This window comes from Bradyrhizobium sp. 6(2017) (assembly GCF_011058295.2).
GTDB lineage: Bacteria > Pseudomonadota > Alphaproteobacteria > Rhizobiales > Xanthobacteraceae > Bradyrhizobium > Bradyrhizobium septentrionale.
The window spans coordinates 2619227-2675478 of sequence record NZ_CP049289.2; the positions used below are offsets into that span (position 1 = coordinate 2619227).

Annotated in this window: 52 protein-coding genes (1 of these 52 cut by a window edge); 37 read left to right on the forward strand and 15 right to left on the reverse strand. The window is 65.0% G+C overall.

Annotated features, from left to right (window positions below; translation table 11 throughout):
- The 5 genes from G6P99_RS12455 to G6P99_RS12475 form a co-directional block, all read left to right on the forward strand.
- Positions 1 to 697: the 3' portion of an amino acid ABC transporter permease gene (locus tag G6P99_RS12455; protein WP_029081449.1), read on the forward strand. It extends 491 nt beyond the left edge of the window; only the last 697 of its 1188 coding nucleotides appear in the window; its start codon lies off the left edge, out of view; it ends in the stop codon at positions 695 to 697.
- Position 698: 1 nt separating this feature from the next.
- On the forward strand, positions 699 to 1820 hold the full coding sequence (locus G6P99_RS12460) for an amino acid ABC transporter permease (RefSeq protein WP_165128289.1): 1122 nt from the start codon (positions 699 to 701) through the stop codon (positions 1818 to 1820).
- A 141-nt stretch (positions 1821 to 1961) separates the two neighbouring features.
- Positions 1962 to 2888, forward strand: a complete 927-nt coding sequence (locus G6P99_RS12465) for a hypothetical protein (protein WP_156928628.1) — start codon at positions 1962 to 1964, stop codon at positions 2886 to 2888.
- Positions 2889 to 3286: 398 nt separating this feature from the next.
- The gene (locus G6P99_RS12470; protein ID WP_051346305.1) at positions 3287 to 4081 is read left to right on the forward strand and encodes a FadR/GntR family transcriptional regulator; all 795 of its coding nucleotides are present in this window, start codon (positions 3287 to 3289) and stop codon (positions 4079 to 4081) included.
- The gene (locus G6P99_RS12475) at positions 4059 to 5546 is read left to right on the forward strand and encodes an amidase family protein (protein WP_051346303.1); all 1488 of its coding nucleotides are present in this window, start codon (positions 4059 to 4061) and stop codon (positions 5544 to 5546) included. Before G6P99_RS12470 ends, G6P99_RS12475 begins: the two co-directional genes overlap by 23 nt.
- 1122 nt (positions 5547 to 6668) lie before the next feature.
- On the opposite strand, the gene G6P99_RS12480 is transcribed toward G6P99_RS12475, so the two are convergent.
- The gene (locus tag G6P99_RS12480; RefSeq protein WP_156928627.1) at positions 6669 to 6884 is read right to left on the reverse strand and encodes a hypothetical protein; all 216 of its coding nucleotides are present in this window, start codon (positions 6882 to 6884) and stop codon (positions 6669 to 6671) included.
- 74 nt (positions 6885 to 6958) lie between these two features.
- On the opposite strand from G6P99_RS12480, the gene cnbZ reads away from it, so the two are divergent.
- The 8 genes from cnbZ to hemC all read left to right on the forward strand — a co-directional run bounded on the left by cnbZ (position 6959) and on the right by hemC (position 14408).
- Entirely contained in the window at positions 6959 to 7711 is a 753-nt protein-coding gene (cnbZ, locus tag G6P99_RS12485) for a 2-amino-5-chloromuconate deaminase CnbZ (RefSeq protein WP_029081446.1), read from the forward strand.
- A 124-nt stretch (positions 7712 to 7835) separates the two neighbouring features.
- Entirely contained in the window at positions 7836 to 9428 is a 1593-nt protein-coding gene (locus tag G6P99_RS12490) for an NAD(P)/FAD-dependent oxidoreductase (RefSeq protein ID WP_035976926.1), read from the forward strand.
- Between the two features lie 2 nt (positions 9429 to 9430).
- Positions 9431 to 9841, forward strand: coding sequence for a c-type cytochrome (locus tag G6P99_RS12495; RefSeq protein WP_245284696.1), 411 nt, complete (start codon positions 9431 to 9433; stop codon positions 9839 to 9841).
- Positions 9842 to 9856: 15 nt separating this feature from the next.
- Positions 9857 to 10345, forward strand: a complete 489-nt coding sequence (locus G6P99_RS12500) for a Rid family hydrolase (RefSeq protein ID WP_029081443.1) — start codon at positions 9857 to 9859, stop codon at positions 10343 to 10345.
- Positions 10346 to 10472: 127 nt separating this feature from the next.
- The gene (locus G6P99_RS12505) at positions 10473 to 11894 is read left to right on the forward strand and encodes a M20/M25/M40 family metallo-hydrolase (RefSeq protein ID WP_165128291.1); all 1422 of its coding nucleotides are present in this window, start codon (positions 10473 to 10475) and stop codon (positions 11892 to 11894) included.
- Positions 11894 to 12712, forward strand: a complete 819-nt coding sequence (locus tag G6P99_RS12510) for an aspartate dehydrogenase (RefSeq protein ID WP_165129343.1) — start codon at positions 11894 to 11896, stop codon at positions 12710 to 12712. The genes G6P99_RS12505 and G6P99_RS12510 overlap by 1 nt, the downstream gene beginning before the upstream one ends.
- Positions 12712 to 13332 (forward strand): bifunctional nicotinamidase/pyrazinamidase, encoded by a 621-nt coding sequence (pncA, locus tag G6P99_RS12515; RefSeq protein WP_029081441.1) that lies wholly within the window; start codon positions 12712 to 12714, stop codon positions 13330 to 13332. Before G6P99_RS12510 ends, pncA begins: the two co-directional genes overlap by 1 nt.
- Before the next feature lie 65 nt (positions 13333 to 13397).
- Entirely contained in the window at positions 13398 to 14408 is a 1011-nt protein-coding gene (gene hemC / locus G6P99_RS12520; protein ID WP_051346301.1) for a hydroxymethylbilane synthase, read from the forward strand.
- An 8-nt stretch (positions 14409 to 14416) separates the two neighbouring features.
- On the opposite strand, the gene G6P99_RS12525 is transcribed toward hemC, so the two are convergent.
- The 3 genes from G6P99_RS12525 to G6P99_RS12535 are packed head-to-tail and all read right to left on the reverse strand — an operon-like array spanning position 14417 to position 16961.
- Complete coding sequence (locus G6P99_RS12525; RefSeq protein ID WP_165128293.1) at positions 14417 to 15106, reverse strand: DUF1045 domain-containing protein; 690 nt, start codon at positions 15104 to 15106, stop codon at positions 14417 to 14419.
- 20 nt (positions 15107 to 15126) lie between these two features.
- Entirely contained in the window at positions 15127 to 16299 is a 1173-nt protein-coding gene (locus tag G6P99_RS12530; protein ID WP_165128295.1) for an alpha-D-ribose 1-methylphosphonate 5-triphosphate diphosphatase, read from the reverse strand.
- Positions 16296 to 16961: a chloramphenicol acetyltransferase gene (locus G6P99_RS12535; protein WP_029081437.1), complete on the reverse strand. Its 666-nt coding sequence runs from the start codon at positions 16959 to 16961 to the stop codon at positions 16296 to 16298. The genes G6P99_RS12530 and G6P99_RS12535 overlap by 4 nt, the downstream gene beginning before the upstream one ends.
- Before the next feature lie 197 nt (positions 16962 to 17158).
- Between G6P99_RS12535 and phnC the strand changes: the two genes are divergently transcribed.
- The 4 genes from phnC (at position 17159) to phnE (G6P99_RS12555) (ending at position 20796) form a co-directional block, all read left to right on the forward strand.
- On the forward strand, positions 17159 to 17974 hold the full coding sequence (gene phnC / locus G6P99_RS12540; RefSeq protein ID WP_029081436.1) for a phosphonate ABC transporter ATP-binding protein: 816 nt from the start codon (positions 17159 to 17161) through the stop codon (positions 17972 to 17974).
- 78 nt (positions 17975 to 18052) lie between these two features.
- Positions 18053 to 18988 (forward strand): phosphonate ABC transporter substrate-binding protein, encoded by a 936-nt coding sequence (phnD, locus tag G6P99_RS12545; RefSeq protein ID WP_029081435.1) that lies wholly within the window; start codon positions 18053 to 18055, stop codon positions 18986 to 18988.
- Positions 18989 to 19066: 78 nt separating this feature from the next.
- On the forward strand, positions 19067 to 19951 hold the full coding sequence (gene phnE / locus G6P99_RS12550; protein WP_165128297.1) for a phosphonate ABC transporter, permease protein PhnE: 885 nt from the start codon (positions 19067 to 19069) through the stop codon (positions 19949 to 19951).
- Positions 19948 to 20796: a phosphonate ABC transporter, permease protein PhnE gene (gene phnE / locus G6P99_RS12555; protein ID WP_029081434.1), complete on the forward strand. Its 849-nt coding sequence runs from the start codon at positions 19948 to 19950 to the stop codon at positions 20794 to 20796. Before phnE (G6P99_RS12550) ends, phnE (G6P99_RS12555) begins: the two co-directional genes overlap by 4 nt.
- Positions 20797 to 20947: 151 nt before the next feature.
- Here phnE (G6P99_RS12555) and phnF read toward each other — a convergent pair whose 3' ends face one another.
- A complete protein-coding gene (gene phnF, locus G6P99_RS12560; RefSeq protein ID WP_029081433.1) occupies positions 20948 to 21673 on the reverse strand; it encodes a phosphonate metabolism transcriptional regulator PhnF in 726 nt (241 codons plus the stop codon).
- A gap of 104 nt (positions 21674 to 21777) precedes the next feature.
- Here phnF and phnG point away from each other — a divergent pair, with 104 nt between their 5' ends.
- The 9 genes from phnG to G6P99_RS12605 all read left to right on the forward strand — a co-directional run bounded on the left by phnG (position 21778) and on the right by G6P99_RS12605 (position 28795).
- Positions 21778 to 22239: a phosphonate C-P lyase system protein PhnG gene (gene phnG, locus G6P99_RS12565; protein WP_029081432.1), complete on the forward strand. Its 462-nt coding sequence runs from the start codon at positions 21778 to 21780 to the stop codon at positions 22237 to 22239.
- A gap of 4 nt (positions 22240 to 22243) precedes the next feature.
- A complete protein-coding gene (phnH, locus tag G6P99_RS12570) occupies positions 22244 to 22852 on the forward strand; it encodes a phosphonate C-P lyase system protein PhnH (RefSeq protein WP_029081431.1) in 609 nt (202 codons plus the stop codon).
- Between the two features lie 3 nt (positions 22853 to 22855).
- The gene (locus tag G6P99_RS12575; protein ID WP_165128299.1) at positions 22856 to 23959 is read left to right on the forward strand and encodes a carbon-phosphorus lyase complex subunit PhnI; all 1104 of its coding nucleotides are present in this window, start codon (positions 22856 to 22858) and stop codon (positions 23957 to 23959) included.
- Positions 23956 to 24840: an alpha-D-ribose 1-methylphosphonate 5-phosphate C-P-lyase PhnJ gene (locus tag G6P99_RS12580; protein WP_165128301.1), complete on the forward strand. Its 885-nt coding sequence runs from the start codon at positions 23956 to 23958 to the stop codon at positions 24838 to 24840. The genes G6P99_RS12575 and G6P99_RS12580 overlap by 4 nt, the downstream gene beginning before the upstream one ends.
- Positions 24833 to 25630 carry a phosphonate C-P lyase system protein PhnK gene (gene phnK, locus G6P99_RS12585; RefSeq protein ID WP_029081428.1) on the forward strand — a complete coding sequence of 266 codons (798 nt, stop codon included), beginning with the start codon at positions 24833 to 24835 and terminating at the stop codon, positions 25628 to 25630. Before G6P99_RS12580 ends, phnK begins: the two co-directional genes overlap by 8 nt.
- An 8-nt stretch (positions 25631 to 25638) precedes the next feature.
- Entirely contained in the window at positions 25639 to 26337 is a 699-nt protein-coding gene (gene phnL, locus G6P99_RS12590; protein WP_029081427.1) for a phosphonate C-P lyase system protein PhnL, read from the forward strand.
- A 13-nt stretch (positions 26338 to 26350) separates the two neighbouring features.
- Complete coding sequence (locus G6P99_RS12595) at positions 26351 to 27505, forward strand: alpha-D-ribose 1-methylphosphonate 5-triphosphate diphosphatase (protein WP_029081426.1); 1155 nt, start codon at positions 26351 to 26353, stop codon at positions 27503 to 27505.
- Entirely contained in the window at positions 27502 to 28098 is a 597-nt protein-coding gene (gene phnN, locus G6P99_RS12600) for a phosphonate metabolism protein/1,5-bisphosphokinase (PRPP-forming) PhnN (protein ID WP_029081425.1), read from the forward strand. Before G6P99_RS12595 ends, phnN begins: the two co-directional genes overlap by 4 nt.
- Positions 28099 to 28183: 85 nt before the next feature.
- On the forward strand, positions 28184 to 28795 hold the full coding sequence (locus G6P99_RS12605; protein ID WP_029081424.1) for a pyridoxamine 5'-phosphate oxidase family protein: 612 nt from the start codon (positions 28184 to 28186) through the stop codon (positions 28793 to 28795).
- A gap of 27 nt (positions 28796 to 28822) precedes the next feature.
- On the opposite strand, the gene G6P99_RS12610 is transcribed toward G6P99_RS12605, so the two are convergent.
- Together G6P99_RS12610 and G6P99_RS12615 are read right to left on the reverse strand one after the other, a co-directional pair.
- Positions 28823 to 30547 (reverse strand): SulP family inorganic anion transporter, encoded by a 1725-nt coding sequence (locus G6P99_RS12610; RefSeq protein ID WP_029081423.1) that lies wholly within the window; start codon positions 30545 to 30547, stop codon positions 28823 to 28825.
- A 53-nt stretch (positions 30548 to 30600) separates the two neighbouring features.
- Positions 30601 to 31200: a TetR/AcrR family transcriptional regulator gene (locus G6P99_RS12615; RefSeq protein WP_029081422.1), complete on the reverse strand. Its 600-nt coding sequence runs from the start codon at positions 31198 to 31200 to the stop codon at positions 30601 to 30603.
- Positions 31201 to 31403: 203 nt separating this feature from the next.
- On the opposite strand from G6P99_RS12615, the gene G6P99_RS12620 reads away from it, so the two are divergent.
- Both G6P99_RS12620 and G6P99_RS12625 read left to right on the forward strand, forming a co-directional pair.
- Positions 31404 to 32648 carry an efflux RND transporter periplasmic adaptor subunit gene (locus G6P99_RS12620; RefSeq protein ID WP_029081421.1) on the forward strand — a complete coding sequence of 415 codons (1245 nt, stop codon included), beginning with the start codon at positions 31404 to 31406 and terminating at the stop codon, positions 32646 to 32648.
- A 23-nt stretch (positions 32649 to 32671) separates the two neighbouring features.
- A complete protein-coding gene (locus G6P99_RS12625; RefSeq protein WP_029081420.1) occupies positions 32672 to 35854 on the forward strand; it encodes an efflux RND transporter permease subunit in 3183 nt (1060 codons plus the stop codon).
- A gap of 37 nt (positions 35855 to 35891) precedes the next feature.
- On the opposite strand, the gene G6P99_RS12630 is transcribed toward G6P99_RS12625, so the two are convergent.
- The 4 genes from G6P99_RS12630 to G6P99_RS12645 form a co-directional block, all read right to left on the reverse strand.
- Positions 35892 to 36110 carry a hypothetical protein gene (locus G6P99_RS12630; protein WP_029081419.1) on the reverse strand — a complete coding sequence of 73 codons (219 nt, stop codon included), beginning with the start codon at positions 36108 to 36110 and terminating at the stop codon, positions 35892 to 35894.
- Between the two features lie 245 nt (positions 36111 to 36355).
- On the reverse strand, positions 36356 to 37156 hold the full coding sequence (locus G6P99_RS12635; RefSeq protein WP_029081418.1) for an SDR family NAD(P)-dependent oxidoreductase: 801 nt from the start codon (positions 37154 to 37156) through the stop codon (positions 36356 to 36358).
- 1 nt (position 37157) lies between these two features.
- Positions 37158 to 37712 carry a carboxymuconolactone decarboxylase family protein gene (locus G6P99_RS12640; protein ID WP_029081417.1) on the reverse strand — a complete coding sequence of 185 codons (555 nt, stop codon included), beginning with the start codon at positions 37710 to 37712 and terminating at the stop codon, positions 37158 to 37160.
- Positions 37713 to 37759: 47 nt separating this feature from the next.
- The gene (locus tag G6P99_RS12645) at positions 37760 to 38710 is read right to left on the reverse strand and encodes a hypothetical protein (protein ID WP_029081416.1); all 951 of its coding nucleotides are present in this window, start codon (positions 38708 to 38710) and stop codon (positions 37760 to 37762) included.
- Between the two features lie 203 nt (positions 38711 to 38913).
- On the opposite strand from G6P99_RS12645, the gene G6P99_RS12650 reads away from it, so the two are divergent.
- The 4 genes from G6P99_RS12650 to G6P99_RS12665 all read left to right on the forward strand — a co-directional run bounded on the left by G6P99_RS12650 (position 38914) and on the right by G6P99_RS12665 (position 45936).
- Positions 38914 to 42387 carry an indolepyruvate ferredoxin oxidoreductase family protein gene (locus tag G6P99_RS12650; protein WP_029081415.1) on the forward strand — a complete coding sequence of 1158 codons (3474 nt, stop codon included), beginning with the start codon at positions 38914 to 38916 and terminating at the stop codon, positions 42385 to 42387.
- 248 nt (positions 42388 to 42635) lie between these two features.
- Positions 42636 to 43067 (forward strand): hypothetical protein, encoded by a 432-nt coding sequence (locus G6P99_RS12655; protein ID WP_029081414.1) that lies wholly within the window; start codon positions 42636 to 42638, stop codon positions 43065 to 43067.
- Positions 43068 to 43381: 314 nt separating this feature from the next.
- Positions 43382 to 44962: an alkaline phosphatase D family protein gene (locus G6P99_RS12660; protein ID WP_165128303.1), complete on the forward strand. Its 1581-nt coding sequence runs from the start codon at positions 43382 to 43384 to the stop codon at positions 44960 to 44962.
- Between the two features lie 215 nt (positions 44963 to 45177).
- Complete coding sequence (locus tag G6P99_RS12665) at positions 45178 to 45936, forward strand: aldo/keto reductase (RefSeq protein WP_245284692.1); 759 nt, start codon at positions 45178 to 45180, stop codon at positions 45934 to 45936.
- Positions 45937 to 46008: 72 nt separating this feature from the next.
- Here the strand turns inward: G6P99_RS12665 and G6P99_RS12670 are convergent, their stop codons facing one another.
- Positions 46009 to 46245 (reverse strand): hypothetical protein, encoded by a 237-nt coding sequence (locus G6P99_RS12670; RefSeq protein WP_029081412.1) that lies wholly within the window; start codon positions 46243 to 46245, stop codon positions 46009 to 46011.
- Positions 46246 to 46474: 229 nt separating this feature from the next.
- Here G6P99_RS12670 and G6P99_RS12675 point away from each other — a divergent pair, with 229 nt between their 5' ends.
- Positions 46475 to 47755: an amidohydrolase family protein gene (locus G6P99_RS12675; protein ID WP_165128305.1), complete on the forward strand. Its 1281-nt coding sequence runs from the start codon at positions 46475 to 46477 to the stop codon at positions 47753 to 47755.
- A gap of 166 nt (positions 47756 to 47921) precedes the next feature.
- On the opposite strand, the gene G6P99_RS12680 is transcribed toward G6P99_RS12675, so the two are convergent.
- Both G6P99_RS12680 and G6P99_RS12685 read right to left on the reverse strand, forming a co-directional pair.
- Entirely contained in the window at positions 47922 to 49160 is a 1239-nt protein-coding gene (locus G6P99_RS12680) for a PLP-dependent aminotransferase family protein (RefSeq protein ID WP_029081410.1), read from the reverse strand.
- Between the two features lie 61 nt (positions 49161 to 49221).
- Positions 49222 to 49761, reverse strand: a complete 540-nt coding sequence (locus tag G6P99_RS12685) for a DUF3124 domain-containing protein (protein ID WP_371261177.1) — start codon at positions 49759 to 49761, stop codon at positions 49222 to 49224.
- Positions 49762 to 49820: 59 nt separating this feature from the next.
- On the opposite strand from G6P99_RS12685, the gene G6P99_RS12690 reads away from it, so the two are divergent.
- From G6P99_RS12690 to G6P99_RS12705, 4 genes are all read left to right on the forward strand, one after another.
- Positions 49821 to 51554, forward strand: a complete 1734-nt coding sequence (locus G6P99_RS12690) for a cation:proton antiporter (RefSeq protein WP_029081408.1) — start codon at positions 49821 to 49823, stop codon at positions 51552 to 51554.
- 139 nt (positions 51555 to 51693) lie between these two features.
- A complete protein-coding gene (gene ribB / locus G6P99_RS12695) occupies positions 51694 to 52770 on the forward strand; it encodes a 3,4-dihydroxy-2-butanone-4-phosphate synthase (RefSeq protein ID WP_029081407.1) in 1077 nt (358 codons plus the stop codon).
- A gap of 189 nt (positions 52771 to 52959) precedes the next feature.
- The gene (locus G6P99_RS12700) at positions 52960 to 54174 is read left to right on the forward strand and encodes an acyl-CoA dehydrogenase (protein ID WP_029081406.1); all 1215 of its coding nucleotides are present in this window, start codon (positions 52960 to 52962) and stop codon (positions 54172 to 54174) included.
- Positions 54175 to 54315: 141 nt separating this feature from the next.
- Positions 54316 to 55233, forward strand: coding sequence for an MBL fold metallo-hydrolase (locus G6P99_RS12705; protein ID WP_165128307.1), 918 nt, complete (start codon positions 54316 to 54318; stop codon positions 55231 to 55233).
- Positions 55234 to 55380: 147 nt separating this feature from the next.
- Here G6P99_RS12705 and G6P99_RS12710 read toward each other — a convergent pair whose 3' ends face one another.
- Positions 55381 to 56241 (reverse strand): DUF1499 domain-containing protein, encoded by an 861-nt coding sequence (locus tag G6P99_RS12710; protein ID WP_029081404.1) that lies wholly within the window; start codon positions 56239 to 56241, stop codon positions 55381 to 55383.
- Positions 56242 to 56252 lie beyond the last annotated feature (11 nt).

The window sequence follows — 56252 nt, forward strand, 5'->3', positions numbered from 1 at the left end:
CGAGGGCGTCTATCTCTCCAATCGCGGCCTGATCCTGCCGTCGGTCCCGCTGCACGAGGCCAATCTGTGGACGATCCTCGCGGTCGTCACCGGCCTCGTCGTGTTCTATCTCGTCCGGCGCCGCCTGATCGCGCAGCAGATGCAGGACGGCAAGGCGCGGCCGGCCTTGCCTTACGCGCTCGGCCTCGTCGTCGCGCTGCCGGCGCTGCTGTCGTGGCTTCTGGGCGCGAGCTGGAGCATCACGCTGCCGGAGTTGCGCGGCTTCAATTTCGTCGGCGGGCTGACTTTGGCGCCGGAATATTTTGCGCTACTGATCGCGCTCGTCACCTACACATCGGCCTTCATCGCCGAGATCGTGCGCAGCGGCATCCAGGCGGTGCCGCGCGGGCAGTCGGATGCCGCCAAAGCGCTCGGGCTGAAGCGCAGTTTTGTCTTGCAACACATCGTGCTGCCGCAGGCGCTGCGCGTCATCATCCCGCCGATGACCAGCCAGTATCTCAACCTGACGAAAAATTCCTCGCTCGCGGTCGCGGTCGGCTACCAGGACATCGTCTCGATCGCCAATACCACGCTGAACCAGACCGGGCAGGCGATCGAGTCGATCGCGCTGATCATGATGGTGTTCCTCACCATCAGCCTTGGTATCAGCCTGTTCATGAACTGGTACAATGCGCGGATCGCGCTGGTGGAGCGCTGACATGAGCTCGGTCGCCCACCTTCCGCAGGATCCGCTTCCGATCGGCCCGCGGCCCGCGCCACGGGCGCTTGGCGGTCAGTTCACCGCGTGGCTGCGCGCCAATCTGTTCCCCTCCATCCCGTCTGGTATCGTGACCCTGCTGCTGCTGTTCGTGCTCGGCAAGGCCTGCATCAGCCTCTGGCAGTGGGGCATTGCGAACGCGGTGTGGATCGTCCCCGGCAACGACAGCAGCGCCTGCCGCGCGCTGCGCGGCGTCGGCGCCTGCTGGGCGGTGATCCCCGAAAAATACCGCTTCGTCCTGTTCGGCACCTATCCGTTCGACGAGCAGTGGCGGCCGGCGCTCGTCGTCGTGATCTTCATCGCGCTGTTCGTGGTCTCGAGCCGCCGCAGTTTTTGGCGCAAGGAGCTGTTCCTGCTGTGGGCCGCGGCGCTGATCGTGATTGGATGCCTGATGTGGGGCGGCTTCCTTGGTCTCAGCTTTGTCACGCAGGACCGCTGGGGCGGGCTGCCGGTGACGCTGATCCTCGCGACCTTCGGGCTCGCCTTCGGCTTCCCGCTCGGGATTCTCGTCGCGCTCGGCCGCCGCTCGAAGCTGCCGGCGATCCGTTCGCTCTGCGTGCTCTATGTCGAATTGATCCGCGGCGTGCCGCTGATCAGCCTGTTGTTCATGGCGAGCGTGATGTTCCCGCTGTTCATGCCCGACGGCGTCAACATCGACAAATTGCTGCGCGCGCAGATCGCCTTCATCCTCTATGCCGGCGCCTATCTCGCCGAAGTGGTGCGCGGCGGCCTCCAGGCGGTGCCGCGCGGGCAGTATGAGGCGGCCGATGCGCTCGGCCTGTCCTATTGGGAGAAGAATGCGCTGATCGTGCTGCCGCAGGCGATCCGCCACGTCATCCCGCCGCTGGTTAACACCTTCATCGCCTTCTTCAAGGACACCAGCCTTGTCCTGATCATCGGCATCTTCGACTTGCTCACGACCGCCAAGACCGCGATCGTCGATCCGGCCTGGCAGGCGTTCAGCGTCGAGGTCTATGTGTTCGTAGGCGTGATCTACTTCGTGTTCTGCTTTGCGATGTCGCGCTACAGCCGCGGCCTTGAGGCGCAGCGCACCTCCGGCTGAGGCCGTGATCACGTTCGAGCGCGAAGCCTCGACCGGATAAGCTTGAGAAAGTGGAAAACATCTCCGTGAGTGCATGAACCCCGGCCGTGGCAACTTGCACTCATGTGGTGCGATCACGCAGCTCATGAGGAGATCGATGCCATGGCGCCCCCGAAACGCTCGCCTCATCCAATCGAGCGACCGCCAAAAGGCATGGCCGTCCCGCGCAATTGGGGATTGATGCAAGGCGGCATTCCCTACCGGCCGCACGGCCCTGTCCGACCGGGAGATACCCGGCCTCAGGAAGACTGGTACACCGTCGCTGAGAAGTTCAGTGTCGGAGTCAAGGAGCTGATCTATTTCAACTTCATGACCGACGACCCCGATGTCGTGAATTGGTACCTCAAACGCTATGTGGGATGCGTTAAAGTTAGCCCCAGCGGCAACAACTGGATGTTCAGCAATTCGGCCAACCCCGGTATCATCTACATCCCGCCCGCCGATCATGATCCGATCGATTTCGAGGCCGAGGATATCTGCGTCTGGACTCCAAACGATGCGAAGACGTTTCTGATGCGCCTGTTTGCGCTTGCGCAGGGCATGAAGGGCTACAAGGGGCAGCGCATCAAGAAGCTTGTGCAAGTGATCCTGAATGCTGGATATCCGGCGTGCCTGGACCTCTGGTACTACAACGATATGGTCATATCGGTGTATGTCGACATCAAGGAAGGCAACGCCAAGCGCCGCGAGATGATCAAGGCGACGCGTGGCGCGTTCCCGTTCAGTGGAGAGTCGGGTGTCTACGGGCAGCAGGGCAGCGAAGAGCGCCATCGCGGCATGTGGCAAATCCATCCGGTCAGAAGCCTGTTCACCGACTCTTGCGGCGCTTTCAATGCTCAGGCCATGAAGGACCGCCTGGAAAGTATCGACGAGGAAATGTACAGGGGCTGGCACGAGCTCGATATGGTATCCGCCAAGTCAAGCCAGGGCGGCGGCAGTGCCTTCGGAGAGATGGTCTGGGACTTCATCAACCATGTGAGACTGTTGTCGGAAGACGAGAAGCACCTTTACTGGGCGTTTTCACAATAGCGGCCCATCGCTCGCCTGCCGCAACCATGCCGGCGCCTGTCTCACCGAAGTCGTGCGCGGCGGATTGCAGGCGGTGCCGCGCGTACCAAACAAGGCGGGAGACGCGCCCGGGCTGTCCTGCCGGGAGAAGCACGCGCTGATCGACGCGCCCAGAGTATGCAGGGCGATCGCACAAGACATCAGGGCGTTGGCGTGGTGTTCCGTATCCGTCATGGTCGGGCATAGCCGTCCGAAGGATGACGTCGCTTCCGCTCGCCTGTATCCCGGCCATCCACCTGTTTTCCCGCTGCGGCCGCCAAGACGTGGATGCCCGGGCCGAGCCCGGGCATGACGGGGTGAGGGGGCGGGCGATCAAAGCCCCCTTGCCAAGCCGTCCCGGACCTATTTATGATCATAAAATGGATAAATCGGCTTTACCCTCCCTCGACCCCTCCCGGCGCGCCTCGATCAAGCGCAAGCGCTCGGACGCCGTCGCCGACCTGATCCGCAGCCACATCTTCCAGGCCGGGTTGCAGCCCAACGACCGGCTGCCGCAGGAGGGTGAGCTGATCGAGATGTTCGGCTGCAGCCGCTCGACCATCCGCGAGGCGCTCAAGTCGCTCGAGGTGCAGGGGCTGGTGCAGAACACCACCGGGCCCGGCGGCGGCGCACGGGTGGCGCCGGTGTCGATCAACCGGATCGTCGGCCTGCTCAGCAACTACTTCTATTTCCAGTCGATCAACGCCGCGCAGATCTACCAGATCCGCCGTCTGATCGAGCCGGAGCTCGCCTCCAGCGTGGTCGGCCACCTCACCGCGGAGCATTTCGCCGCGCTGGAAAAGGCGATCGCGGTTCAGGAGCATCATCCCGGCGGCATCGCGGACTGGGAGCACCACCGCCATGCCGAGATCGATTTCCACGACATCCTGATCGAGGCCTGTCCCAACCCTCTGCTCGGCCTGATGTGCCGGTTCGTCAACGAGGCGATCCGCCATCTGATCAGCAAGCTCGGTGCGCAGGAATTCGCATCGAGCTTCACCTGCGAGAACATCGAGTTTCACAAGCGCCTGATGGCCGCGTTCCGCTCCGGCAACGCCGCGCGCGCAAGGCGCGTGATGCTCGACCATGTGCTGAGCGCCGAGGCGGTGGTCGTCCCCGCGGAAGACCGGCGCATGGATCAACCAGTCTTTTATGAGCCCTTGCGGCTCGACTGAACCAACCATCAAGAAACAAGCGGAGGAACGACACGTGACGAACGCACCCATTTGGCAATGGTCCGCCGTGGAGACGGCTGCGGCGATCAGGAACGGCGAGGCGACCTCGGAGCAGGTCGTCCGCGCTCACCTCGACCGCATGCACGAGGCCAACTCGGCGCTCAACGCCGTCGTCGTCGATCTCGGTGCTGCGGCGCTGCAGGCGGCGAAGGCCGCGGATGAGGCGCTGGCTATCAGCAAGCGTCAGGGTAACGCCGTCGGACCGCTGCACGGCGTGCCGGTTACGATCAAGATCAACATCGACGTCGAGGGACAGGCCAATTCGAACGGCGTTGTCGCCTTCAAGGACAACATCGCGCCGGGCGATTCGCCGGTGACGGCCAATCTCAGGAAGGCCGGCGCCGTGATCATCGGTCTGACCAACACGCCGGAATTCTCGCTGCGCGGCTTCACCGACAATCCGCTGCACGGCCTGACGCGCAATCCCTGGAACGCGGATGTGACCTGCGGCGGATCCTCGGGCGGCGCCGGCGCCTCGATCGCCGCCGGCATCGGCACCATCGCGCATGGCAACGACATCGGCGGCTCGTTGCGCTGGCCGGCGCATTGCAACGGCATCGCCACCATCAAGCCGACCCAGGGCCGCATTCCGGCGTTCAATCCGAGCGCGACCGCGGAGCGGCCGCTGATGGCGCAGTTCATGTCGTCGCAGGGACCCCTCGCGCGCCATGTCGCCGACGTCCGTCTCGGCCTCGAGGTGATGGCACAGCGCGATCCGCGCGATCCCTGGTTCGTGCCGGCGCCGCTGACGGGGCCGAGGCCCGCGGTGCCGGTCAAGGTCGCGCTCGCAAAAATCCCTGAGGACATGGCGACCGATCGCGGCGTGATCGCGCTTCAGCGCAAGGCGGCCGATCATCTGGCTGACGCCGGCTATGCGGTCAGCGAGGTCGAGGTCCCCGACCTCAACAAGGTCTGGCAGCTCTGGTGCGACCTGATCATGACCGAGGTCCGCGTGTTGCAGCAGGACCAGATGCTGGCGACCACCAGCGCCGACTTCCAGAAGTCGTTCCGCGGCTTCATCGCGATGGCCAGCCCGCTCGACCAGGCCGGCTACATGAAGGCGATCGCCGAACGCTCGCGCCACATCAGGAACTGGATGACGTTCCTCGAACAATATCCGCTGGTGCTGATGCCGACCACGGTGCGCAAGACGCCTGAGGTCAATGCCGATCTCGGAGGCGATCAGCGTGTCAAGGACTTGTTCTGGAACGACCTCCGCTTCATTTCATCGATGAACGTGCTCGGTCTGCCGGCCGCCGTGGTGCCGGTCGGCCTGCACGAGGGATTGCCGGTCGGCGTCCAGATCGTCGGCTCGCGCTATCGCGAGGACATGTGTCTCGATGCCGCCGAGGCGATCGAGCGCAAGGCCGGGATTCTGACACGGCAATTGTGGGAGCGGCGCTGATCGCTCCTCAATCTCTCCGCATGAATGGACTCTGCGGTCGACGCTATCGCGTCGCTTCCAAGTGATGGTGAGGTGAGCACGCCTCTCGGGCTCCCTCCCCACGCAACCGGGGTCTACCCCGGTTGCGCATGATTGATTTACGCAAGTCGGGCAAGCCCGACTTGCGTTGGGGGAGGGTTGGGGAGAGGGGTGGCCCCGGGAGTGATGCAAGAGATCAGCATCGTTGCATCAACGCCGCGCGGGCGCGGGGAAGCGATGTCCCTCCATTAACAACGGAGCAAGTGGCACCCCTCTCCCTAACCCTCTCCCGCAAGGGGAGAGGGAACCCTTCCGCTGGTGTCTCCCTCACACGCCAATCACTGAGTTGCCCGACGGGCAACTCAGCAAAAACCTGTCAATACTCGTGAATAAAAATATTTCGCTTTATCAGAAATTTACTTCAGTGTATGGTTCGCCCGTCTCACCCGATACGGGGGCGCTTCGCGGTCGTCACGAACGCGGTGTGGGATGCGGTGGACGCGGAGCGTGTGACTGACGAGAGCACGCGAAGCGGACGGTGAAGTCGTGTGGTCCTGACGCCCTAGCGGCAGGTGTCTCGTCGCAACACGCGAAGGCGTGATGCGGGGGCGGTGACAAGCAAGCCCAGTCTCGCCGGGGAGAGCACGAAGTAAGCCGTAGCCCATCGCGCAGGGAAAGCCGGATTGCTCCGGTTACACCTGTGGTCCTACCCCCGTGCTTTCTACCTTTTGCACGGGACCCATGGGTGCGATCGGCACCCGGCTTTCCCTGCGCCCTCTGTTCAAGGAGAGGGCGGAACGAGAAGCAAAGCTCGGGCAATCATGTCGCGAGAATGCGGATGTTTGACTCACAGGCTGTGTCACACATTCACCGTCGTCCCGGCGAAGGCCGGGACCCATAACCACCGATGCTGCTTGTCGCGCAACGCTGGTACGACGAGTACCGTTCACAACATCCGCCGCGGCGTATGGGTCGCGGCCTGCGCCGGGACGACGCCTGGGAAGGAGCCGGGCTCCCATTCTCCCCGGTGCAGGCCTGTGAAAGCGGGCGATCCAGTACGCCGGGGCCTCTCGGCTCAAGCACAGGTGTCTCTGGAATACTGGATCACCCGCTTTCGCGGGTGATGACACCGTGTTGTTTGACATCCATAATCGAGAGTATTCTCCATTGCGCGACACACTCAGTGTCGTCCTTGCGAAAGCCAGGATCCATTACCCCAAATCTCAATTGCTGCGCGACGCCGGTGCCGCGATCCCGCTCATCATTGAAGGCGGTGGTTATGGGTCCTGGCTTTCGCCAGGATGACAGCGGTGATGACATCGCGCTGTTCCCGAGTATCCTCCATCGCTCGACGTTATCGTGACGACCGCATCCACCTCACATCCAGAGGCAACATGACCAGCACCATCGAGGCTCCCGACAGCGGCTACCGTTTCATGCCCGGCGTCAGTCAATATTCCTGCGGCATCGGCGCGCTGCCGGGTTTTGCGATCGAGCGCGTCAGGTTCTCGGAGCCGGTGCCGTTGAGCGCGGGCTTTGACAGGATCGCAGACATCCTCAAGTCCGCGGGCCGTCCGCTCACCGCATTCGGTGCCTGCGAACTGCGCTCGCCGGCGCCGTTCACCGAGGACGGGTTCAAGGCCTTCAACGAAATCTACATCAAGACCCTGATCGAATGGGGCGTGATGCGCGACGGCGTCAATCCGGTGGCGCGCAGCAATGTCTGTCCGAAGCTCGATCCGCCCGGCGAGCCGTCGTTCCACGCCTTCTGCTACACGGTGCCGGCTGCGAAGGACGCGCCGTCGAGCTTCGTCGTGGCCGGCAGCGGCGAGTCGGTCGAGGGCAAGGCCAATTATCGCGACCACACCATCGCCCTCGGCGACACCAGTCCGGCCGGCATCCTGGCGAAGGCGAAATTCGTGGCTAACGAGATGGAACGCCGGATGAGCGCGTTCGGCGGCGCCTGGCAGGACACCACCGCCGTGCAACTCTATACCGTCCACGACGCCTATCCGGTGCTCGAAAGCGAGCTCGGCCGCCGCGGCGTGCTGCGCAACGGCTTAACCTGGCATTTCGACCGGCCGCCGGTGATTGGGCTTGACTTTGAAATGGATTGCCGGCGCGTGCATCGCGAGCGCGTGGTGTGATGCATCGATCACCTGCTGCATCAAAAGCGCGTGTGGGTGCATGGCGAAGCGTGTGGCTTTCCTTGACACGGATCGCGTCAACCGTTTCCCTTCGCCATCGAAATCAGCGGCTGGGTGAACGCGGGTGCAGAACGAATCTGTGATCAGGCGGCGGGATCTGCTCGCGCTGATCGGCACCATCGCCGGCAGTTCGGCGATGTATCACGCGATGACGAGCCTCGGCTTCGCGTCCGAGTCCGCCTACAAGGGGCCGCTCAAGCTCGCGGGCGATGTGAAGGGCGCCTCGGTGCTGATCCTCGGTGCCGGGCTTGCCGGCATGACGGCGGCGCTGGAACTGCGCAAGGCCGGCTACAAGGTCCAGATACTCGAATTCAACAACCGCCCCGGCGGCCGCAACTGGTCGATCCGCGGCGGCGACAGCTTTACCGAGCTCGGCGGCTTCAAGCAGACCTGCCAGTTCGAGCAGGGGCTCTATCTCAATCCCGGCCCGTGGCGAATTCCCTATCATCATCGTGCGCTGCTCGATTACTGCCGCCGGCTCAACGTGACGCTGGAACCCTTCCTTCAGCTCAACCACAACGCCTATCTGCACGCGACGCGCGCATTCGACGGCAAGCCGCAGCGCTTCCGCAGCATCAAGGCGGATTTCCAGGGCCAGGTGTCGGAGCTGCTTGCGAAAGTCACCCAGCAGGGCAGGCTCGACGAGATCGTCACCAAGGAAGATCAGGAGATATTGCTGCAGGCGATGCGCGACTGGGGCGCGCTGGACCGTGACTACAAGTACAATGCCAACCTGGTCTCGGCCGAGTTCCGCGGCTATACGCGCGATCCCGGCGGCGGCCTGATGGAGGATCCGCTGCCGAGCGACCCGATCTCGCTGCAGGAGCTGTTGCGGTCGCGGATGTGGCGCTATCTGCAGAGCTATGCGCGCTACGATTTCCAGACCACCATGTTCCAGCCGGTCGGCGGCATGGACATGATCGGCAAGGCGTTCGCGCGCGAGGTCGGCGATCTCATCCGCTACAACGCCAAGGTCACGCAGATCCAGCAGAACGGCTCCGGCGTCACCGTGAGCTATGTCGATACAGCCAGTCCTTCCACGGTGCAGCAGGCGACCGCCGACTGGTGCATCTGCACCATCCCGCTGCCGATCCTGAGCCAGCTGCCGCTCGATGTCAGCGGGCCGATGAAGAACGCGATCGATTCGGTGCCCTATGCCGCCTCGGTGAAGATCGGGTTGCAGTTCAAGCGGCGGTTCTGGGAGGAGGATGAGGCGATCTATGGCGGCATCAGCTACACCGACCTGCCGATCCGGCAGATCGGCTATCCGAATTATGGCTTCAACCGCGGCGGACGCGGTGTCCTGCTCGGCGGCTACATGTATGGAGGCGCCAATTCCTTCGAGTTCACCGCGATGACGCCGGCCGAGCGCGTCGCGAGTGCCGTCGAGTTCGGCGCCAAGATCCACCCGCAGTACAAAAGCGAATTCGAGAACGGCGTCGCGGTGGCCTGGCATCGTGTGCCGTTCACGCTCGGCTGTGCCGGCGAATGGACCGACGCCGGGCGCGCGCAGCATTACCGCAATCTCTGCCAGATCGACGGCCGCATCGCGCTGGCGGGTGAGCACGCCTCGCAACTGCCGGCCTGGCAGGAAGGCGCGATCCTGTCCGCGCTCGACGCCATCAGCCGATTGCACGAACGCGTGGTGAAGACGTGATGATGCGTACCAGCATATCGGCGGTTGCCGCGTTGACGCTGCTGTCCGCCACCGTGGCGGTGGGGCAGGATAACGCCACGGGCAAGCGCACCTTCTCCTCGGGCTACCGTTTCGTGGAGATGACCGGCGAGGAGCTGTTCGGCAATGTCTGCCAGGGCTGCCACATGCCGGATGCCACAGGCGCAAGCGGCGCCGGCACTTATCCGGCACTCGCCAGCAACAAGAATCTCGAATCCGCCAGCTATCCGATCTTCCTTGTCGTCAATGGCCGCCGCGGCATGCCGGGGTTCGGCGACATGATGACCGATGGTCAGGTCGCCGCCGTTGTGAATTATCTGCGGACGCACTTCGGCAACACCTATCAGGACGCGGTGACGGCCAAGGATGTCCAGGACGCCCGCCCTAACAAATAATTCGGGGAGAGTTTGATGAAAGTCACAGGTATCCTGTTGGGCGCCGCGCTGTTGGCGGCGGCGAGCGCTGCCTCGGCTGACGTGATCAGGCATCCGATTCCCAATTCGACGTTCCCGATCGCGCAGGCGGTCACCGTCACCGGCAACACCACGACCGTCTATGTCAGCGGCCAGGTGCCGCCGGTCGCCAACAAGGATGCCGATCCGTCGAGCCCGCAGGCCTATGGCGATACCAAGACCCAGACCGTCGGCGTGCTCAATCGCATCAAGAGCATCCTGGAGGGCCAGGGGCTTGGCTTGGGCGACGTCGTCAAGATGCAGGTGTTCTTGGTGCACAACGCGTCAGCGCCGATGGACTTCAAGGCCTTCATGGAGGGCTACACCCAGTTCTTCGGCGGCAGCCAGCCCAACCTGCCGGCGCGCTCGGTGGTCGGCGTCGCCGCGCTCGCCAATCCCGGCTTCCTGGTCGAGATCGAGGTGATCGCGGCCAAGGATGCCAAATAAGGACTTCAAATGGCGTGCGCGAAACTCCGGAGCATGCGCGCGGAAATTGAAGGGCTCGCCGTCTTGCCAAAGCGCGTGTCGCCTGTCTGAATTCGCTCCTGAGACGATGGAATTCTGGGAGAGCACGATGTCGCACAAGGCCCGAAACATGGTTCGATCGCTGCAGCTCGCAGCAGCACTTGGTCCCGTCCTCCTGCTCGCAACCGGCGTCGCGGCGCAGGGGCTGACCGAGCAGCAGCAGTTTGCCCGCGGCATCTATCAGGAACTGGTCGAGATCAACACCACCACCGCGACCGGCGATACCCAGAAGGCGGCGGAGGCGATGGGCGCGCGGCTCCGCGCGGCGGGCTTCTCTGAGGCCGACGTGCACGTGTTCTCGCCGGCGCCGCACAAGGGCAATCTGGTGGCGCGGCTGCCAGGCTCCGGCGCGCGCAAGCCGATCCTCCTGGTTGCCCATCTCGACGTCGTCCCCGCCCTCCGTGAGGACTGGACGGTCGATCCGTTCAAGCTGACCGAGCAGGACGGCTATTTCTATGGCCGCGGCTCCAGCGACGACAAGTTCATGGCGTCGGCCTTCATCACCAACCTGATCCGCTACAAGAAGGAGGGCTACAAGCCCGACCGCGACATCATCGTCGCGCTCGAGACCGACGAGGAGATCCTCGATGCCAACGGCCTCGGCATGCAGTGGCTGATCAAGAACCACCGTAACCTGATCGACGCCGAATTCGCGCTCAACGAAGGCGGCGGCGTCGGCCTCAAGAATGGCAAGGCGATCCGCAACAGCGTACAGACCAGCGAGAAGGTTTCGGTCGGCTACCGGCTCACGGTGAAGGATCGCGGCGGCCACTCATCGCTGCCGCGCAAGGACAACGCGATCTACCACCTCGCCGAGGGCCTCGTCCGGCTCTCCAATTACAGCTTCCCGATGAATCTCAACGAGACCACGCGGGCCTATTTTGCAAAGACCGCCGAAGCAGACAAGTCGCATGCCGACGATATCAAGGCGATCCTGGCCTCGCAGCCCGACCTGGCGGCGCTGGCGCGATTGTCGGAAAATCCCGGGTATAATGCGCAGCTTCGCACCACCTGCGTCGCGACCATGCTCGAGGGCGGCCACGCCATCAACGCGCTGCCGCAGCTTGCGACCGCCAAGGTGAACTGCCGGATCCTGCCCGGCGAGCCGGTCGACGGCGTCCAGGCGACGATCGAGCGCGTGCTCGCCGACAAGCAGATCGAGGTGACCCCGACCGGCAAGGCCGTGCTGAGCCCACCGTCGCCGCTGAACGAGGAGGTGATGGGATCGATCGAGAAGCTGTCGAAGGAGTTCTGGCCGAATGCCGAAATCGTCCCTACCATGAGCACCGGCGCGACCGACGGCAGCTATCTGCGCAATGCGGGGATTCCGACCTATGGTCATTCCGGGCTCGGCGCCGATGTCGATGATAACCGGAACCATGGCAAGGACGAGCGCGTGCTGGTCAAGTCGTTCTACGAGGGCGAGGAGTATCTCTATCGTCTGGTCAAGATGCTCGCCGGCGGAAAATGATGGCTGACGGCAAGACAAGGCTGCGGGTGGCGGTCGCCGGCCTCGGCGCGATCGGCACTGACGTCGTCAAGGCGCTCGATCAGGGTATCGAGGGCCTGACCTTGGTTGCGGTGTCGGCGAACAGTCCGGACAAGCACCGCGGCTGGGTCGCGGAGCTCAACTCTGCGCCGAAGCTGGTGCCGATCGACGGGCTCGCCGATGTCGCCGACATCGTGGTCGAGTGCGCGCCGAGCAAGCTGGTGCGCTCGATCGTGACGCCGGTGGTAGCGCGCGGCAAGACCGCGGTCGTGCTCAGCGTCGGCGCGCTGTTGCAGAATGAGGACCTCGTCGATCTCGCCCGGGCCCATGGCGGCCAGATCATCGTGCCGACCGGCGCGCTGATCGGGCTCGATGCGGTGACTGCGGCGGCGATCGGGACCATTCATTCGGCCAGGCTGGTGACGCGGAAGCCGGTCGCGGGGCTCGTCGGCGCGCCGCATCTGGTCGAGAACAACATTCAGATCGAAGGCATCACCGAGCCGCTGCGCATCTTCGAGGGCAGCGCGCGTGACGCCGCAAAGGGCTTTCCGGCCAATCTCAACGTCGCCGTGGCATTGTCGCTGGCCGGCATCGGGCCCGACCGCACAAGGGTAGAAATCTGGGCTGACCCGACGGTGACGCGCAACACCCATCGCATCGACGTCGATTCCGACTCGGCGCGGTTCTCGATGATGATCGAGAATATCCCCTCGGAGAACCCGAAGACCGGCCGCATCACCGCGCTGTCGGTGATCGCCTGCCTGCGCAAGCTGCGCGCGTCATTGCGGATCGGGACGTGATGAAGATTTTGCCCGACGATCTCTTCCTGATCATCGACGTGCAGAGCGATTTCTGCCCGGGCGGCGCGCTCGCGGTCGCCGACGGCGACGCCGTCGTGCCGGTGGTCAACCGGCTCGCCAGCCGCTTTGACCATGTCGTGCTGACCCAGGACTGGCACCCGGCGGGCCACAGCTCGTTTGCGACCTCGCACCTGGGCGCGGCACCGTTTTCCTCGATCGCCATGCCCTATGGGCCGCAGACGCTGTGGCCGGATCATTGCATCCAGGGCACCGCGGGCGCCCGGTTTCACCCCGACCTCGCAACCGACCGCGCCGAGCTCGTGATCCGCAAGGGCTTCCGCGGCGCGATCGATTCCTATTCGGCGTTCTTCGAGAACGACCGGACAACGCCGACCGGGCTCGCGGGCTATCTGCGCGAGCGCGACCTCAAGCGCGTCGTGATGGCCGGGCTCGCCACGGATTTCTGCGTGCAGTATTCGGCGCTCGACGCGCGGCGGCTCGGCTTCGAGACGGCGGTCGTGCTGTCGGGCTGCCGTGCCATCGACCTCGGCGGTTCGCTTGCCGCCGCCACCGCAGCGATGCGCGAGGCCGGCGTCACGCTTGTCGAGGAGATTGCCTGAGCGCGGCCGGCTAAGGGCGAAAACCGTTGTTTTGACTGGCCTTTTGTTCTAATCCCCAGCCGTTGATGTTGACGCGCAGCGGAGATTTCGTGTCGGGACAGGTTTTGCGGATAGGGACGCGCAAGAGCGCGATGGCGCTCGCGCAAACGGACGAGGTCGCGCGGCTGCTGCGCGCCTCGGCGCCCGACCTTGCCGTCGAGATCGTCAAGTTCGAGACCCGCGGCGACCAGGACCAGACCAGCAAGCTGCTGCGTCACGGCGGCAAGGGCGGCGCCTTCGTCGCCGAGATCCGCGAAGCGATGCGATCAGGCACGCTGCAGGCCGCGATGCATTCGCTGAAGGACGTGCCAGGCAATGAGGAGACGCCGGGTCTCGTCCTTGCCGCGATGCTGGCGCGTGATGCCGCCAATGACAGCCTCGTGCTGCGTCCCGGCCTGTCGCTGGATGCGTTTCGCGCCTCGCGCGGCAAGGGCTTCATGATCGGCACCAACGCCGTGCGCCGCGCCGCCTATCTGCGCCGGCTGTTTCCGGAAGCGACCGTGATCCATTATCGCGGCGCCGCCGACACGCGGGTGGCCAAGCTCGATCGCGGCGCCAAGCAGCGGCTGCCCGATGGCGGCGAGGTGGGGCCGGCGGACGCGCTGGTGATGGCGCGCTCCGGTCTCGAGCGCATCGGCATGACCGCGCGCATCGCGCATGATTTCTCGGTCGATGAGATGCTCCCCGCGGTCGGCCAGGGTATCGTCGCGGTCGAATGCGTCGAGACCGACTGGGCGACGCGTGCGCGGCTCGGGCGGATCGACAACGCGCCGTCGCGGCTCGCTGCCGAGGCCGAGCGCGAGGTGCTCTGGGTGCTCAACGGCCATTGCAATTCGCCGATCGCCGGCCACGCCACGCTTGCGGGAGCTGAGATGACGCTGCGCGCCTCGGTGCTCGACGAGGCCGGCGCCGGCTTCATCGAGGTGACGCGGCGCGGACCCGCGGACCGCCCGCGCGAACTCGGCCGCGCCGTCGGCATGGAGCTGCTCGCGAAGGGCGCCGCCGAGATCATCGCCCGCACCCGGGTCGAGGAATAGCGCCGCCGTTACGCCCGCAGCGGCCAGCTGCCGATGATGCGGAAGCGGGATGCGGCATCGGTCTGCTTGAACAGCGCGATGCGGTCGACTGCAAGTCTCGTGACCTCGATCGCCGCGAACCGCTCGCGGAGCCGCGCCACGATCGGGCCGCGCCGCTCGTCGCTCAGCCGCCCGGTCAACGTCATGTGGAAGCGGAATTCCTCCATGACGTAGGGATAGCCCCAGCGGTCGAGATAGTCGCGCTGCCGCTCCGTGAGCCGTTCGGGCTTGCGCCGCGCGCGATCGTCCGGCGTCAGCGACGCGCGGAAGGCGTCGAATTCGGTGACGCAATCGGCGGCGAGCTGCTGGAGTTCGTCGGAGCGCTTCGCCGGGATCACGGCGATGAAGTCGCTGATGGCATCGACAACAGGCTCGATCACCGGAATGCGCCGCGCGCGGCCGGCAAAGGCGGCGCAGGCGTCGACAAGCTCGGCCTCGCTCCTGCCGTCGGCAAGCGCAGTCGGCGCCTTCAGCGTGGCGTGAAAGCCGTATTTGCGTGGGTCCTCCGTGACCTCGCGCCAATCGGGCGCGACGCCATCGGGAAACGGCAGCTCGGCGTCCGACACGGCGTCATAGCCGAGCAGCGTCGACCCGAAGCGGTGCAGGGCGCTGTCGGGGGACGGCGCATAGTAGATCGCGTAGCGCGGAGTGGGGGCCATGGCAGCAGAATAGAGCCTGACTATGCCGCCGCAACCGTCTTGCGCGGCGCGAGCGTGTGAACGAGGCAGCTCGCATCCGCCAGATGCACCAGCCGTCCGGCTGATATCACGGCGACGATGCGCGGCCGCAGCGGCACCTTGTCGTCGACGATGACGATGTCGGCGCGGCGGCCTGCGGCCAGTATGCCGCGATCGGCGAGCCCTGCGGCGCGCGCCGGCGCCGACGAGATCAGGTCCCACGCCCTGGCGAGCGGCAGGATGCCGTCGGCGGCGAGGCGGAACGCTGCGAGCAGCTGCGCCGGATAATAATAGTCCGACGCCAGCACCGAGCAGAGGCCCTTGGCGATCATGTCAGACGCCTTGGTCCAGCCGGTGTGGCTGCCGCCGCGCACCACATTCGGCGCGCCGAACACGATGAAGTCATCAGCATCAGCGGCATCGCGCGCGGTCTCCTCGTTGACGGGGAATTCGGCAATGGCCGCGCCCAGCGCGCGAAACTCCCGACGCATCGCCGGGCTGTTGTCGTCATGCGAAAGCATACGGACATCAGCCGCGCGTGCTGCGGCAGCCAGTCGCGCGATCGAGGCCGGCACCTCTGGACGGCGCGCGACGACCCGGTCGATCAGCTCGTTGAAGGCCTCGAGCGAAAGCCCGGCGCGTTCGGCCGACTGGTTGCGCTTCTTCGGCTTGACGTTGCTGTGGTCGTTGAAGGCGAACAGGTCGATGCGGCCTTCTGTGAGCCATTGAATGATCTCGGGCTCGGCGTCGAGATTGTGGGTCTCATGACGCAGATGGAAGCGCGTATCGGCGGCGAGAAGCGGCCGCAGCGCCTCGATCGCATCGAGCAGCTTGCGCGCATTCTCCGCGCTGCGCAGGCCGGGCTCCCACGACCAGGTCGTGCCATGGAACACGGTGGTGATGCCGTTGGCGATCGCCTGCCGGTCGCTGTCGACAAGCGCGACGTCGGTCGGGAAGTCGACGTCCGGGCGCGGCATCATCTGCCGCTCGAACGCATCGCCGTGCAGATCGATGATGCCAGGCAGCACCAGGAACCCGCCGGCATTGATGTGGAGGGCGGCGCGGCCTTGTTCGGCGTCAAGCGCGCCGATATCGCGGCCCGCGGTCCGCAGCGAGGTCTCGACCAATGCGCCGTCAACCAGCGTGCGTCCGCCCTCGATGAAAATGTCCGTCACGATGCGGCACTCCGTTGTTTGGCCTGTGATTGGGATACGGCCTCGGCCTCATACTTGTCGAGGAATTCCTCCACCGCGAGCTTGCGAAAGTCGGGCAGGACACGGCGAAGCCTCTCGTGATCCCAGTCCCACCACGCCAGCGCAACGAGACGATCCGCGACCGCTTCGGAGAAGCGCCGCTTGACCGGCCGCGCCGGATTACCGGCAACGATGGTATAGGCGGGTACATCCTTGGTCACGATCGCGCCGGCGGCAATCACGGCGCCGGTTCCGATGTTGCGGCCCGGCAGCAGGATCGCGCCGTGACCGATCCAGACGTCATGGCCGATATGCACGTGATGCGCACGTCGCCAGTTGAAGAAGTCGGTGTCGTCGCTCTCGCCGGGAAAATAAGCGCTGGCGCGGTAGGTGAAATGCGCCTGCGTCGCGCGATGCATCGGGTGGTTGCCGGGATTGATCCGGGTCATCGCCGCGATCGAGCAGAATTTTCCGATCGAAGTGTAGGTGATCTGGCTGTCGTTCACGACGTAGGAATAGTCGTCCACGCTGACTTCAAGCAGGATCGTGCGCGCACCGACCTCGGTATATTTGCCGAGCTTGCTCTCGCGGACCGACGCAGTCGGGTCGACGGTCGGCACAACCGAGAGTGTTTTTCCGGCCATCAGGCCTCCGTAATTCTTGTAAATCTCTGGCTTCCGGGAGATGCGCGCTCGTCATCAGGATGCTTGATGACAACATCATGACGTCACGATGACGGCAAGAGAGCGGTGTGGACGATCGCCGCACCGCAACGTCACGTCACATAACTGTTAAACACCGGGGATAGCGATGGCCCAACACGGCGCGGTTGGAGCATTACATGCTGGTGGTGGAAGGTTTGACGTGCCGGTTCGGCACAAAAGCCGCAGTCGACAACGCATCCTTCTCGATCGCGCCGGGCAGCTTTGTCGGTGTGATCGGCCGCTCCGGTGCCGGCAAGTCGACCCTGTTGCGGATGATCAATCGTCTCGCCGATCCGACCTCCGGCCGCATCCTGTTCGAAGGAACCGACGTGACTGCATTGCGCGGCAAGGCGCTGCGGCAGTGGCGGGCGCGCTCGGCGATGATCTTCCAGCAGTTCAACCTTGTCGGCCGTCTCGACGTGCTGACCAACGTGCTGATGGGCCGGCTGGCCCAGATCCCGTCCTGGCGTTCGTTGGCGCAAGCCTGGCCGGAGCAGGACAGGGCGCTCGCGATGTCCGCGCTCGATCAGTTCGACATCGCCCAGCTCGCGGCGCAGCGCGCCGACCAGCTCTCCGGCGGCCAGCAGCAGCGCGTCGCGATCGCCCGCGCGCTGGTGCAGGAGCCCGACATCATCCTCGCCGACGAGCCGATCGCCTCGCTCGATCCGCGCAACACCAAGATCGTGATGGATGCGTTGCTGCGCATCAACAAGCATTTCGGCATCACGGTGCTCTGCAATCTGCACTCGCTCGACCTGGCGCGGACCTATTGCGATCGCCTGGTCGGCATGGCGGCGGGGCGCGTGGTGTTCGACGGCGCCCCGGCGGCGCTGACCGATCATATCGCCCGCGAGCTCTACGACCTCGAGGCCAACGACGTCATGGGCGGCGCGCCAATGCCCGCGCCCGACGGCGCGTCCGTTCCGGCACTCGGCACCGCAGCCGCGGCTTGAGCGTCGCGCGTTTTCCGATCTGAATGGCCGAGCATTTTGCCCGGCCAACAGGTGCAACCATAATAAAGAGGGGTAGTCATGTTCACTCGTCGCATCATTCTGGCCGGCGTCGCCGCGCTGGCGCTCTCCGGTTCCGCATCCGCGCAGGACTGGAAGGCAAAATATCCGGAGCTCACCTTCGCGGTGGTGCCGGCGGAAAACGCCTCCGGCGTCACCGAGCGCTGGACACCGTTCGTGGCATATCTGTCGAAGGAGCTCGGCGTGAAAGTCACGCTGCGCATCGCCAATGACTACGCCGCCGTCATCGAAGGTCAGCGCGCCGGCAACATCCAGATCGCCAGCTACGGCTCGGCCTCGTTCGCGCGCGCCCGCCTGACCGGCGTCAAGACCGACGCGTTCGCCAACGACATCAACGCCGACGGTTCGACCGGCTACTACTCGGTGTTCTTCGTCAAGGCCTCGAGCCCGTACAAGAGCGTCGACGACCTGAAGGGCAAGAACCTCGGCCTGGTCGATCCGAACTCGACCTCGGGCAACAACGTGCCGCGCTTCGAGCTAGACAAGATGGGCATCGCCGACGCTGACACCTATTTCGGCAAGGTCGTGTTCACCGGCAGCCACGAGAACGCCGTTCTGGCGCTGGCGCAGGGCACCGTCGACATGGCTGCCAACCAGTGGACCAGCGACGACGATTCGACGCTCGCGCAGATGCTGACCAAGGGCATGCTGAAGAACGCCGACGACTCGGCGATGAAGAAGGACGATTTCCGCATCATCCACAAGTCGGCGCCGATCATCAACGGACCCTATGCCTACAACGCCGATCTGCCCGAGGACCTGAAGGCCGCGATCGCGAAGGCCTTCTTCGAAGCCCCGACCAAGGACAAGGCCGCGTTCGACCGTCTCTCCGACGGCCAGAAGAAGGGCTTCCATCCCGCCACCACCAAGGACTGGGATGGCACGATCGAGCTGATCAAGTTCGTCGACGCTCTGCGCAAGAAGAAGGCGAGCTGATCGTTCACCTGACGTCACGAGGCCGGGCCTGACAGCCCGGCCTTTGTTCTCAACTCCGAACCGGACTGGCACGCGTCGATGGCGACCGCCGTATCCATTCTTCCGGCGCAGCAACTGGCAACGCTGGAAGAGGCCTACCGCAGGTCGGTCTCGCGCAAGCGGCTGAAGGTCGCGCTGGCGGCGGCAATATTCTGCGCGGCCTTGGTGATCGCCGCGTTCGGCGCGGAAGTGAACCTGCGCACGCTGTTCACCTATTTCGGCAACTTCGTCAGCTATTTCGACCGCATTCTGACGCTCGAATCGGGCGCGCGGGTGTGGACCGATTTTCCCGAATGGTTCTGGGGCTGGAAGAAATGGTTGAGGATGCTCGGCGAGACCGTGCTGATCAGCTATGTAGGCACGCTGACCGGCGCGGTGTTTGCCTTCGCTCTGAATTTCTTCGCGGCCCAGAACACCTCGCCGGCGCCGTGGCTGCGCTTTGCGGTGCGCCGGCTGCTTGAATTCGCCCGCACGGTGCCCGGCATCGTGTTCGCGCTGATCTTCGTGATCGCGTTCGGCCTCGGGCCGATGGCCGGCGTGCTGGCGATCGCGATCCACTCGACCGGTGCGCTGGGAAAACTGTTCGCCGAGATCGTCGAGAACGCCGACATGAAGCCGGTCGAGGGCATCCGCTCCACCGGCGCGAGCTGGCTGTCCTGCATGCGCTTTGCCGTCCTGCCGCAGGTGTCGGCGGGCTATGCCAGCTACGCGCTGCTGCGCTTCGAGATCAACGTCCGCGAAGCCTCGGTGATGGGTTTTGTCGGGGCCGGCGGCATCGGCCAGGAGCTCGTGGTCGCGATCCGCAAGTTCTACTATTCCGACGTCAGCGCCATCCTGGTCACCATCATCATCACCGTCTTCATCATCGACATCTCGACCGGCTGGCTGCGCGGCCGGCTGTTCGGCAAGGAGACCCGGCGATGAGCCAGCTGCCGAAGCCGGACACCGGCGCGCTGCGCGCCAAATATCCCGACGCATTCGACCGGCCCGCCGCGGCGCGGCTGGCGCTGCCGGCCATGATCGTGGCGGCGCTTGCGGTCTTTGTGTACGGCCTGGTCGATCTCGACTTCTCGCCGTCCAGGCTGATCGCGGGCCTGAGCCAGCTCGGCTGGATCACCATGCTGATGATCCCGCCGAATCCCGGCGCGTCATTCCCGCTCTACATGCAGGCGCTCGGCGAAACGCTGTCGATCGCGCTGCTCGGCACCACGCTTGCGGCGTTGCTGGCGCTGCCGGTCAGCCTGCTGGCGGCGCGCAACATCATCCCCTCGAACCTGATCCGCTTTCCGGTACGCCGCTTCCTCGATTCGATCCGCGGCGTCGACACCCTGATCTGGGCGCTGGTCTGGATCAACGTCGTCGGCCTCGGGCCGTTCGCCGGCGTGCTCGCGATCATGGTGTCGGACTTCGGCGCGTTCGGAAAACTGTTCTCCGAGGCGATCGAGGCGGCCGACCGCAAGCAGGTCGAGGGCATCCGTGCCTCCGGCGGCAATACGCTGCATGAAATCCGCTTCGGCCTGCTGCCGCAGGTGTTGCCCGTGATCGCAGGCCAGGTGCTCTATTTCATCGAGTCGAACACGCGTTCGGCCACCATCATCGGCATCGTCGGCGCCGGCGGCATCGGCCTGCAACTCGCCGAGCAGATCCGCGTGCTGGAATGGCAGAAGGTGTCGTTCCTGATCCTGATGATCCTGATCGCAGTCGCGGCGATCGACTTCATCTCGAGCAAGCTGCGCTTTGCGATTATCGGTCAGCGCGCTGTGGTGTAGTTTCTTCTTCGCCTCTCCCCGCGGCGCGGGGAGAGGTCGGAATTTTCGCGCAGCGCAAATTCGGGTGAGGGGGACTCTCTGCGCACTCCAAGCTTTCGAATTTGCGGAGATAGCCCCTCACCCCGACCCTCTCCCCGAGGGAGCAGAGAGATCAGCCGTTCTCGACCAGAAACTCCACGCGCTCGGCGGCGAAGCGCGAGCGTTTGGTCACCAGCGGCTGGTCCAGCATGTCGACGTCGGTTGCGTCGACCACCAGCACCGGCCGTCCCAGCGGCAGATCGAGACGTGCAGCATCGGTGGCATCGGCGATTGCTGCGGTGATTCGGGTCGAGGCGCGATGGTAATCCCTGACGCCGTAATGCCCGAGCAGCTTGGTCATCGAGCGGACGTTGGCGAACACGTCGCCGGCATCGGGAAACCGCTCGGCCGACAGCCATGTGGTGGAAACGCAGATCGGCGTCCGGTCGGCGAGGCGCACCGACTCGATTCGGATCAGCGGCGCGCCGATCTTCAGGCCGAGCTCGCGCGCGATCTCGCGGTTGGCGATATCCTCGCCGGCCTCGATCATCTGGCCGCGCGGCTCGTGGCCGCCGGCGCCGACGATCTCCGAAAACCTTGTGCGTGACCGCAGGGGATAGGCGAGGCGTTGGGCCTCGACATAGGTGCCGCTGCCGCGCTCGGCGCGCACCAGGCCGCGCTCGGCCAACGCGGCGAGCGCCCGCCGCACGGTGTGGCGATTGACCCGGTAAGTCTCGGCGATCTCCATCTCGCCCGGCAGCTTTTCGCCCGCGGCAAAGCGGCCGTCAGCGATGCCGCGCTCGATGCCGTCGGCGACCTGCCGCCATAAGGCGACGCCGGAACTTTCCTGCATGCTCATGGCGCGGTGATACCAGAAATCGTCGGTTTGTCACGAAACAGTCATGGCGCTCGGCTATCAAGTTGTCTATTATTATAGACAACTTGACATAGGCAAGGTTGCCCATGAGTTCGACCGGACCAAACAGCAAACAGGCCCAGCGTAAGGCCGCGATGACGGTGCTGGCGCATTCCGCCGCTTCCGACATCGCAGGCCGGCTCGCCGCGATTGTGGTGCCCGCGCATGAGAACCTGCGCGAGCCGGAGAACGGCCTTGTGATGCTGCGCGGGCGGATCGGCGGCGACGGCGCACCGTTCAATCTCGGCGAGGCGACGGTGTCGCGCGCGGCGGTGCGGCTTGCGAGCGGCGAGGTCGGCTTCGGCTACACGCTCGGCCGCGATGCGCAGAAGGCGCAGATGATCGCGCTGTGCGACGCCATGGTGCAGTCGGCGGAGTTGTCCGGCGAAGTCGAGGCGAAGGTGATCGCGCCGCTGCGTGTGGTCATGAACGCCGAACGCTCCCGCAAGGCCGCCGAGACCGCGGCGACGCGGGTCGATTTCTACACGATGGTGCGCGGTGAGGGGTGATGCAATGACGACGATTGCCGAAATGCCCGCAGGTTTTGCCGACAAGGTGCTGTCGGCGCAATCAACCTTCCGTTCCGTGATGGAGGCGATGGCGCGTCCGGGCAGCGTGCAGCGCGTCGCCGCGAGCGCAGGCGCGCCCGCCGGTATGATGCGCGGCGCGGCCGCGATCGCGCTGACGCTGTTCGATCACGACACGCCGATCTGGCTCGATGCCGCGATGTCGGCGACGCCGGATGTCGCCCGCTGGCTGAAGTTTCACGCCAGCGCGCCGGTGGTCGGGGATTCCTCGATCGCGAGCTTCGCGCTGATCGGCGATCCCGCGAATCTGCCGGCGCTCGAGCGTTTCGCGTTCGGCAGCAACGAATATCCGGATCGTTCGACCACGCTGATCCTGCAGGTCGACAGCCTGACACAGGGCCCGGCCTTCGAGCTGAAGGGGCCCGGCATCGACGGCAGCGCGCTGCTGCAGGCGATGATCAAGCCGCGCGATCTGTTCGAGCGGCTGTCGATCAACGAGGTCCTGTTCCCGCGCGGCATCGATGTCGTGCTGGTCCATGAAGATGCCATTGTCGCGATCCCGCGCACCACGCGGCTGATCGCAAGCGGAGTGTGAGCGATGTATGTAGCGGTCAAGGGAGGCGAGCGCGCCATCGAGAACGCCCATCGCCTGCTCGCGCATGAGCGGCGCGGCGATCGCGACGTGCCCGAGGTGACGCTGGCGCAGATATCCGAACAGCTCGCGCTCGGTGTCGATCGGGTGATGACCGAGGGTTCGCTTTACGACCGCGAGCTCGCGGCGCTGGCGATCAAGCAGGCGCGCGGCGACATGATCGAGGCGATCTTCCTGGTCCGTGCGTTCCGCGCCACGCTGCCGCGCTTCGGTGCCACCGAGCCGGTCAACACCGGCGAGATGCAGGTGCGGCGGCGCATCTCCTCGACCTTCAAGGACGTTCCGGGCGGCCAGATCCTCGGCCCGACCTTCGACTACACCCACCGCCTGCTCGATCCGCAACTCGCGGAAGGCTTTGTGCCGGAGCAGCCGGCGACGTCGGAAGCCTCGCAGGCGGCAACGCCGCGGGTCACCGACATTCTCGGCCGCGACGGCCTGATCGAGCTCTCGCCGCAGGCCGAGGCCGACGCGCCGGTCGGCGACCTCACGCGCGAGCCGCTGAGCTTTCCGGCCGATCGCGATCTGCGGCTGCAGAATCTTGCGCGCGGCGACGAGGGCTTTCTGCTCGCGCTCGGCTACTCGACGCAGCGCGGTTACGGCCGCAACCATCCCTTCGCCGGCGAGATCCGGTTCGGCGAGGTCGAGGTCGAATTCTCAGCCGAGGACGTCGGCTTCGCGGTGCCGCTGGGTTCGATCGAGCTGACCGAGTGCCAGATGGTCAACCAGTTCAAGGGCTCGACGACCGAGGCGCCGTGCTTTACCCGCGGCTACGGCCTCGCCTTCGGCCAGAGCGAGCGCAAGACCATGTCGATGGCGCTGGTCGACCGCGCGCTGCGCGCGCGCGAGCACGGCGAGGAAGCCGCCGCACCGGCGCAGGACGAGGAGTTCGTGATGTCGCACTCCGACAATGTGCAGTCGACCGGCTTCGTCGAGCATCTCAAGCTGCCGCATTATGTCGACTTCCAGTCCGAGCTCGGCCTGTTGCGCAAGCTTCGGCAGGAGTTCGCCGAGGCCAACCGGGCAGTCGAACTGCAGGAGGCCGCGGAATGAACGCGCCGACATACAACTTCGCCTATCTCGACGAGCAGACCAAGCGGATGATCCGCCGCGCGATCCTGAAGGCGATCGCGATCCCCGGCTATCAGGTGCCGTTTGCCAGCCGCGAGATGCCGATGCCGTATGGCTGGGGCACCGGCGGCGTGCAGGTGACGGCGGCGATCCTCGGCCCCGACGACGTGCTGAAGGTGATCGATCAGGGCTCGGACGACACCACCAACGCGATCTCGATCCGCAAATTCTTCGGCAAGACCGCGGGCGTTGCGACCACGACGTCGACGACGGATGCGACCGTGATCCAGACCCGGCATCGCATTCCCGAAGCGCCGCTGCACGCCGGGCAGGTGCTGGTCTATCAGGTGCCGATCCCGGAGCCGCTGCGCTTCCTCGAGCCGCGCGAGACCGAGACGCGGCGGATGCACGCGCTCGCCGAATACGGGCTGATGCATGTCAAGCTGTACGAGGACATCGCGCGCTTCGGCCACATCGCGACCGCCTACGCCTATCCGGTGAAGGTGAATGCGCGCTATGTGATGGACCCTTCGCCGACCCCGAAATTCGACAATCCGAAGATGAACAATTGCGCGGCACTGCAGCTGTTCGGTGCCGGCCGCGAGAAGCGCATCTACGCGATCCCGCCCTACACCACGGTGGTCTCGCTGGATTTCGAGGATCACCCGTTCACGCGCTACCGCTTCAATGCGCCCTGCGCGCTGTGCGGCGCCGACTCCTCCTATCTCGACGAGATCGTCACCGACGACAAGGGCGGGCGGATGTTCGTCTGCTCCGACACCGACTTCTGCGAGCAGCGCCAGGCGGCCGGCCATCACGGCACCGAGAGCGCGGCGCCCCACAAGGAGAAGGTGCATGTCTGAGCTCTCAAGCCTCGACACCGACCAGCTGATGCTGGTTGCCGAGGGGCTCGGCAAAAATTATGGCCGGCTTCCGGCCTGCCGCGATGTCTCGTTCGCGCTCTATCCCGGCGAAGTGCTGGCGATCGTCGGCGAATCCGGCTCGGGCAAGTCGACGCTGCTGCAGCTGCTCTCGGCGCAGCTTGCGCCCAGCGCGGGGCGGGTGTCCTACCGGATGCGCGACGGCGTGCTGCGCGATCTCGCCGAACTCGGCGAGGCGGAGCGGCGCTTCCTGTTCCGCACCGACTGGGGCTTTGTGCATCAGGACCCGGCGCAGGGATTGCGCATGGGGGTCTCGGCCGGCGCCAATGTCGGCGAGCGGCTGATGGCGGTCGGCTGGAATCACTACGGCCGAATCCGCGGCACCGCCTCGACCTGGCTGGAGCGGGTCGAGATCGATGTCGGCCGCATCGACGATGCGCCAAAGACCTATTCGGGCGGCATGCGGCAGCGGCTGCAGATAGCGCGCAACCTGGTCACTGAGCCGCGGTTGGTGTTCATGGATGAGCCGACTGGCGGCCTCGACGTCTCGGTGCAGGCGCGCCTGCTCGATTTGATGCGCAATCTGGTCAGCGAGTTGGGCTTGGCCGCCATCGTCGTGACCCACGATCTCGCGGTCGCACGGTTGTTGTCGCATCGCGTGATGGTGATGAAGGGCGGTCGCGTCATCGAGACCGGCCTCACCGACCAGGTGCTCGACGATCCCCGCGAGCCGTACACGCAGCTGCTCGTTTCCTCGATTCTCCCGCCATGAGCTTGCCAATGACCGCGATGATCGAACTCACCAACGCCGAGAAGACCTTCATCATGCATCTGCAGGGCGGCGTCGAGCTGCCCGTGGTGCGCGGCGTCTCGTTCCACGTCGCATCAAGCGAATGCGTGGTGCTGTCCGGCCCGTCGGGCGCCGGCAAATCCTCGATCCTGAAGATGATCTTCGGCAATTACCGCTGCGACAGCGGCCGGATCGGCATTCGTCACCACGGCAAGGTGATCGACCTCGCCACCGCCGAGCCCCGCCAGGTGCTGAGCATCCGCCGCTCGACGATCGGCTATGTCAGCCAGTTCCTGCGTGCGGTGCCGCGGGTGGCGACGATCGACGTCGTCGCCGAGCCGCTGATCGTCAACGGCGTGGCGCGCGAGGAGGCCCGCGAGCGTGCCGGCCGCCTGCTGCGCCGGCTGAATATCCCGGAGCGCCTCTGGACCTTGCCGCCCTCGACCTTCTCCGGCGGCGAGCAGCAGCGCGTCAATATCGCGCGCGGCTTCATCTCGGAGCTGCCGATCCTGCTGCTCGACGAACCGACCGCTTCGCTCGATGCGGCGAATCGCGCAGTGGTGGTCGAGCTGATCGCGGAGAAAAAGACCAGGGGCGTCGCGATGGTCGCGATTGTCCATGACGACGAAATCCGTCATCTGATTGCCGATCGCATCGTCGACGTGACCTCGTTCGCCGCTGCTGCCTGAAGGACCGTTTGAAATGACCGCCAAGCAAGACACCATCATCGGCAACGCCCGGCTGGTCCTCGCCGACCGCGTGATCGAGCAGGGCTGGGTCGCGATAGCGGACGGCAGGATCGCCGAATACGGCGAGGGCAGGGCGCCCGAGGTAGCCGAGGACGCCGGCGGCGATCTCCTGATGCCCGGGCTGATCGAGCTGCACACTGACCATCTCGAGATGCACTACGTGCCGCGGCCAAAAGTGTTCTGGAACCCGATCGCGGCCGTGATCTCCTATGACGGGCAGCTCGCGACCTCGGGCATCACCACGGTGCTGGATTCGCTACGGGTGTGGCGCGAGGACGGCGCCGAGGATGTCGACGGCCGCGCCGGCGTATTGGCGGCGGCGATCTCGGCCGCACGCGAGGAGAATCTGCTGCGCGCCGATCACTTCCTGCATCTGCGCTGCGAAGTGCCGATGCCGGATGTCGTTGCCGAGGCCAAGGAGCTGATCGACCGGCCTGACGTGCGACTGATGTCGCTGATGGACCACACCCCGGGCCAGCGCCAGTTCCGCGACGAGGTGAAGCTGCGTGACTATTACCGCGGCAAGGGCGGCGGCATGACCGACGCCCAGCTCGACGTGCTGTTCGCGCGGCGCTTCGCCTATCAGAAGGAATATGCCGTCACCAACACCCGCGCGATCGTCGCGCTGGCGCACGAATACAAGATCCCCCTGGCGAGCCATGACGACACCACCGACGAGAACGTGGTCGACGCCGTCAACGACAAGGTCGCGGTCGCGGAATTCCCGACCACGATGGAAGCCGCGCGGGGGCTGCACGCGGCCGGCATCGACATCCTGATGGGTGCGCCGAACGTGGTGCGCGGCGGCTCGCACTCCGGCAATATCGCCGCCGTCGATCTCGCCAATGAGGGCATGCTCGATATCCTGTCGTCGGACTACATCCCGTCCAGCCTGCTGATGGCGGCGCTGCAGCTGCCGCTTCATGTGCCGGCGATCGATCTCGCCTCCGCCGTCCGCACCGTGACCAAGACGCCGGCCGAGGCGGTTGGGCTCGCCGATCGCGGCGAGATCGCGGTCGGCAGGCGGGCCGATCTGATCCGCGTGCATGTCGCGCGCGACCTGCCGGTGGTGCGCAGCGTCTGGCGCGAAGGAGCCAGGGTCGCATGAGCGAACTCCCTGCCGTCGCCGCGCAGCACGCCACCACGATTGGTCCCGGCCGGTTGATCCTGGTGGTCGGCCCGAGCGGCGCCGGCAAGGACACGCTGCTGGGGTTGGCGAAGGCGGCCTGTGCGGATGATCGCGACATTGTCTTCGCGCGCCGGCTGATCACCCGCCAGGCGTCAGTGTCGGAAGACAATGAGGAGGTCAGCGCGGACACCTTCCAGCGCGCGGCCGCGGCCGGCGACTATGCTATGCACTGGGAGGCGCACGGCCATCGCTACGCGCTGTCGCGGACGATCGACGATGCTATCAGGGCCGGGCGCACCGTGATCGCGAACGTCTCGCGCACGGTGGTCGCAGCCGCCCGCCGCAACTATGCCAATGCCATCGTGGTGTCGGTCACGGCGCCGCCGGACGTGCTGGCTGCGCGACTGGCGGCGCGCGGGCGTGCCAGCGACGGCGGGCTCGCGCAGCGGCTGGGGCGCACCGTCGACGAGAGCGCAGCGCCGCCTGATCTCACCATCATCAACTCCGGCACCGCCGAATATCACGCGCGACAGCTTGTCCGCATCATCAAGGGTGAACGCTGGGATGGCTAGAGCGTTTTCGAGCGAAGTGGACGCCGGTTCGCGTGAAGAAAACGCGTCGAACAAGAAGCTCTAACGAAAGAGGAGGACAGCACGAATGTCGGTGATCTCTACGATCGAGCAGCTTGAGGCGATCTACGGTTTCCCAAATGACGCGTCGACCGTGAAGGTCGCCGATCACGTGACGCCGCTCTATCGTGTGCTCATCGAGAAATCGCCGTTCGTGTCGCTCGCGACCTCTGGCCCCGAGGGGCTCGACTGCTCGCCGCGCGGCGACCTGCCGGGCTTCGTGCGCATCCATGATGCGAAGACGCTGATGATGCCGGATCGCCGCGGCAACAATCGCTGCGATTCGCTGCGCAACATCGTTCGCGATCCCCGCGTCGGGCTGTTGTTCCTGATCCCGGGCTCGGGCAGCACGCTGCGTGTCAACGGCCGCGGCCATGTCTCGGCCGAGCCGGAGCTGCTCGCCTCGTTCAAGATGGAGGGCAAGGCGCCGCGCACGGTGATCGTGATGAATGTGGACGAGATCTATTTCCAGTGCGCCCGCGCGATCGTGCGCTCCGACCTCTGGAATCCGGACAAGCAGGTCGATCCGAAGGCGTTGCCGACGCCAGGCCAGATCCTCGCCGAAATGAGCGAGCACACGGTCGGTGGTGAAAAATACGATCGCGAGTGGCCGGAGCGCGCGCGGCAGACGATGTGGTGACGTGCGCCCGGACGGTCGGGGTTGAACCTAGGATATAGCCCGGTCTTCCCAGTCCTCCCAAGTCACGTCGGCATTGATCTCGAGGTAGTGCGAAACGGCGACGCCGATGGTCGGGAAGAAGTTGTTCTCGCCAAGCTGCGCCAACAAGCCGAATTTCTTCAGCTTGTCCTTGACGGGATCCTTGAGCTCGGCAAAGCACAGCTCTATCCCTTGTGCGTGCAATGCATCGTCCAGCTCGGCGAGAATGTCGCCGGCGGTCACGTCCACGCTGGTGACCGGCTCGGCCGCAACGACCAGCCAGCGCACCGGCGTCGGAGATTTCGCCACGGCATCCAGCACACGTTCCCTGAAGAACTCGGCATTCGCAAAGAACAACGGCGCATCCCACCGGAACAACACCAGCCCGGGGATTTGGCGCGCGTCCGGATATCGCGTGATGTCGTGATAGCCCTTCACGCCGGAGGCGCGGCCCAGCACGGCGGAATGCGGCCGCCATCCGTCCCACAGGAACTCGATGATGGCGATCACGATGGCGAGGCCTATTCCCGGAATCACTCCCAGCACGGCCACGCCAACAAAGCAGACCACCGATAGCCAGAACTCCCACCGCTGGATGGCGTAGATTCGCCTGAGATCGCTGAACTCAAATAGGCCGAGCGCGGCGGCGATGACGACGGCGGCCAATGCGGCGTTGGGCAAGTGCTGAAGCAGGTTCGGCGCCATCAGCAGCAGAAGAGCGATGGCAAGCGCGCCGATGACGCTGGTAAGTTGGGTGCGCGCTCCGGCGGCTTCCGCAACGGGCGTGCGCGATCCGCTGCTGCTGATCGGAAAGCCCTGAAAGAAGCCGGCCGCCAGATTGGCCGCGCCGAGCCCCACCATCTCCTGGTTGGGATCAACGCGATCGCCCAATCGTCCCGCATAGGCCCGCGAAAGCACGCTGGTGTCGGCGAATGACACCAGCGCGACGGCGCAACCGCCGATCAGCACCTGCACGATATCGCCATAGCCGATCCAGGGAATCGCGAATCCCGGCAGGCCCTGGGGAAGCGAACCCAAAACTGTCACGTTAAAGCGCGCTCCAAGATCGAGCACGCCGGTGACGACCGTCGCCGCAACGACGGCAATCAGAATGCTGGGAAGCCGCTTGTTCCGCTGGAGCAGCAGGATCACCGCCAATGTGGCAAGGCCGATCCCGAGCGCGATCCAATTCGTCTTTCCGTCAAGAACCGCTCCGACGACCGCCCAGAGGCTGCGCAGAGGTCCATCGCTTTCGATGGAGAAGCCGAACAGCTTTGGCAGCTGGCTGATCAGCACGGTCAGGGCAATTCCATTCATGTAGCCGTAGCGGATCGGCTTGGAGAGAAGCTCTGTCAGGAATCCCAACCGCGCGATGCCCGCCACGATGCATATCGTTCCGGAGACGATAGCCATCATCGCGGCGAGGGCCACCGCGCGCATGGGATCGCCGCCCGACAGCGGAACGACAACGCCGAGGATGATGGCTGCAAGCGCCGAGTCCGGTCCCAGGACGAGGATGCGGCTCGGCCCGAACAACGCGTAGACGAGCAGCGGGATGATCGTCGCGTAAAGTCCGTAGATACCCGGCAAGCCGGACGCTTCCGCATAGGCGATGCCGACCGGGACCAGCATGGTCGCGAGCACAAGCCCCGCGACGATGTCGTGTGGAAACCACGCCGCTTGGTATCGACGGAGCGTGTTGAGACCTGGCAGCCAGCTGGTCCAGTGATGCATTGCCGGTCACTCCCAACTGCGTTGGGGCTCGCGTGCGCATGACTTGAACCGCTCTAGCCCTTCGCCTGTTCATCGAACGCCTTCAGCGACACCGCCGCAATCTCGCGCAGCGCGTTGCGGTCGGCGCCGGAGGAGGCCATCACGCACATGCCTGATGTGACCGCGGAGAGATAGCGGGCAAGCATGGCCGGATCGGCGCTTTCGTTCAGGTCGCGTTCGGCCTTGGCGCGGACAAAGCGTTCGCGCAACTGGTCTTCGGTGTGGGTGCGGCGCGCCGCCAGTTCGAATGGAACATTTTCCGAGCCGGTGCCGCAGGCAAGGCCGCCCTGGACCAGCAGACAGCCGGGCGGGTTGGCGGGATCGGTCTGGGCGTCCGCGTGCTCCATCAGAAATCGTTCGGCCACCTCGCGGGCGGTGGCGGCGCCCAAAACCGTTTCCATCCAGGCGTCACGGCGCTCGGTGTAGCGGTCGAGGGCGGCCTTCAGCAGGCCTTCCTTGCTGCCGAAGGCGGCATAGAGGCTCGGCGGATTGATGTTCATCGCCTCGGTGAGCTGCGCAATCGTCGCACCCTCGTAACCATGGCGCCAGAACACGTCCATCGCCTGGTCCAAAGCGGCATCCGCGTCGAAAGCGCGGGGGCGTCCCATACCCATTTTCGTTACTCCGTAAGCCGGGTGCCGTTTCTGTGACGGATTGTCCCTGGCTTATCCTCTTGTTGCACGTGATGTTTTTCCGCGGCTTCTCATTTCCCCACGAATGCGCTAAGAAAATCATAGTGCTCGATACATAAGTATCTTGCGAACCGGCGTCCAGCTCCACATCTGTAGTGAACACTACAGATATCTGGAGCGCGTGAATGCCCTCGTCAACCCAAAATCCTCGTTCCGGCCGCCTCCGACGCGTCGTCGGCGGTATTGTGATCCTCGGCGCCCTCGGCGTCGCCGGTTCGATCGCGACCGGCCACTATTTTCATGCCGCCCAGGCGACCGCCACAGCAGCCGCCCCCGAACCGGCGGTGCCGGTGACCGTGGCCGTGATCCAGCCACGCCCGACCACCCTGTTCGATGACTTCTCGGGCCGGCTCGAGGCGGTCGACCGCGTCCAACTCCGGCCGCGGGTCGCGGGCGCGATCCTGGCGACCAACTTCACCGAAGGCGCGCTGGTGAAGTCCGGCGACATCCTGTTCAAGATCGACCCCGCGCCCTACGCCGCCGAGGTCGACCGCGCCCAGGCGCAGCTCGAGGCCGCCAGGGCCCGCGCCGTCTTCACCGCGAGCGAGGTCGAGCGCGGCGCACAGCTGGTCGGCAACAACATCGTCACCAAGCGCGACTTCGACCAGCGCGACAACACCAATCGCGAGGCGATCGCCAACGTCAAGGCGGCTGAAGCCGCGCTGCAGACCGCAAAACTCAATCTCGATTACACCGAGGTCCGCGCACCGGTCGACGGCCGGGTCGGCAGGATCGAGATCACAGTCGGCAATCTCGTCGCCGCGGGCACCTCGTCGCCGGTGCTGACCTCGCTGGTCTCGGTCAACCCGATCTATGCGAGCTTCGATGCGGATGAGGAGGTCGTGCTGCGCGCGCTGAACTCGATCGCAGACGCCTCCGGCAAGCGCGGCAATCTCGATCAGATCCCGGTCGACATGGTGACGTCAGGCGGCCTCAGCGCCAAGGGCCACATCCAGCTGATCGACAACCAGGTCAACGGGCAGAGCGGCACCATCCGCGTCCGCGCCGTGTTCAGGAACGATGACGGCCGGCTGATCCCCGGACAGTTCGCCCGCGTGCGCATGGGCCAGCCGAAAGAGCAGACGATGGTGCTGATCGACGAGCGCGCCGTCGGCACCGACCAGGACAAGAAGTTCGTCATGCTGGTCGGCGACGACAGCCGCGCGGTCTATCGCCCGGTCACGCTCGGCGGTGCGGTCGACGGCCTGCGGATCGTGACCGCCGGCCTGAAATCCGGCGACCGCATCGTCGTCAACGGCCTGCAGCGCGTGCGTCCCGGCGCACTTCTGAAGATGGAAGTCGCCGAGATGGGCGCGCGCGGTATGCAGCAGGCATCCACTGAAACCAACCAGCACGTCGTGCGGCGCTAGGCGCTGCGCGCGGGGGCGGAGCCATGAATCTCTCAAAATTCTTCATCGACCGGCCGATCTTTGCCGGCGTGCTATCGATCCTGATCTTCCTGGCCGGTCTGATCTCGCTGCTGGCGATGCCGATCTCGGAATATCCCGACGTGGTGCCGCCGTCGGTCGTGGTGCGCGCGACGTATCCGGGTGCCAATCCGAAGGTGATCGCCGAGACGGTGGCAACGCCGATCGAGGAACAGATCAACGGCGTCGAGGGCATGCTCTATATGTCGAGCCAGGCGACCACCGACGGCGCGATGACGCTGACGGTGACGTTCCGGCTCGGCACCGACCCCGACAAGGCGACCCAGCTGGTGCAGAACCGCGTGCAGCAGGCCGAACCGCGCCTGCCGGCCGTGGTGCGCCAGCTCGGCATCATCACCAAGAAGAGCTCGCCCGACCTTACCATGGTCGTGCATTTGCTGTCGCCGAACAACCGCTACGACATGACGTATCTGCGCAACTACGCAGTGCTCAACGTCAAGGACCGATTGGCGCGGATCGACGGCGTCGGCGACGTCCAGCTCTATGGCGCCGGCGACTATTCGATGCGGGTCTGGGTCGATCCGCAGAAGGCCGCCGAGCACGCGCTGACCGCAAGCGACGTCGTCCGCGCGATCCAGGCGCAGAACGTCGAGGCCGCCGCCGGCGTGGTCGGCTCCTCGCCGAGCGTCAAGGGCCTCGATCTCCAGCTGTCCGTCAACGCCGAGGGACGGCTGTCGACCGAGGAGCAGTTCGGCGACATCGTGGTGAAGACCGGCGCGAATGGTGAGGTGGTGCGGCTGCGCGACGTTGCCCGGATCGAGCTCGGCGCCTCCGAATACGGCCTGCGCTCGCTGCTCGACAACAAGCAGGCGGTCGCGATCCCGATCTTCCAGGCGCCAGGTTCGAACGCGCTGGAGATCTCCGACCATGTCCGCGCCACCATGGCCGAGATCAAGAAGAACATGCCGGAAGGCGTGTCGTACCAGATCGTCTACGATCCCACCCAGTTCGTGCGCTCGTCGATCGAGGCCGTCATCCACACACTGCTCGAGGCGATCGCGCTCGTCGTGCTGGTCGTGATCCTGTTTCTGCAGACCTGGCGCGCCTCGATCATTCCGCTGATCGCGGTTCCGGTGTCGATCGTCGGCACCTTCGCGGTGATGCATGTGTTCGGCTTCTCGATCAACGCGCTGAGCCTGTTCGGCCTGGTGCTCGCGATCGGTATCGTGGTCGACGACGCCATCGTCGTGGTCGAGAATGTCGAGCGCAACATCGGATCCGGCCTGTCGCCGCGCGACGCCACCAACCAGGCGATGCGCGAAGTGTCGGGCCCGATCATCGCGATCGCGCTGGTGCTGATCGCGGTGTTCGTGCCGCTCGCTTTCATCTCCGGGCTGACCGGGCAGTTCTACAAGCAGTTCGCGCTGACGATCGCGATCTCGACCGTGATCTCCGCGATCAATTCGCTGACGCTGTCGCCGGCGCTGTCGGCACTGCTGCTGAAGGGGCATCACGAGCCGAAGGACTGGCTGACCCGGGTCATGGAGAAGTCGCTGGGCTGGTTCTTCCGCGGCTTCAACAAGGTCTTCACCAAGTCTTCCGAGAATTACGGCCGCACCGTCACCAAGGTGATCTACGGCAAGGCCGTGGTGATCGGCCTCTATGTGCTCCTGATCGGTGTCACCGGCGTGCTGTTCAAGCAGGTCCCGAGTGGCTTCGTGCCGGGTCAGGACAAGCAATATCTGGTTGGCTTTGCCCGGCTGCCCGATGGCGCGACGCTCGACCGCACCGAGGAAGTGATCCGCAAGATGAGCGACATCGCGCTGACCCAGCCGGGCGTCGAAAGCTCAGTGGCGTTCCCGGGCCTGTCGATCTCCGGCTTCACCAACTCCTCCAACGCCGGCATCGTGTTCTCGACCTTGAAGCCGTTCGACGAGCGCAAGGATCCCTCGCTCAGCGGTCCGGCGATCGCGGCGGCGCTAAACAAGAAGTATGCCGGCATCCAGGATGCCTTCATCGCGATGTTCCCGCCGCCGCCGGTCAACGGCCTCGGCACCATCGGCGGCTTCAAGCTGCAGATCGAGGACCGCGCGGGCCTCGGCTATGAGGCGCTGAACGACGCGACCAAGGCGTTCATGACGGCGATGCAAAAGGCGCCGGAAATCGCTGGCGTGTTCTCGAGCTTCCAGGTCAACGTGCCGCAGCTGTTCGCCGACATCGACCGTACCAAGGCGTTGCAGCTCGGCGTGCCGGTGACGGAAGTCTTCAACACGCTGCAGATCTATCTCGGCTCCTACTACGTCAACGACTTCAACAAATTCGGCCGCACCTATTCGGTCTATGTGCAGGCGGATGCGCCGTTCCGCGCGCGTGCCGACGACATCAGGCAGCTGAAGGTCCGCTCGTCGTCCGGCGACATGGTGCCGCTGTCGGCGCTGTTGAAGGTCCGCCAGAGCGCGGGGCCGGAGCGTGCGATCCGCTACAACGGCTTCCTGTCATCGGACATCAACGCCGCCGCGGCGCCCGGCTATTCCTCCGGCCAGGCGCAGGAGGCGGCAACGCGGATCGCCGCCGAAACGCTGCCGCCGGGCTTTGCCTTCGAATGGACTGACCTGACTTATCAGGAGTTCATCGCCGGCAATTCCGGGCTCTGGGTGTTCCCGCTGGCGATCCTGCTGGTGTTCCTGGTGCTCGCCGCGCTCTATGAGAGCCTGGCGCTGCCGCTCTCGATCATCATGATCGTGCCGATGGGCCTGTTGGCCGCGATGTTCGGGGTCTGGCTGTCGAAGGGCGACAACAACGTCTTCACCCAGATCGGCCTGATCGTGCTGGTCGGATTGTCGGCCAAGAACGCCATCCTGATCGTCGAATTCGCGCGCGAGCTCGAATTCGCCGGACGTTCGCCGATCCGTGCTGCGATCGAGGCGAGCCGGCTGCGGCTGCGGCCGATCCTGATGACGTCGATGGCGTTCATCATGGGCGTGCTGCCGCTGGTGCTGTCGACCGGCGCGGGCTCGGAGATGCGGCGCGCGATGGGTGTCGCGGTGTTCTCCGGCATGATCGGCGTCACGATCTTCGGCCTGTTCCTGACGCCGGTGTTCTATGTGCTGCTACGGAGCCTTACCGGCATGAAGCCGCTGACGCAGCACGGCGAGGCGACCATTCCCGGAAAAGCACACGCGGCATGATGCCGCGTGTGTAAGCTTCTTGTCAGTTTCGAGGGGATCAGGCCGCGATATCGAGCAGCAATTGTGACGAACCGCGGACCAGCACCTTGCGGCCCGCGGGGGTCAAGGCAAACGCGTCTCCGCGCACCGCGACATAACCGAGCGCGATCAGGCTTTCGACGGCAAACCGGTTCAGCCTTGAAGGGTTTGCTGCGGGAGCCCGCAACGCTTTCAACGCATCCCACTGATCGGGTCTGAGTTCGAATTCTTCGCTCATGGTCTTGGCACTCCAGAAATCTTGGGGTGCGAGATACAGAGCGCAGATGAATTTCGTGCGACCACAGCGAGTCAGGATTTCGATTTATGTGGACGCGCCGTCACATCGCCGTGTCATTGGAATACTTCAAGTTTTTCGAATCATTGCGGCACATTGACGCGTGATTTCGTCACAGTGATTAACCGCACGTCGTCACACAGGTTAATCAACCGGATTAACCGGGTTAATCATCTCGATTATCCGGATTAGCCGCGCCGCACACTTGCGCCGCCATCGACCGGCAACGTCACACCGGTGATGAAATTGGCTTCATCCGATGCGAGAAACAGCGCGGCATTGGCGACATCCCAGCCGGTTCCCATCTTGTGACGCAGCGGCACCTTGCTGTCGCGTTCCGCCTCGACCTCGGCGCGGCTCTTCTTGAATTCGCGTGCGCGCGTGTCCACCGCCATCGGCGTGTTCATCAGTCCGGGCAGGATCACGTTGGCGCGAATGCCATATTGCGCGTTCTGGTAGGCGAGCTGCTCGGTGAAGGCGATCATCGCCGATTTCGTCGCCTTGTAGGCCACGTAAGGATAGGTCGTGATTGCGGCCATCGACGAGATGTTGATGATCGAGCCGCGCTGCTGCTTGCGCATGATCGGGATCACATGCTTGGCGGCGAGGATGCAGCTCTTCAGGTTGATCGCCACGCAGCGGTCGAACGCCTCCTCGGTGATGTCGAGCAATTCGGCATCGCCGCCGGAAAGGCTGACGCCGACATTGTTGTGCAGGATATCGATGCTGCCCCAGCGGTCATGCGCATCCGCCACCATCGCCTTGATGTCGGCATTCTTGGTGACGTCGGCCTTGAAGGCGACAGCGGTACCGCCTTTGGCCGTGATCATGTCGACGGTCTCCTGGGCCGACGCCAGATTGTGATCGACGCACAGCACCTTGGCGCCCTCACGCGCGAAGGTCAGCGCGGTGGCGCGGCCGTTGCCGATGCCCTCGCCGGGGCTCTGGCCGGCGCCGACGACGATGGCGACGCGATCTTGCAGGCGCATCTCACTTCACTCCCGGGATCGGGTACTGTTGCAGTACCTCTTTGTACGTGGGTTCGTTGTCGATCTGCATGGTGGCGAGCACGCGCACCACGGCGCAATAGAACGCAATCGTCAGCACCAGGTCGGTCATGTGCTCGTCGGACAGCTCTCGCTTGATCTCGGCGAAGGTCGCATCCGACATCGCGAGCTCGCGCACCATCTCGCGGGCGCCCCTGAGGATCGCTTTCGCCAGCGGCTCGAGTGTCGACGGCTTGCCACAGGTCTCCGCGATCAGGCCCTTTATGTCCTCATCGGTGACGCCGAACTCCTTGCCGATCTTCACATGGTGGGTGAACTCGTATTCCGACTTCTCGAGCCAGCCGACCTGCAGGATCGCGAGCTCGCGCAACCGCGGATCGAGCTTGCTGTTGAAGCGGATATAGCCGCCGACGCCGTTGAAGGCGCGCGCCATATCCGGCGAGTTGACCAGGAGCTTGTGCAGATTGGTATTGCGCTTGAGCATGTCGCGATATTCGGGTGCGACCTGATCGGCTTCGAGATAGGGCAGGCGGGCCATTGTTGTTGTCCTTGGTTTGGCGGCTTGCGGAAGGGGCGGCTGTTGCTTCAGCCGTAGAGTGCTTTGTGCTCGCTTTCGTAGTTGGCGTAGGAATCCTTCATGCTGGCGCCGTTGAGCAGCATGGTCGCAACCTCTGCATTGTCGGCATCGAGCACGGTCGAGCGCACCCACATGCTCTCGGTGCGCTTGCTGCCCGAGAGCGCGACGACCTCACGCTCGACCCAATAAGTCTCGCCCGGGAATAGCGGCCCGCGCACCAGCCGAATCTCCTGGTCGGCGAACAGCCCGACCGCCGGACCACGGACCGGCAGGCGATCTTCGCGCGCGCGGTACTGGAACAGCACGCTCAGCATCTCCATCGGGATGATGGCGCGGCCCCAGGGATTATGCTCCAGCGAATAATAGTCTGAAGGTTCGGTGATCACCTTGAGCTTGTCGGCCAGCGAAAACGGATAGAGATCGCCCATGTTCTGGTCGAAATCCATCTTGATCGCCTGGCGCGGCGTCTTCATGCCGACCTTGATGTCGGCAAGGATCACGGGATCGGTCAGCGGCTTCAATTCGCCGAGCCTGTGGGAGAGCGCTGTCTCCGTGCCGTCGCCGTCGATCGAGGCGGTGCCGCGCAAAATCTCGGTGCCGTCGCGCTTGACCATCCCGACCGTGCAAACGGTCTGGCCCGGCTTCGGCTTCTCGATCTGGGCCTGCACCTCTTCTCCTTCGAACACCGGATTGCGGTAATGCGCCGACAGGCATCCGGTCATGAACCAGGCCCGGCCCCAGATCCGCTCGCACAGCGGTGTGAACTGGCTGAAATGGGTCGGTCCCTCGATCGTGCCACCGCGGAAGCCGAGCTTCTGCGCGGTTGCATCGTCGTGGATCGAGGCGTGCGAGTCGTAGGTCTGGGTCTGCAGCATCTGCTTCGGGCTGCGCCACGGACCCACCAGCAGATTGCCGTTCTCCACGATTTCCGTCGTGAACGCGGATTCGACTGTAATCATCCTTGGTCTCCCTTTGCGCGCACCGTTTCAAAGAAGCCGGGGTTCGGCAAGACCTCGCATCTGCAACATCGAGTTATGTGCTGCGGCCATGGAACGGGGCTGTTCATGCATAACAAAACCGGTGCATGCTGATGCATGATCATTCGGAAGATAATGAGACCGGTTCGGACCGGCGCGACTAACCGGCGGGGAGCCTGAGACTGATGGCGTTGATGGACGTTGGACTGGACGACAAGTACCGGTTGGACACGAAACGAATCTTCCTTTCCGGTACCCAGGCTTTGGTCCGATTGCCCATGTTGCAGCGCGAACGCGACCGCGCGCACGGGCTGAACACCGCGGGTTTCATTTCCGGATATCGCGGCTCGCCGCTCGGCATGTACGACCACGCGCTGTGGCGCGCCAAATCGTTCCTCAGAGAGCACGACATCGCCTTCGTTCCCGGCCTCAACGAGGATCTGGCAGCGACCGCGGTGTGGGGCAGCCAGCAGGTGGGCATGTTCCCGGGCGCCAAGGTCGATGGCGTGTTCGGCATCTGGTACGGCAAGGGCCCCGGCGTCGACCGCTCGCTCGATGCGCTCAAGCACGCCAATTCGGCCGGCACGTCGCCGAATGGCGGCGTGATTGCGCTGGCTGGTGACGACCATGGCTGCCAGTCCTCCACCCTGGCGCACCAGAGCGAGCAGGTGTTCGCCTCGGCGCTGATGCCGGTGGTCAATCCGGCGACGCTGCAGGACTATCTCGACCTCGGCATCCTCGGCTTTGCGCTGTCGCGCTATTCCGGCTGCTGGGTCGGCTTCAAGGCGATCTCGGAAACCGTCGAAAGCTCGGCCTCGATCGTCAGCGATCTCGATCGCATCAAGATCATCACACCTGATGATTTCGAGATGCCGCCGGATGGGCTCTCGATCCGCTGGCCGGATCCGCCGCTGGAGGCCGAGCGCAGGCTGCATGGGCCCAAGATGGAGGCGGTCGCGGCTTTTGCCCGCGTCAATCGGTTCGACCGCATCGTGCTGGATTCGAAGCCGGCGCGGCTCGGCATCATGGCGACCGGCAAGGCCTATCTCGATCTGCGCCAGGCGCTCGCCGATCTCGGCATCACCGATGCCGACGCGCAGGCACTGGGACTGCGCATCTACAAGGTGGCGCTGACCTGGCCGCTGGAAGCGCGCGGCGCGCGCGCCTTCGCCGAAGGCTTGCAGGACGTGCTTGTCGTCGAGGAGAAGCGCGGCTTCATCGAGGACCAGCTGGTCCGCATCCTCTACAACATGGACGCATCCAAGCGTCCCTCAGTGGTCGGCAAGCGCGACGAGAGCGGCGCGCCGTTGCTGCCGAGCGAGGGCGAGCTGACGCCGACCATGGTGGCGGCCGCCGTCGTCGCGCGTCTGCGCAAGCTCGGCCATCGCAGTCCGCTATTGGAGCAACGCCTGGCAAAGCTCGAGGCGTTCGATCGTCCGGCCGAAGGCACGGGCACCGCGAAATTGCAGCGCACGCCATATTTCTGCTCGGGCTGCCCGCACAACTCGTCGACCAAGATCCCCGAGGGCAGCCGCGCCATGGCCGGCATCGGCTGTCACGGCATGGCGCTGTCGGTGCCGAACCGCAACACCCAGACCATCTCGCATATGGGCGCCGAGGGCGTGAGCTGGATCGGGCAGGCGCCGTTCACCAGCGAACAGCACGTATTCCAGAATCTCGGCGACGGCACCTACACCCATTCCGGCCTCCTGGCGCTGCGCGCCGCTGCTGCGGCCGGCGTCAACATCACCTACAAGATCCTCTACAACGACGCGGTCGCGATGACCGGAGGCCAGCCGGCCGAGGGCGGCTTCACGGTGTCGCAGATCGCCCACCAGGTCGCGGCCGAGGGCACCAAGCGGCTCGTGATCGTCTCCGACGATCCGGACAAATATCCCGCCAATTATTTCCCGTCGGGCGCCACCATCCACCATCGCCGCGAGCTCGACGCCGTGCAGCGCACCTTGCGCGAGATCGAGGGCCTCACCGTCCTGATCTACGACCAGACCTGCGCCGCCGAGAAGCGCCGCCGCCGCAAGCGCGGGCTGTTTCCCGATCCGGCCAAGCGCGTCTTCATTAATGAGCGCGTCTGCGAAGGCTGCGGCGACTGCTCGGTGGCGTCGAACTGCGTCTCGGTGCAGCCGCTGGAGACCGAACTCGGCCGCAAGCGCCGCATCGACCAGTCGAACTGCAACAAGGATTTCTCCTGCATTGAGGGTTTTTGCCCGAGCTTCGTGATGGTGCAGGATCCCAAGCTGCGCAAGGCCGACCGCACCGCCGCCGATCCCAAGGCGCTGTTCGCCGACCTGCCGACGCCGCCTGCGGCCGCGCTTGCCGCGCCCTACAACATCCTGATCACCGGTATCGGCGGCACCGGCGTCATCACCATCGGCGCGCTGCTCGGCATGGCCGCGCATGTCGAGGGTCTGGCCTGCTCGACGCTCGACTTCACCGGCCTGTCGCAGAAGAACGGCGCGGTCATGAGCCATGTCCGGCTGGCGCCGGCGTCCGACATGCTGACCACCGTCCGCATCGCGCCCGGCAATGCCAACCTGATCCTCGGCTGCGACCTCGTCGTGGCCACCAGCGTGCCGGCGTTGAGCCGCGCCGAACGCGGCGTCACCCGCGCCGTCGTCAACGCCGATCTGCTGCCGACCGCGAGCTTCGTGATCGATCCCGATATCGATTTCGAGGCTGGTGCGATGCGCGACGCGCTGAACGGCGCGGTGCGACCTGATGATCTCGACATTCTCGATGCCACCGGGCTTGCCACCGCGCTGATGGGCGACAGCATCGCGACCAACGCCTTCATGCTCGGCTTTGCCTTCCAGCGCGGCGCGATCCCGCTGTCGCTCGATGCGATCCTGAAGGCGATCGAGCTCAACGGCGCCGCGATCGAGATGAACAAGACCGCGTTCTCGTGGGGCCGGCTTGCCGCGCACGATCTGCAACGCGTGGTCAGCGCCGCGCGCTTCAAGAGCGCAGGCGCAGCGCCTGCAAAGAAGACGCTCGACGAGACGATCGCGTTCCGCGCCAAATTCCTCACCGACTATCAGGATGAGGCCTACGCCAAGCGCTATCTCGATGATGTCGCGCGCGTCCGCACCGCTGAGGCCGCGGCCGCGCCGGGCTCGCAGGACCTGACCGAGGCCTTTGCAAAAGGCCTGTTCAAGCTGATGGCCTACAAGGACGAGTACGAGGTCGCGCGGCTCTATTCCGACGGCGAGTTCAGCAAGGCCTTGAAGGAGCAGTTCGAGGGCAATTCCGGCTTGAAGGTCCTGTTGGCGCCGCCGCTGCTGGCGCAGCGCGATCCCGTCACCGAGCGTTTGCAGAAGCGCGAATTCGGCCCGTGGATCTTCAAGGCGTTCGGCCTGCTGGCGGGGCTGAAGGGCCTGCGCGGCACCGCGTTCGACATCTTCGGCTACACCTCAGAGCGCAAGATGGAGCGCGCGTTGCCGGTCGAGTATTCCGCGATGATCCTGCGTCGTCTCGACGGCACGAAGCCGCTCGACCTGCCGCGGCTGGTGGCGCTGGCCAAGGCTGCGGACCTCGTGCGCGGCTATGGCCACATCAAGGAAGGCAACGTCGCCCGCTACCGCACCGAATGCGCGCGGCTGGAACGCGCGATCGGCCAGCCGCTGGCGCAGGCGGCCGAATAGGCTAGAGCGTTTTCGAGCGAAGTGGCTACCGGTTCGCGTGAAGAAAACGCGTCAAAAAACGCGTCAAAACAAGAATCTAGAGCCCCGTTCCGATACCATCGGCACGGGGCTCTAGGCGGCGGGCAGCGGGAACTTTCCACGGCCGCCTTGGTTGACTGGTAACCCTGCCCGCAACAGCGGGGTGGATTCGCGCGGCCGGGCCCCTACATGATGGCTGTTCTGTTCGAGTGATTTCAGGAGGCCCTTTGATGGTCCTGAAAAGCGCTTTTGTTGCAATTGTTTGTACCGCGTGCCTGGCTGTGGGCGGCGTGGCGCTGGCTGACGAGTATCGCCCCAGCGAGTTCTTCAGCCTCGATCTTTCCCAGGCGGTGCTGTCGCCGAAGCGGCTTGGGCCGCCTGCGCAATTCGAGCCGGTTCCGGTCGAGGCGAAGACCGACCACGGTCCGGATCAGCGTGCCAATGTCGAGCCGACGGTCGAGCAGCCGAAGGTCGCATCACAGAAGGCCGCCCGGACGGCCAGGGTAACGGCGCAGCCTGAGCCGAAGCGCGCGGCGGCGCCTGCGCCAGCCCGCGCCAGGCTCGCGCGGCGGCACGCGAACCCGCTCGATGCCGAAGCCCGCGACACCAGGATCCAGACCTGGCCGTGCCGCACCGGCGGCATCTGCAGCTGGCAGCGGTGAGAGGCTTCACTTCCTTGCGTCGATCCTCGCGTCAACATTAAACCCGTCATCCTGAGGAGCGCGCTCTTGCGCGCGTCTCGAAGGATGCACGGCCCAGATCGCGCAGCAGGGCCGTCGATCCTTCGAGACGGCGCTACGCGCCTCCTCAGGATGACGGGTTTGGCGCTTGAGCGCTCGGTGCCGAACGACGCCGTTCCGAGAGCCCCCGAGTCATCCCGCCGTCGCAAAACCGTCGGCGGAGAGTCAAGAAACCGTAAGGGCGGAGTCAAACGGCGCAGGCAAAACCTTCGTTGCGATTCGACGAAGGTTGTTCGATGCCGACAGCGATCTCCGCGAGGGGACGAGGCCTTACAAGGCGTCAGCTTCTGGTGCGCTCGGCATCGACGGCTGCGCTGGCCGGATTGGGCTCGCTCGCAAAGCCCTATCTGAGCCGTGCGGCGGATCGTCCCGCGATCGCGGGTATCCAGTCCGGCGACGTCGCGAGCGATTCCGCTGTCATCTGGGCCCGCGCCGATCGCGCAGCGCGGATGCAGATCGAATGCGCGAGCGTCGAGAGCTTCGCCACCATCCTGCGCACCGCATCCGCCGATGCGCTGCCCGAGCGCGATTTCACGGCAAAGCTGCTGCTCGACGGCCTGCCGCCGGGCCAGGACCTGTTCTATCGCATCAGCTTCGCGGATCGCGACGGCGTTGCAGGCGAAAGCCGCGTCGGGCATTTCCGCACCGCGCCGGTCGACCGCCGCTCGATCTCGTTCGTCTGGTCCGGCGACGTCGTCGGGCAGGGCTGGGGCATCGATCCCGCGCGCGGCGGCTTGCGCAGCTACCGCACCATGCTCAACGAGCGCCCGGATTTCTTCATCCATTCCGGCGACCACATCTATGCGGATTGCACGGTGCCGCCGGAGCAGACGCTGCCGAACGGCGAGATCTGGCGCAACATCGTCACGGAGGAGAAATCCGTCGTCGCGTACAGTCTCGACCAGTTTCGCGGCAACTACAGATACAACTGGCTTGACGAGAATTTTCGCGCCTTCCACGCCGAGGTGCCGATGTTCGCTCAGTGGGACGATCACGAGGTGGCCGACGACTGGTCGCCGATCGGCACCGCCGACGCTACCGGCTACGACGCGGACGGTACCTCGCGCCTGGTGGCGCGGGCGCGCCGCGCTTTCCATGAATTCATGCCGATGCGGTTGATGCCGGAGCGCGACGGCCGCGTCTATCGCAAGATCGCCTATGGGCCGCTGCTCGACGTCTTCATCATCGACATGCGCTCCTATCGCGATTCCAGCTGGAACAAGCAGGGCGATCCCGACAAGGCGTTCATCCTCGGCGAGAGCCAGCTCGCCTGGCTGAAGCGCGAACTGGTGGCGTCGGATGCTGTCTGGAAGGTGATCGCGGCGGATTTGCCGATCGGCCTGATCAGCCTGGATGCGGTCGCGCTCGGCGACGGCCCGCCCGCGCGGCGCGAGCACGAGATCGCCGATCTGCTGTCCTTCATGAAACGCGCCGGTGTCCGCAACACGGTGTGGCTCACCGCCGACATGCACTACACTGCCGCGCATCACTATGATCCGAACCGCGCGGTGTTTCAGGAATTCGAGCCGTTCTGGGAGTTCGTCTCCGGTCCGCTGCATGCCGGCACCTGGTCGCCGGGCGAGCTCGACAACACCTTTGGCCCGAAGGCGATGTACCAGAAGGGCTGCTCGGTCGAGCAGGGCGACAATCTCGCGCCGTGCTTCGGCCTGCAATTCTTCGGCCGCGTCGACATCGACGGCACGACCTCTGTGATGACGGTGACGCTGAAGGACGTCGACAACCACGACCTCTGGTCGGTCGACATCGAACCGCGGCCGGACGCGCGGCCCGGCCAGATCATGGCGGAACATATTTAGTCCCGTCGCGACATCTTGATTGCGGATGCCTTGCCCGAGGGCCCGATTTGCGGGCAGACTGCGACTTGGCAGTCCTGCCAATTTCATTCCTTCCAGACAATTTGCTGGCGTGACGTCGTCGATGGCATCGGCGCCCCACGCGTCAGGAGCTATCCATGGAAAATCTGCAGACACAGGGCATCCGCCTGCCGTAGCTCGGGCTCGGCACCTTCCGCATGCAGGGCGACGCCTGCCGCGCGGCGGTCGAGAGCGCGCTCGGGCTTGGTTACCGGCATATCGACACCGCCGAAATGTACGCTAATGAAGAGGCGATTGGCGCGGCGATCGCGACCGCGAATGTCGCGCGCAAGGACCTGCACGTGACCACCAAGGTCTGGCACGAGAATTTGGCGCCGGACGCGATCCGCAAGGCGTTCGACACCAGCTTGAAGAAGCTGCGGCTCGATCATGTCGATCTCTATCTGGTGCACTGGCCGTCGCGGAGCATGAAGCTGCCGGCGGTGTTTGAAACGCTGATGCAGCTGAAGGAGGAGGGCCGCACCCGCGCGATCGGCGTCGCCAATTTCACCACAGCGCTGCTCAAGACCGTGGTCGAGGACATCAAGGCGCCGATCGCCTGCAACCAGATCGAATACCACGCGATGCTGGACCAGACGCCGGTGCGCAAATATCTCGCGGCGAAATCGATCCCGCTGGTGGCCTATTGTCCGCTGGCCCAGGGCCGCTTCGCCACCGACGAGACCCTTGCAAAGATCGGCAAGAAGCATGATGCGACCGCAGCGCAGGTGGCGCTGAAATGGCTGCTCGATCAGGACGGCGTTGCGGCGATCCCGAAAGCCTCGCGCGCCGAAAGCCAAAAGGCCAATTTCGATGCGCTGAAGGTCAAGCTCGACGACGACGACCGCAAGGCGATCGGGGCATTGCGCAAGGACATGCGCTGCGTCAATCCCGGATTTGCGCCGGCGTGGGATTGAGCCCGGCGGGCATTTGATGAGAACGTAGAAAAAGAAAATGGCTCCGCGAGGAGCCATTTTCCGTCTGTCGATTTAGTAGCGATCCCGCCTGATAACCACCGTGCGGTCATGGTCGTGGTGCCAGCCGCGATGCCAACCGCGGTCGTGGCGCATTCCACGGTCATGGCGCATCTCGGCGCGCGCGCCCCAGCCACGATCCCAGTGATGGTGGCCGCCGCGCTTGATCACGACGGTCTCGGCGCTCGCGATCGACGGAACGGCCACTGCAAGCGCACCGACAGCCGCAAGAACAAAGCCAAATTTTTTCATCTCATCCTCCTCAATGATGCGTGGAGGAAACCGTACAGGCATCGAAACGTTCCTGAGGAAACGGAGGAGTTTTCTGAACGGTTGTTCAGGCAATTGCGGCCGCTGCTGTGCGTCGCGCATTGTCGCGCACAATCGATAGATGAGCGCTGCAGGTCGCTTCGATGGCCTTGCCTAAGGGCTGCGTCCGACGCATCATCGCGTCATAAAAATCATATTGGGGGGCGTCGCCGTGAGCGGATTTTCGCGCCGGGATTTTTTGAAAGTTTCTGGATCGGCCGCTGCCGCCGCCATCGCGGCGCCGGCCGCTGCGGCGATGGGGCCGGACGACAAGTTCGACCTCGTGATCAAGAGCGGCGACGTGATCGATCCCAGCCAGTCGCTGCGCGGCAAGCGCGACATCGGCATCCGCTGGGGCATCATCGAGGCAATCGAAGACGAGATCCCGGCCGCTCGCGCCGCCAAAACCATCGACGCCTCGGGCAAGCTCGTGACGCCGGGCCTCGTCGACCTGCACTGTCACGTCTATCCGTACGGGTCGGCGATCGGCATTCCCGCCGACGAGTTGGTGCAATTCCAGGGCACCACGACGGTGGTCTCGGCCGGCGATGCCGGCGTCAACAATCTGGCGGCGTTGCGGCGCTTCATCGTGGCGCAGTCGCGGGCGCGGATCTACGCCTTCCTCCATATTGCGAACAACGGCCTGTCGGCCTTCCCGGTGGCCGAGCTCTACAATATCGACAACGCCCAGGTCGAAGCCTGCGCGATGGCGCTTGCCGAGAACCCGGACTTCCTGATCGGGGTCAAGGTGCGGATGTCGGAGAACGTCATCTTCAAGCACGGCATCGAGCCGCTGAAGCGCGCCATCCAGGCCTGCGAGATGTGCGGCTGGCCGGCGCGGATGATGGTGCATATCGGCGGCGTCGAGACCAGGGAACTGATGTCCGACATCCTCGATCTGCTGCGGCCAGGTGATATCCTCACCCACGCCTATTCCGGCGCGCCGAACATGTCCGGCGCCTTCACCAACATCGTGCAGGACGGCAAGTTGCTGCCGGCAGCGCTCGAAGCCAAGCAGCGCGGTGTGCTGTTCGATGTCGGCCATGGCGGCGGCAGCTTTGATTTCACGGTGGCGGAGATCGCTATTCCGGCGGGCTGCACGCCCGACACGATCTCCTCCGACATCCATGTCTTCTCGGGCAACTCGCCCGGCATCCCGTTCCTGCCGAACGTGATGAGCAAGTTCCTGGCGATGGGCTCGTCGCTGGATCAGGTGGTGGAGATGGCGACTTCGGTGCCGGCGCGGGCCATCAACCGCGCTCCCAAGATCGGCACGCTGCAGCGCGGCGCGCCCGGCGACGTCGCGATCATGGACCTCGTCGAAGGTCCGGTCACCTTCGTCGACACCCGCAACAACAAGCGCGACGGCAATCTGCAACTGAAGCCGGTGCAAACGGTGGTCAACGGCGTGCCGTTCGGCCGGCCCTATCAGGCGCCGTTTTCGGTGAGGTGATTAGGTCTCTCGATCACCTCTCCCCGTTGGGGAGAGGTCGGCGCGAAGCGCCGGGTGAGGGGACGCAGGTCCACGAGAGGGCGCAACCCCTCACCCGGATCGCATCTGACCTCTCCCGCAAGGGGAGAGGTGAACCGACAACGCTGCTGCAGCCTGACGTGTTCAATTAGCCGCTCTTCTCCACATTGCTGCTTCGTGCCGGTACGCCGAACTCCTTGCGGCACACCTCGGCCAGCACCGCGACGCCCTCGCGGATCTGCTCATGCGAGGGGCTGGCGAAGCAGAGGCGGAGCCGGCTGCCGGAATGCGCCTTGCTGGTCGACCATTCCGGTCCCGGATTGATCGAGACGCCGGCGGCAAGCGCCGTCTGATAGAGCTTCAACGTGTCGACATTGTCGGGCAGCTTGACCCAGAGAAAGATGCCGCCCTTGGGGGCCTCGAATTCGGCCGCGGTGCCGAATTGCTCGTTCAGCGCCTCCATCAGCGTGTCGAGCTTGGCGCGCAGGCCCTTGGTCAGCCGCGGCACGTGGGTCGAGAAATGCGGCGCGCAATATTCTGATAGCACCATCTGCTCCAGCGCGCCGGAGCCGGCGTCGGTCTTCAGCGGCAGCATCCGCGACATGATCTCCCAGGGCGCGACGATGAAGCCGACCCGCAGCGCCGGCGCTATCGACTTCGAGAACGAGCCGATATGGATCACGCCGCCATGCTTGCTCATGGCATGGATCGCGGGCGGCCGTTCGCCGCTCCAGATCAGATCGGCATAGCAATCGTCCTCGAAGATCGGCACGCCGTATTCTTTTGACAGCTTCAGCATCTCGGCGCGCCGGCTCTCGGGTAGGATCGAGCCGGTCGGGTTCTGCACCGTCGGGATGGTGTAGATGTATTTCGGCGTGATGCCGCGCCGCCTGTGATCGGCGAGCGCTGCGGCCAGCGCATCGATCCTGATGCCGTCGCCATCGAGGGGAATGCCGACCGCGTTGACGCCGAGCCGCGTCAACCGGTTCAGCGAGCCCTGATAGGTTTCCTGCTCGATCAGCACGGTGTCGCCCTTGGCGAGCAGGGTCTGATTGACCAAATCGAGCGCCTGCAGCGAGCCGGAGACGATCATGATCTCATCCGGCGTGCAGGCAATCCCCGCATCGCGCTTCAGCTTCTCGGTCAGGAATTGCCGAAGCGGCAGGTAGCCCTGAGGCCCGTGCGCGAGGTTGTAGGTCGCCAGATTCCTGCCTTCGCGTTTCAGCACGGCGTTGACCGCCTCGAGCAGTCCGTCGACCGGGACCTGGTCGGGATCATTGTTGCCGCCGACGAAGCTGTATTTGGCGAGCCCGGTCCATCGCGCCGCCGGCGCAGGCAGGCCGGCCGGGAGCAGCGGTGCGAAGTCGAACTGGGCTGAGGTGGACATGGACGTTTCGCTCCGTGTTGTTGTCGTTGAGAAGGCCGCGCGTAAGCGGCCCTCTATGCAGTCAGTTCTTGCCGGGCAGCCTGATCGGCCGGCCCTGGCTGATGAAGGCGTAGTGCCCGGGGCCGACGCTGCCGACCATCAGGGCCTCGACCGCCGGTTCCGCGATCTCGCCCGCCGCCGCCCAATCGACCACGAAATTCGCGCCGGTGCCGCCGCGGGTATCGGTCGTGGCGATAGCAACCTCGACGGTCGCGAACGGTTTTAGCGCGATCGGTGATTTGAGGTAGCTCTCCACCATCTTGCCTGATGTGTCGTAATAGGCGATCCGCTTCAGCACCAGCGGCCTCGTCTCGGAGGCGTTGTGCACGCTGAGCGTCACCGAGAAATCCGCCCTCAGCTTGCCCTGGCTCATCGACACGCTGGAATAGACCGGCACGTAGAACGCACCGGAGGCCGTGAGCCCTTCGGCCGGCACCGCGGTCAGCGAATTTGCAAAATTTTGTTCAATACTTCCGGGGGATTGTGCTAGCGCCTCAGGCATGCGCACGGTGAGGCAGACCAAAACTGCCAGAAAAATGCCGCCTGCGCGGATGTGACACATTGCTCGGTTGATCCTCACGCCCGGCCCTCTAGGTTGCGGCAACAGGAAGTCTTTGACGCATGCATGAACTGATCCCCGACATCACGCTCTGTATCCTGTTTGCCTGGGGGCTCGGGCTGCTCGCCCATTTCTCCCGGCAACCGCTGATACTGGCGTACCTTATCGCCGGCTTTTTCATTGGTCCATTCGGCATGGGCTGGGTCAAGTCCCAGGAGTCGATCAGCATCATCTCCGAGCTCGGCCTGATCTTCATGCTGTTCATGATCGGGCTGGAAATCGACCTCAAGAAGATCATCCGCGCCGGCAAGGTCATCCTGTTCGCCGGCGTCGGCGAGCTGCTGGGCGGCTGCCTGATCGGCGTCGCGTTCTTTGCAGCCATCGGGCTTGCGATCGGCGGCGGCAAGTTCGACGCGGTCTATCTCTGCGTCGCCTGCGCGCTGTCCTCGACCGTCATCATCGTCAAGGTGCTCTACGAGAAGCGCGAGCTGGATACGCTGCCGGGCCGGATTACGCTGGGCGTGCTGGTGTTGCAGGACATCTTCGCGATCCTGTTCCTGGCGGTGCAGCCGAGCCTGGACAATCTGCAGATCAGCGTCGTGTTGCTGTCGATCGCCCGCGTTGCGGTGCTGGTCGCGACCGCGCTGGTGCTGAGCCGTTACGTGCTGCCGCGGCTGTTCCACCAGATCGCGCGCCGGCCCGAGCTGGTGCTGCTCGGCGCGCTCGCCTGGTGCTTCTTGATCGGCGAGATCGCCGAACGGCTGCATCTGTCGCGCGAGATGGGCTCGCTGGTCGCCGGCGTCTCGATCTCGACCTTCCCCTACGCGCTCGACGTCACCGCCAAGGTCACGACGCTCAGGGATTTCTTCATCACCCTGTTCTTTGTCGCGCTCGGCATGACGATCCCGATTCCGGGACTCTCGGTGATCGGACTGGCGCTGGTGATCGCGGCCTTCACGGTGGCAAGCCGCCTGGTCACGACGTTCGCGCCGCTCTATCTGATGAAGCAGGGTCTGCGCGCCAGCCTGCTGCCGGCGATCAATTTGGCGCAGATCTCCGAGTTCTCGCTGGTGGTGATCCAGACCGGCGTCGCCGCCAACCACATAGCGACCGAAACGGCGAATGCAGTCTCGTTCGCGTTCGTCGTGCTGGCGGTGCTCTCGACCTTCGCGATGGCCCGCAGCGACCAGATCGTGCGCGGCCTGATCGGTCCCTTGAAGCGGATCGGGCTGCGCGACCTCGACCATGAAGGCCAGGGCCGCGGCGAGGCCGGGCAAGCGGGCGAGCATGGCGAGATCCGGCGCATCGTCATCCTCGGCTTTTTCCGCGCGGCGAGCGCGCTGATCAGCCAGATCGAGCGCCAGAACCAGTCGCTGCTCGAGCAGATCAGCGTCGTCGACTTCAATCCGCTGGTGTTCCGCACGCTGACCGATCGAGGAATGCACGTGATCTATGGCGATATCAGCAATGTCGATACCCTGGTCCATGCGGGCATCGGCAAGGCCGAGATCATCATCCTGAGCGTGCCGGATTTCCTCTTGGTCGGCGCCGACAACGAGAAGCTGGTGCGCCACGTCCGCGCGCTGAACCCGACCGCGAAGGTTGTCGCCACCGCGGACCTCTTGACCGGCGTCGACGATCTCTACGCCGCCGGCGCCGATTACGTGACGGTGACCCGCCTCAGCGACGCCGGCGAGCTCTATGCCGTGATCGAGGCCACCGATGCCGGCCTGCTCGACGACAAGCGCGCCGAACTGGACGCCCAGTTGAGCGACCGCCGCGAGGTGCTGCCGTAGGAGAGCATGATCCGGGAAATGCGGTACCCGTCACCGTCCTGGTATGCCTGCCGGACGCATGGCGGGTTGCATAATGATACTGGCGCTGACATCGGAACCCGGCTAATCCACTGCCTGCATGTAACGAGATGTCAGGACAATGGCCGATACGATCCAGGAAGTGCTGCAAGCCTTTGCGAAGGGCGAACTCGTCGTCGTCACCGACGATGACGATCGGGAAGGCGAGGGCGATCTGATCGTCGCGGCGTCGTTCTGCACGGCGGAGAAGATGGCCTTCATCATCCGCCACACCTCCGGCATCGTCTGCGCGCCGATCACCACCGAGGACGCCCGCCGGCTGCGGCTCGACCCGATGGTGGCGCACAACGAGTCCAACCACACCACCGCCTTCACCGTCTCGATCGACTACAAGCCCGACGGCGGCACCGGCATCTCGGCCGAGGAACGCGCCTCCTGCTGCCGCGCGCTCGCCAATCCCAATGCCGGCGCCAACGATTTTGCGCGGCCGGGCCACATCTTCCCGCTGATCGCGCGCGACGGCGGCGTACTGCTGCGCTCCGGCCATACCGAGGCCGCGGTCGATCTGTGCCGGCTCTCGGGCCTGCCGCCGGTCGGCGTCATCAGCGAGCTGATGAACGACGATGGAACCGTGATGAAGGGCGAGCAGGTGGCGAAATTCGCCGCTGCCCACAAGCTCAAGCATGTCACGATCGCGGACATGATCGCCTATCGCCAGGCGCGCGAGAAGCTGATCGAGCGGGTCGCGACCTTCACCACCGAAAGCCCGATCGGGCCGCTGCAGGGCTATGCCTATCGCTCGCCGTTCGACGAGATCATGCACGCCGCCTTCGTCTATAACGGCATCGGCGACGGCCGGGACGTGCTGACACGGCTGCACAAGCCCAACATCGTCAAAGACCTCTTCACCGGGCCGGCGCGCATGGAAGCCGTGCTGCGGCACTTCAAGGCTGCCGGCCGCGGCGTGCTGGTCTATCTGCGCGACGGTGCCGCCGGAGTTCCGGTGCAGCCGGTCGAAGAGTCGAAGACCGCGGAGGCCGATCGCCACAAGCAGTGGCGCGAGGTCGGTGTCGGCGCGCAGATCCTGCGCGATCTCGGCGTCACCTCGATCCGGCACCTGACCTCGTCGGTGCACGACTACAAAGGGCTGTCCGGTTTCGGCATCGAGATCGTGTCGAACGAGAAGCTGGAGACCTAGCACTGTCATTCCGGGGCGATGCGCATGCATCGAACCCGGAATCTCGAGATTCCCCGGGGCGCAATGGCGCCCCTGAGGTTCACGCTGTCGCGTGCCCCGGAATGACGACAACCCAATTCAATTGCGCTTCGCAGCATAGCGCTTTAATTTATCCGCCAATTTCCGAGTGACGATGCGAAAGGATGTTTCATGAGCGTGCGCCCCCAGGCCAAGGACAAGCCGGCTGCCGCCAGCTTCCAGTGGGATGATCCGTTCCTGCTCGACGAGCAGCTCACCGAAGACGAGCGCCTGATCCGCGACACCGCGCGGGCCTATGCGCAGGACAAGCTGGCTCCACGGGTCACCAAGGCCTATCTGGAAGAGAAGACCGATCGCGAGATATTCAACGAGATGGGTGAGCTTGGCCTGATCGGTGTCACGCTGCCCGAGGAATATGGCTGCGCCAATGCGAGCTACGTGGCCTACGGGCTCGTCGCGCGCGAGATCGAGCGCGTCGATAGCGGCTATCGCTCGATGAACTCGGTGCAGACGTCGCTGGTGATGTATCCGATCTACGCCTATGGCGACGAGAACCAGCGCAAGAAGTATCTACCCAAGCTCGCGACCGGAGAATGGGTCGGCTGCTTCGGCCTGACCGAGCCGGACGCCGGTTCCGATCCCGGCGGCATGAAGACCCGCGCCGAGAAGGTGGCCGACGGCTACAAGCTCAACGGCGCCAAGATGTGGATCTCGAATGCGCCGATCGCTGACGTCTTCGTGGTGTGGGCCAAGTCGGCGGCGCATGACAACCAGATCCGCGGCTTCATCCTCGAGAAGGGCATGAAGGGCCTGTCGGCGCCGAAGATCGGCGGCAAGCTCAGCTTGCGCGCCTCGATCACCGGCGAGATCGTGCTCGACAATGTGGTGGTGCCGGAAAGCGCGCTGCTGCCCAACGTCTCCGGCCTCAAGGGTCCGTTCGGCTGCCTCAACCGCGCCCGCTACGGCATCTCCTGGGGCGCGCTGGGCGCCGCCGAGGACTGCATGCATCGCGCGCGGCAATACACGCTCGACCGCAAGCAGTTCAACCGGCCGCTCGCCGCCACGCAGCTGGTGCAGAAGAAGCTCGCCGACATGGAGACCGAGATCGCGCTAGGCCTGCAGGCCTCGTTGCGCGTCGGCCGCCTGATGGACGAGGGCAAGATGGCCCCTGAGATGATCTCGATCGTCAAGCGCAACAATTGCGGCAAGGCGCTCGACATCGCCCGCATGGCGCGCGACATGCATGGCGGCAACGGCATCCAGATCGAGTACCACGTGATGCGCCACGCCGCGAACCTCGAGACCGTGAACACCTATGAGGGCACGCACGACGTCCACGCCCTGATCCTCGGTCGCGCGATCACCGGCATCCAGGCGTTCTCGTAAGGAGCGCTCACCCAAACGCCGTCATGGCCGGGCTTGTCCCGGCCATCCACGTCTTGGGGCTCGCAACGGAAGACGTGGATGCCCGGGACAAGCCCGGGCGTGACGAGGTCAAAGAGAAGCCGGACATCACGGACAAGAGCCATGGCCGACAACGACGACATCCCGTTCAACCGCGATTTTCCGCTGCAGCCCGGCGTGGTCGAACAGGTCCGCCCCGGCGTGCGCCGCGTCCTCTGCAACAATCCGAGCCCGTTCACCTTCACCGGCACGGTCAGCTACATCATAGGCCAGGGCAAGGTCGCGATCATCGATCCCGGTCCCGATGACGAGGCGCATGCGACGGCGCTGCTCGATGCGGTCAAAGGCGAGACCGTGACCCACATCCTGGTCACTCACACCCATCGCGACCATTCGCCGAACACGCCGCGGATCAAGGCTGCGACCGGCGCACCGGTTTACGCCGAGGGGCCGCACCGCGCCTCGCGCCCGCGCTTCGAGAGCGAGAAGCATAATCCGGAGTCCGGTGCCGACCGCGATTTCAGGCCCGACGTCGAGGTCAAGCACGGCGACGTCATCGAGGGCACAGGCTTTGCGCTGGAGGCGGTCGCCACCCCCGGCCACACCGCCAACCATCTGGCGTTCGCCTGGGCCGAGCGCAGCATCAATTTCGTCGGCGACCATGTGATGGGCTGGTCGACCTCGATCGTGGCGCCGCCCGACGGCTCGATGATTGACTACATGGCCTCGCTGGAGCGGCTCGAGCAGCGGCCCGAGCAGCTCTATTTCTCCGGCCACGGCCCGGAGATTCCGGAAGGCCCGCGCTACGTCCGCTTCCTGGCACGGCACCGCCGGGCCCGCGAGGCGTCGATCCTGCATCGCCTCGGCAAGGGCGAGGCCGACATCCCGACCATGGTGCGGGCGATCTATATCGGGCTCGATCCGCGCCTCGCCAATGCCGCCGGCTATTCGGTGCTGGCGCATCTGGAGGATCTGGTCGCGCGCGGCATCGTGGCGACCGATGGCGATCCGGTGATCGGCGGCACGTACAGAGTGGCCTAGCCTGTCATTCCGGGGCGTGCGAAGCACGAACCCGGAATCCATTTCACCATGGAGTCTGCGGCCTGATGGATTCCGGGCTCGTGCGGAGCCTGTCATCGGGCCGCGCCTTGCGCGGACCCGTTGGCGCGCCCCGGAATGACGGGAAGATTACTTCTTCACCGTCTTCGCCGGCGGCGTCTTCGGCGGCGCGACGGGGGCCGCCTTTTTGGCAGGTTTGGCGTTGTCGTTGTCGGCGGCGGTGTTGAGGTCCTCGATCAGCCTCTTGACCCGCGCAGCGTTGCTGCCGAGATCGGCGTCGAAGTAGCGCGACGCCGAGCGGATATCGACGCGCGAGTCCTCGTCGTCGGGCGTGACCCGGATCGAGACGTCCTCGCGGAAACCCATGATCGGGGTGCGCGCCACCGCCTCGATCCGGCCGATGCGGCGCGGCGGCTGCGGCGCGCGCGCGTCGATGACGAGCCATTTGCGGCGGTTCACCAGCCGCAAGGTCATCTCATAGGCGCGGTCGACCGGGGCTTCGAGCTCGACGGTTTCGATATCGGGCCAAGCCGCGCGCTGCTGCTCGGCCGAATAGAGGCCGGCATAGGCGGCCGGGTTGGTGCCTTCCCCGGTGCGCAGCCGCGCCAGCGCCTCGAATTTCGGCGGGTCGATCGCGTCGGTGGTGATGTCGTAGATCCGCGGCAGCTTGCGGTACTGGTAGGCGAGGTAGGCCGGGTAGGCGAGGATCGCGGCGTCGATCACGAGCGCGAGCAGGATCCGGCCCATGCCGCGGGTGCCGTTCTGCCAGATCGCGGCGAAGGCGGCGAGCCCGAGCAGGATCGACAGGCCGGCCAGGCCCAGCGCGCCGAAGAAGGTCATCAGCGCCGGTTTGACCTCCAGGAACCCGAAGCGGACGATGAGGATCGAGACCACCACCGCGACGACGGCAAAGATGGCGAGGTTGCGCGACCAGGTGGCGAGACCGGACACGGGCTCCTGCTGGTAGGGAGCGGAAAACCTGCGCGCCATCGTCGAAAAAT

Coding starts and splice junctions, on each gene's coding strand:
- G6P99_RS12640 (WP_029081417.1), bottom strand. CDS start 37,712: ATGGCCCGCCTGCCCTATCTCGAAGCCGATCAGGTCGCACCCGAATAT.
- G6P99_RS12665 (WP_245284692.1), top strand. CDS start 45,178: ATGCAGGGCGACGCCTGCCGCGCGGCGGTCGAGAGCGCGCTCGGGCTT.
- phnC (WP_029081436.1), top strand. CDS start 17,159: ATGCTGGTGGTGGAAGGTTTGACGTGCCGGTTCGGCACAAAAGCCGCA.
- phnH (WP_029081431.1), top strand. CDS start 22,244: ATGACGACGATTGCCGAAATGCCCGCAGGTTTTGCCGACAAGGTGCTG.
- G6P99_RS12630 (WP_029081419.1), bottom strand. CDS start 36,110: ATGAGCGAAGAATTCGAACTCAGACCCGATCAGTGGGATGCGTTGAAA.
- G6P99_RS12650 (WP_029081415.1), top strand. CDS start 38,914: ATGGCGTTGATGGACGTTGGACTGGACGACAAGTACCGGTTGGACACG.
- G6P99_RS12670 (WP_029081412.1), bottom strand. CDS start 46,245: ATGAAAAAATTTGGCTTTGTTCTTGCGGCTGTCGGTGCGCTTGCAGTG.
- cnbZ (WP_029081446.1), top strand. CDS start 6,959: ATGACCAGCACCATCGAGGCTCCCGACAGCGGCTACCGTTTCATGCCC.
- G6P99_RS12465 (WP_156928628.1), top strand. CDS start 1,962: ATGGCGCCCCCGAAACGCTCGCCTCATCCAATCGAGCGACCGCCAAAA.
- G6P99_RS12605 (WP_029081424.1), top strand. CDS start 28,184: ATGTCGGTGATCTCTACGATCGAGCAGCTTGAGGCGATCTACGGTTTC.
- G6P99_RS12705 (WP_165128307.1), top strand. CDS start 54,316: ATGGCCGACAACGACGACATCCCGTTCAACCGCGATTTTCCGCTGCAG.
- hemC (WP_051346301.1), top strand. CDS start 13,398: ATGTTGACGCGCAGCGGAGATTTCGTGTCGGGACAGGTTTTGCGGATA.
- G6P99_RS12680 (WP_029081410.1), bottom strand. CDS start 49,160: ATGTCCACCTCAGCCCAGTTCGACTTCGCACCGCTGCTCCCGGCCGGC.
- pncA (WP_029081441.1), top strand. CDS start 12,712: ATGAAGATTTTGCCCGACGATCTCTTCCTGATCATCGACGTGCAGAGC.
- G6P99_RS12655 (WP_029081414.1), top strand. CDS start 42,636: ATGGTCCTGAAAAGCGCTTTTGTTGCAATTGTTTGTACCGCGTGCCTG.
- G6P99_RS12480 (WP_156928627.1), bottom strand. CDS start 6,884: ATGTCATCACCGCTGTCATCCTGGCGAAAGCCAGGACCCATAACCACC.
- phnG (WP_029081432.1), top strand. CDS start 21,778: ATGAGTTCGACCGGACCAAACAGCAAACAGGCCCAGCGTAAGGCCGCG.
- G6P99_RS12610 (WP_029081423.1), bottom strand. CDS start 30,547: ATGCATCACTGGACCAGCTGGCTGCCAGGTCTCAACACGCTCCGTCGA.
- G6P99_RS12505 (WP_165128291.1), top strand. CDS start 10,473: ATGTCGCACAAGGCCCGAAACATGGTTCGATCGCTGCAGCTCGCAGCA.
- G6P99_RS12710 (WP_029081404.1), bottom strand. CDS start 56,241: ATGGCGCGCAGGTTTTCCGCTCCCTACCAGCAGGAGCCCGTGTCCGGT.
- G6P99_RS12660 (WP_165128303.1), top strand. CDS start 43,382: ATGCCGACAGCGATCTCCGCGAGGGGACGAGGCCTTACAAGGCGTCAG.
- G6P99_RS12525 (WP_165128293.1), bottom strand. CDS start 15,106: ATGGCCCCCACTCCGCGCTACGCGATCTACTATGCGCCGTCCCCCGAC.
- G6P99_RS12690 (WP_029081408.1), top strand. CDS start 49,821: ATGCATGAACTGATCCCCGACATCACGCTCTGTATCCTGTTTGCCTGG.
- phnE (WP_029081434.1), top strand. CDS start 19,948: ATGAGCCAGCTGCCGAAGCCGGACACCGGCGCGCTGCGCGCCAAATAT.
- G6P99_RS12470 (WP_051346305.1), top strand. CDS start 3,287: ATGGATAAATCGGCTTTACCCTCCCTCGACCCCTCCCGGCGCGCCTCG.
- G6P99_RS12635 (WP_029081418.1), bottom strand. CDS start 37,156: ATGCGCCTGCAAGATCGCGTCGCCATCGTCGTCGGCGCCGGCCAGAGC.
- phnK (WP_029081428.1), top strand. CDS start 24,833: ATGTCTGAGCTCTCAAGCCTCGACACCGACCAGCTGATGCTGGTTGCC.
- G6P99_RS12620 (WP_029081421.1), top strand. CDS start 31,404: ATGCCCTCGTCAACCCAAAATCCTCGTTCCGGCCGCCTCCGACGCGTC.
- G6P99_RS12500 (WP_029081443.1), top strand. CDS start 9,857: ATGAAAGTCACAGGTATCCTGTTGGGCGCCGCGCTGTTGGCGGCGGCG.
- G6P99_RS12495 (WP_245284696.1), top strand. CDS start 9,431: ATGCGTACCAGCATATCGGCGGTTGCCGCGTTGACGCTGCTGTCCGCC.
- ribB (WP_029081407.1), top strand. CDS start 51,694: ATGGCCGATACGATCCAGGAAGTGCTGCAAGCCTTTGCGAAGGGCGAA.
- phnE (WP_165128297.1), top strand. CDS start 19,067: ATGGCGACCGCCGTATCCATTCTTCCGGCGCAGCAACTGGCAACGCTG.
- G6P99_RS12535 (WP_029081437.1), bottom strand. CDS start 16,961: ATGGCCGGAAAAACACTCTCGGTTGTGCCGACCGTCGACCCGACTGCG.
- phnF (WP_029081433.1), bottom strand. CDS start 21,673: ATGAGCATGCAGGAAAGTTCCGGCGTCGCCTTATGGCGGCAGGTCGCC.
- G6P99_RS12510 (WP_165129343.1), top strand. CDS start 11,894: ATGGCTGACGGCAAGACAAGGCTGCGGGTGGCGGTCGCCGGCCTCGGC.
- phnL (WP_029081427.1), top strand. CDS start 25,639: ATGACCGCGATGATCGAACTCACCAACGCCGAGAAGACCTTCATCATG.
- phnD (WP_029081435.1), top strand. CDS start 18,053: ATGTTCACTCGTCGCATCATTCTGGCCGGCGTCGCCGCGCTGGCGCTC.
- phnN (WP_029081425.1), top strand. CDS start 27,502: ATGAGCGAACTCCCTGCCGTCGCCGCGCAGCACGCCACCACGATTGGT.
- G6P99_RS12580 (WP_165128301.1), top strand. CDS start 23,956: ATGAACGCGCCGACATACAACTTCGCCTATCTCGACGAGCAGACCAAG.
- G6P99_RS12615 (WP_029081422.1), bottom strand. CDS start 31,200: ATGGGTATGGGACGCCCCCGCGCTTTCGACGCGGATGCCGCTTTGGAC.
- G6P99_RS12575 (WP_165128299.1), top strand. CDS start 22,856: ATGTATGTAGCGGTCAAGGGAGGCGAGCGCGCCATCGAGAACGCCCAT.
- G6P99_RS12685 (WP_371261177.1), bottom strand. CDS start 49,761: ATGTGTCACATCCGCGCAGGCGGCATTTTTCTGGCAGTTTTGGTCTGC.
- G6P99_RS12595 (WP_029081426.1), top strand. CDS start 26,351: ATGACCGCCAAGCAAGACACCATCATCGGCAACGCCCGGCTGGTCCTC.
- G6P99_RS12625 (WP_029081420.1), top strand. CDS start 32,672: ATGAATCTCTCAAAATTCTTCATCGACCGGCCGATCTTTGCCGGCGTG.
- G6P99_RS12700 (WP_029081406.1), top strand. CDS start 52,960: ATGAGCGTGCGCCCCCAGGCCAAGGACAAGCCGGCTGCCGCCAGCTTC.
- G6P99_RS12645 (WP_029081416.1), bottom strand. CDS start 38,710: ATGATTACAGTCGAATCCGCGTTCACGACGGAAATCGTGGAGAACGGC.
- G6P99_RS12460 (WP_165128289.1), top strand. CDS start 699: ATGAGCTCGGTCGCCCACCTTCCGCAGGATCCGCTTCCGATCGGCCCG.
- G6P99_RS12475 (WP_051346303.1), top strand. CDS start 4,059: ATGAGCCCTTGCGGCTCGACTGAACCAACCATCAAGAAACAAGCGGAG.